General features: G+C 71.9%; 56 protein-coding genes and 5 tRNA genes (1 of these 61 only partly in view). 49 read left to right on the top strand and 12 right to left on the bottom strand.

The window, feature by feature from the left end:
- The 3 genes from AC07BS_RS10100 to AC07BS_RS10090 form a co-directional block, all read right to left on the bottom strand.
- Nucleotides 1–13 (bottom strand) — tRNA-Val (locus tag AC07BS_RS10100) (it extends 62 nt beyond the left edge of the window).
- Between the two features lies 1 nt (nucleotide 14).
- Nucleotides 15–88: transfer RNA gene (locus tag AC07BS_RS10095), tRNA-Cys, on the bottom strand.
- A gap of 34 nt (nucleotides 89–122) precedes the next feature.
- Nucleotides 123–195 (bottom strand) — tRNA-Gly (locus AC07BS_RS10090).
- Between the two features lie 204 nt (nucleotides 196–399).
- Between AC07BS_RS10090 and AC07BS_RS10085 the strand changes: the two genes are divergently transcribed.
- The 3 genes from AC07BS_RS10085 to AC07BS_RS10075 all read left to right on the top strand — a co-directional run bounded on the left by AC07BS_RS10085 (nucleotide 400) and on the right by AC07BS_RS10075 (nucleotide 3159).
- Nucleotides 400–1440 carry a chorismate-binding protein gene (locus AC07BS_RS10085; protein WP_478645069.1) on the top strand — a complete coding sequence of 347 codons (1041 nt, stop codon included), beginning with the start codon at nucleotides 400–402 and terminating at the stop codon, nucleotides 1438–1440.
- Complete coding sequence (locus AC07BS_RS10080) at nucleotides 1437–2258, top strand: aminotransferase class IV (RefSeq protein WP_478644634.1); 822 nt, start codon at nucleotides 1437–1439, stop codon at nucleotides 2256–2258. Before AC07BS_RS10085 ends, AC07BS_RS10080 begins: the two co-directional genes overlap by 4 nt.
- 76 nt (nucleotides 2259–2334) lie before the next feature.
- Nucleotides 2335–3159 (top strand): GNAT family N-acetyltransferase, encoded by an 825-nt coding sequence (locus tag AC07BS_RS10075; protein ID WP_478931335.1) that lies wholly within the window; start codon nucleotides 2335–2337, stop codon nucleotides 3157–3159.
- Nucleotides 3160–3204: 45 nt separating this feature from the next.
- Here the strand turns inward: AC07BS_RS10075 and AC07BS_RS10070 are convergent, their stop codons facing one another.
- Complete coding sequence (locus AC07BS_RS10070) at nucleotides 3205–3711, bottom strand: DsbA family protein (protein WP_478644630.1); 507 nt, start codon at nucleotides 3709–3711, stop codon at nucleotides 3205–3207.
- A 200-nt stretch (nucleotides 3712–3911) separates the two neighbouring features.
- Here AC07BS_RS10070 and AC07BS_RS10065 point away from each other — a divergent pair, with 200 nt between their 5' ends.
- Both AC07BS_RS10065 and AC07BS_RS10060 read left to right on the top strand, forming a co-directional pair.
- Entirely contained in the window at nucleotides 3912–4358 is a 447-nt protein-coding gene (locus AC07BS_RS10065) for a hypothetical protein (RefSeq protein WP_478645066.1), read from the top strand.
- Between the two features lie 69 nt (nucleotides 4359–4427).
- A complete protein-coding gene (locus tag AC07BS_RS10060; RefSeq protein ID WP_478644627.1) occupies nucleotides 4428–4571 on the top strand; it encodes a hypothetical protein in 144 nt (47 codons plus the stop codon).
- A 20-nt stretch (nucleotides 4572–4591) separates the two neighbouring features.
- Here AC07BS_RS10060 and AC07BS_RS10055 read toward each other — a convergent pair whose 3' ends face one another.
- Nucleotides 4592–5122, bottom strand: a complete 531-nt coding sequence (locus tag AC07BS_RS10055) for a CGNR zinc finger domain-containing protein (RefSeq protein WP_478644626.1) — start codon at nucleotides 5120–5122, stop codon at nucleotides 4592–4594.
- A gap of 209 nt (nucleotides 5123–5331) precedes the next feature.
- Nucleotides 5332–5745 carry an SsgA family sporulation/cell division regulator gene (locus AC07BS_RS10050; RefSeq protein ID WP_003959770.1) on the bottom strand — a complete coding sequence of 138 codons (414 nt, stop codon included), beginning with the start codon at nucleotides 5743–5745 and terminating at the stop codon, nucleotides 5332–5334.
- Between the two features lie 191 nt (nucleotides 5746–5936).
- Here AC07BS_RS10050 and AC07BS_RS10045 point away from each other — a divergent pair, with 191 nt between their 5' ends.
- The 4 genes from AC07BS_RS10045 to AC07BS_RS10030 all read left to right on the top strand — a co-directional run bounded on the left by AC07BS_RS10045 (nucleotide 5937) and on the right by AC07BS_RS10030 (nucleotide 7198).
- Nucleotides 5937–6368, top strand: a complete 432-nt coding sequence (locus AC07BS_RS10045; RefSeq protein ID WP_478644624.1) for a TIGR02611 family protein — start codon at nucleotides 5937–5939, stop codon at nucleotides 6366–6368.
- A 74-nt stretch (nucleotides 6369–6442) separates the two neighbouring features.
- Nucleotides 6443–6514, top strand: a tRNA-Val gene (locus AC07BS_RS10040).
- Nucleotides 6515–6568: 54 nt separating this feature from the next.
- On the top strand, nucleotides 6569–7063 hold the full coding sequence (locus AC07BS_RS10035) for an SRPBCC family protein (RefSeq protein ID WP_478644623.1): 495 nt from the start codon (nucleotides 6569–6571) through the stop codon (nucleotides 7061–7063).
- Nucleotides 7064–7126: 63 nt separating this feature from the next.
- Nucleotides 7127–7198 (top strand) — tRNA-Val (locus tag AC07BS_RS10030).
- 98 nt (nucleotides 7199–7296) lie between these two features.
- Here the strand turns inward: AC07BS_RS10030 and AC07BS_RS10025 are convergent.
- Entirely contained in the window at nucleotides 7297–8022 is a 726-nt protein-coding gene (locus AC07BS_RS10025; RefSeq protein ID WP_478644620.1) for an exonuclease domain-containing protein, read from the bottom strand.
- Nucleotides 8023–8187: 165 nt separating this feature from the next.
- Here AC07BS_RS10025 and AC07BS_RS10020 point away from each other — a divergent pair, with 165 nt between their 5' ends.
- The 6 genes from AC07BS_RS10020 (at nucleotide 8188) to AC07BS_RS09995 (ending at nucleotide 14885) form a co-directional block, all read left to right on the top strand.
- Nucleotides 8188–8766, top strand: a complete 579-nt coding sequence (locus AC07BS_RS10020) for a DUF4365 domain-containing protein (RefSeq protein ID WP_478644618.1) — start codon at nucleotides 8188–8190, stop codon at nucleotides 8764–8766.
- Nucleotides 8766–9929 carry a serine/threonine-protein kinase gene (locus AC07BS_RS10015; protein ID WP_478931331.1) on the top strand — a complete coding sequence of 388 codons (1164 nt, stop codon included), beginning with the start codon at nucleotides 8766–8768 and terminating at the stop codon, nucleotides 9927–9929. Before AC07BS_RS10020 ends, AC07BS_RS10015 begins: the two co-directional genes overlap by 1 nt.
- 116 nt (nucleotides 9930–10045) lie before the next feature.
- Nucleotides 10046–12022 (top strand): threonine--tRNA ligase, encoded by a 1977-nt coding sequence (thrS, locus tag AC07BS_RS10010; RefSeq protein WP_478931329.1) that lies wholly within the window; start codon nucleotides 10046–10048, stop codon nucleotides 12020–12022.
- A gap of 82 nt (nucleotides 12023–12104) precedes the next feature.
- Nucleotides 12105–12665 (top strand): HIT family protein, encoded by a 561-nt coding sequence (locus tag AC07BS_RS10005; RefSeq protein WP_478644612.1) that lies wholly within the window; start codon nucleotides 12105–12107, stop codon nucleotides 12663–12665.
- Between the two features lie 100 nt (nucleotides 12666–12765).
- Entirely contained in the window at nucleotides 12766–13653 is an 888-nt protein-coding gene (locus AC07BS_RS10000) for a polysaccharide deacetylase family protein (RefSeq protein WP_478931327.1), read from the top strand.
- Nucleotides 13650–14885, top strand: coding sequence for a YVTN family beta-propeller repeat protein (locus tag AC07BS_RS09995; protein ID WP_478644606.1), 1236 nt, complete (start codon nucleotides 13650–13652; stop codon nucleotides 14883–14885). The genes AC07BS_RS10000 and AC07BS_RS09995 overlap by 4 nt, the downstream gene beginning before the upstream one ends.
- Nucleotides 14886–14961: 76 nt before the next feature.
- Here the strand turns inward: AC07BS_RS09995 and AC07BS_RS09990 are convergent, their stop codons facing one another.
- Together AC07BS_RS09990 and AC07BS_RS09985 are read right to left on the bottom strand one after the other, a co-directional pair.
- Complete coding sequence (locus tag AC07BS_RS09990; RefSeq protein WP_478644605.1) at nucleotides 14962–16617, bottom strand: hypothetical protein; 1656 nt, start codon at nucleotides 16615–16617, stop codon at nucleotides 14962–14964.
- Nucleotides 16618–16781: 164 nt separating this feature from the next.
- A complete protein-coding gene (locus AC07BS_RS09985) occupies nucleotides 16782–18986 on the bottom strand; it encodes an elongation factor G-like protein EF-G2 (protein ID WP_478644603.1) in 2205 nt (734 codons plus the stop codon).
- A gap of 256 nt (nucleotides 18987–19242) precedes the next feature.
- Here AC07BS_RS09985 and pgsA point away from each other — a divergent pair, with 256 nt between their 5' ends.
- From pgsA to AC07BS_RS09910, 15 genes are all read left to right on the top strand, one after another.
- The gene (gene pgsA, locus AC07BS_RS09980) at nucleotides 19243–19905 is read left to right on the top strand and encodes a phosphatidylinositol phosphate synthase (RefSeq protein WP_478931325.1); all 663 of its coding nucleotides are present in this window, start codon (nucleotides 19243–19245) and stop codon (nucleotides 19903–19905) included.
- Nucleotides 19902–20834 carry a phosphatidylinositol mannoside acyltransferase gene (locus tag AC07BS_RS09975; protein WP_478644599.1) on the top strand — a complete coding sequence of 311 codons (933 nt, stop codon included), beginning with the start codon at nucleotides 19902–19904 and terminating at the stop codon, nucleotides 20832–20834. Before pgsA ends, AC07BS_RS09975 begins: the two co-directional genes overlap by 4 nt.
- Nucleotides 20831–21991 (top strand): glycosyltransferase family 4 protein, encoded by a 1161-nt coding sequence (locus AC07BS_RS09970; protein ID WP_478644597.1) that lies wholly within the window; start codon nucleotides 20831–20833, stop codon nucleotides 21989–21991. The genes AC07BS_RS09975 and AC07BS_RS09970 overlap by 4 nt, the downstream gene beginning before the upstream one ends.
- A gap of 76 nt (nucleotides 21992–22067) precedes the next feature.
- On the top strand, nucleotides 22068–22610 hold the full coding sequence (locus AC07BS_RS09965) for a LemA family protein (protein WP_478644594.1): 543 nt from the start codon (nucleotides 22068–22070) through the stop codon (nucleotides 22608–22610).
- 81 nt (nucleotides 22611–22691) lie between these two features.
- The gene (gene pdxS / locus AC07BS_RS09960) at nucleotides 22692–23603 is read left to right on the top strand and encodes a pyridoxal 5'-phosphate synthase lyase subunit PdxS (RefSeq protein ID WP_478645063.1); all 912 of its coding nucleotides are present in this window, start codon (nucleotides 22692–22694) and stop codon (nucleotides 23601–23603) included.
- A 79-nt stretch (nucleotides 23604–23682) separates the two neighbouring features.
- Nucleotides 23683–24273: a pyridoxal 5'-phosphate synthase glutaminase subunit PdxT gene (pdxT, locus tag AC07BS_RS09955; protein ID WP_478644591.1), complete on the top strand. Its 591-nt coding sequence runs from the start codon at nucleotides 23683–23685 to the stop codon at nucleotides 24271–24273.
- Nucleotides 24274–24335: 62 nt separating this feature from the next.
- A complete protein-coding gene (locus AC07BS_RS09950; protein ID WP_478644589.1) occupies nucleotides 24336–25088 on the top strand; it encodes a YebC/PmpR family DNA-binding transcriptional regulator in 753 nt (250 codons plus the stop codon).
- Between the two features lie 124 nt (nucleotides 25089–25212).
- Nucleotides 25213–25782, top strand: a complete 570-nt coding sequence (gene ruvC, locus AC07BS_RS09945; protein ID WP_478645061.1) for a crossover junction endodeoxyribonuclease RuvC — start codon at nucleotides 25213–25215, stop codon at nucleotides 25780–25782.
- Nucleotides 25779–26390, top strand: a complete 612-nt coding sequence (gene ruvA / locus AC07BS_RS09940; RefSeq protein ID WP_478644587.1) for a Holliday junction branch migration protein RuvA — start codon at nucleotides 25779–25781, stop codon at nucleotides 26388–26390. The genes ruvC and ruvA overlap by 4 nt, the downstream gene beginning before the upstream one ends.
- A 40-nt stretch (nucleotides 26391–26430) precedes the next feature.
- Nucleotides 26431–27489 carry a Holliday junction branch migration DNA helicase RuvB gene (gene ruvB / locus AC07BS_RS09935; RefSeq protein ID WP_478931321.1) on the top strand — a complete coding sequence of 353 codons (1059 nt, stop codon included), beginning with the start codon at nucleotides 26431–26433 and terminating at the stop codon, nucleotides 27487–27489.
- A gap of 164 nt (nucleotides 27490–27653) precedes the next feature.
- Nucleotides 27654–28148 carry a preprotein translocase subunit YajC gene (gene yajC, locus AC07BS_RS09930; protein WP_478644583.1) on the top strand — a complete coding sequence of 165 codons (495 nt, stop codon included), beginning with the start codon at nucleotides 27654–27656 and terminating at the stop codon, nucleotides 28146–28148.
- Nucleotides 28149–28296: 148 nt separating this feature from the next.
- Nucleotides 28297–30081 carry a protein translocase subunit SecD gene (gene secD, locus AC07BS_RS09925; protein ID WP_478931318.1) on the top strand — a complete coding sequence of 595 codons (1785 nt, stop codon included), beginning with the start codon at nucleotides 28297–28299 and terminating at the stop codon, nucleotides 30079–30081.
- 1 nt (nucleotide 30082) lies between these two features.
- Entirely contained in the window at nucleotides 30083–31204 is a 1122-nt protein-coding gene (gene secF, locus AC07BS_RS09920; protein ID WP_478644577.1) for a protein translocase subunit SecF, read from the top strand.
- Nucleotides 31201–31767, top strand: a complete 567-nt coding sequence (locus tag AC07BS_RS09915) for an adenine phosphoribosyltransferase (protein ID WP_478931316.1) — start codon at nucleotides 31201–31203, stop codon at nucleotides 31765–31767. Before secF ends, AC07BS_RS09915 begins: the two co-directional genes overlap by 4 nt.
- 166 nt (nucleotides 31768–31933) lie before the next feature.
- Entirely contained in the window at nucleotides 31934–34492 is a 2559-nt protein-coding gene (locus tag AC07BS_RS09910) for a RelA/SpoT family protein (protein ID WP_478644573.1), read from the top strand.
- 81 nt (nucleotides 34493–34573) lie between these two features.
- Here AC07BS_RS09910 and AC07BS_RS09905 read toward each other — a convergent pair whose 3' ends face one another.
- Both AC07BS_RS09905 and AC07BS_RS09900 read right to left on the bottom strand, forming a co-directional pair.
- On the bottom strand, nucleotides 34574–35803 hold the full coding sequence (locus tag AC07BS_RS09905; RefSeq protein WP_478644570.1) for a DUF349 domain-containing protein: 1230 nt from the start codon (nucleotides 35801–35803) through the stop codon (nucleotides 34574–34576).
- Between the two features lie 222 nt (nucleotides 35804–36025).
- Nucleotides 36026–36829: a peptidylprolyl isomerase gene (locus AC07BS_RS09900; protein WP_478644568.1), complete on the bottom strand. Its 804-nt coding sequence runs from the start codon at nucleotides 36827–36829 to the stop codon at nucleotides 36026–36028.
- A 198-nt stretch (nucleotides 36830–37027) separates the two neighbouring features.
- Here AC07BS_RS09900 and AC07BS_RS09895 point away from each other — a divergent pair, with 198 nt between their 5' ends.
- The 4 genes from AC07BS_RS09895 to AC07BS_RS09880 all read left to right on the top strand — a co-directional run bounded on the left by AC07BS_RS09895 (nucleotide 37028) and on the right by AC07BS_RS09880 (nucleotide 41204).
- Entirely contained in the window at nucleotides 37028–37738 is a 711-nt protein-coding gene (locus AC07BS_RS09895) for an MBL fold metallo-hydrolase (protein ID WP_478644566.1), read from the top strand.
- A gap of 10 nt (nucleotides 37739–37748) precedes the next feature.
- Nucleotides 37749–39017 (top strand): histidine--tRNA ligase, encoded by a 1269-nt coding sequence (gene hisS / locus AC07BS_RS09890; protein ID WP_478931313.1) that lies wholly within the window; start codon nucleotides 37749–37751, stop codon nucleotides 39015–39017.
- A gap of 59 nt (nucleotides 39018–39076) precedes the next feature.
- Complete coding sequence (locus tag AC07BS_RS09885) at nucleotides 39077–39739, top strand: vitamin K epoxide reductase family protein (protein ID WP_478644562.1); 663 nt, start codon at nucleotides 39077–39079, stop codon at nucleotides 39737–39739.
- An 82-nt stretch (nucleotides 39740–39821) separates the two neighbouring features.
- Nucleotides 39822–41204 carry a replication-associated recombination protein A gene (locus AC07BS_RS09880; RefSeq protein WP_478931310.1) on the top strand — a complete coding sequence of 461 codons (1383 nt, stop codon included), beginning with the start codon at nucleotides 39822–39824 and terminating at the stop codon, nucleotides 41202–41204.
- 19 nt (nucleotides 41205–41223) lie between these two features.
- Here AC07BS_RS09880 and AC07BS_RS09875 read toward each other — a convergent pair whose 3' ends face one another.
- Complete coding sequence (locus tag AC07BS_RS09875; RefSeq protein ID WP_478931308.1) at nucleotides 41224–41934, bottom strand: DUF2470 domain-containing protein; 711 nt, start codon at nucleotides 41932–41934, stop codon at nucleotides 41224–41226.
- Nucleotides 41935–42123: 189 nt separating this feature from the next.
- Here AC07BS_RS09875 and rpsD point away from each other — a divergent pair, with 189 nt between their 5' ends.
- The 15 genes from rpsD to nusB all read left to right on the top strand — a co-directional run bounded on the left by rpsD (nucleotide 42124) and on the right by nusB (nucleotide 56125).
- A complete protein-coding gene (gene rpsD, locus AC07BS_RS09870) occupies nucleotides 42124–42738 on the top strand; it encodes a 30S ribosomal protein S4 (protein ID WP_086566727.1) in 615 nt (204 codons plus the stop codon).
- Between the two features lie 213 nt (nucleotides 42739–42951).
- Entirely contained in the window at nucleotides 42952–43395 is a 444-nt protein-coding gene (locus AC07BS_RS09865; RefSeq protein WP_478644555.1) for a DUF948 domain-containing protein, read from the top strand.
- Nucleotides 43396–43403: 8 nt separating this feature from the next.
- Nucleotides 43404–43733 (top strand): DUF6167 family protein, encoded by a 330-nt coding sequence (locus tag AC07BS_RS09860; protein WP_478644553.1) that lies wholly within the window; start codon nucleotides 43404–43406, stop codon nucleotides 43731–43733.
- Nucleotides 43733–46402, top strand: a complete 2670-nt coding sequence (alaS, locus tag AC07BS_RS09855; protein ID WP_478644551.1) for an alanine--tRNA ligase — start codon at nucleotides 43733–43735, stop codon at nucleotides 46400–46402. The genes AC07BS_RS09860 and alaS overlap by 1 nt, the downstream gene beginning before the upstream one ends.
- 1 nt (nucleotide 46403) lies before the next feature.
- The gene (ruvX, locus tag AC07BS_RS09850) at nucleotides 46404–46868 is read left to right on the top strand and encodes a Holliday junction resolvase RuvX (RefSeq protein ID WP_478644550.1); all 465 of its coding nucleotides are present in this window, start codon (nucleotides 46404–46406) and stop codon (nucleotides 46866–46868) included.
- Between the two features lie 125 nt (nucleotides 46869–46993).
- Nucleotides 46994–48841: an endolytic transglycosylase MltG gene (gene mltG / locus AC07BS_RS09845; protein ID WP_478931304.1), complete on the top strand. Its 1848-nt coding sequence runs from the start codon at nucleotides 46994–46996 to the stop codon at nucleotides 48839–48841.
- Complete coding sequence (locus tag AC07BS_RS09840; RefSeq protein WP_478644545.1) at nucleotides 48838–49680, top strand: shikimate dehydrogenase; 843 nt, start codon at nucleotides 48838–48840, stop codon at nucleotides 49678–49680. Before mltG ends, AC07BS_RS09840 begins: the two co-directional genes overlap by 4 nt.
- Nucleotides 49681–49802: 122 nt before the next feature.
- Nucleotides 49803–50987: a chorismate synthase gene (gene aroC / locus AC07BS_RS09835; protein ID WP_478931302.1), complete on the top strand. Its 1185-nt coding sequence runs from the start codon at nucleotides 49803–49805 to the stop codon at nucleotides 50985–50987.
- Complete coding sequence (locus tag AC07BS_RS09830; RefSeq protein ID WP_478644541.1) at nucleotides 50984–51529, top strand: shikimate kinase; 546 nt, start codon at nucleotides 50984–50986, stop codon at nucleotides 51527–51529. The genes aroC and AC07BS_RS09830 overlap by 4 nt, the downstream gene beginning before the upstream one ends.
- A 7-nt stretch (nucleotides 51530–51536) precedes the next feature.
- A complete protein-coding gene (aroB, locus tag AC07BS_RS09825; protein ID WP_478644540.1) occupies nucleotides 51537–52628 on the top strand; it encodes a 3-dehydroquinate synthase in 1092 nt (363 codons plus the stop codon).
- Between the two features lie 14 nt (nucleotides 52629–52642).
- Entirely contained in the window at nucleotides 52643–53086 is a 444-nt protein-coding gene (gene aroQ, locus AC07BS_RS09820; RefSeq protein ID WP_478931299.1) for a type II 3-dehydroquinate dehydratase, read from the top strand.
- A gap of 130 nt (nucleotides 53087–53216) precedes the next feature.
- Nucleotides 53217–53900, top strand: coding sequence for an AAA family ATPase (locus AC07BS_RS09815; protein ID WP_478931297.1), 684 nt, complete (start codon nucleotides 53217–53219; stop codon nucleotides 53898–53900).
- A 68-nt stretch (nucleotides 53901–53968) separates the two neighbouring features.
- Nucleotides 53969–55078, top strand: coding sequence for an aminopeptidase P family protein (locus tag AC07BS_RS09810; RefSeq protein ID WP_478644533.1), 1110 nt, complete (start codon nucleotides 53969–53971; stop codon nucleotides 55076–55078).
- A gap of 49 nt (nucleotides 55079–55127) precedes the next feature.
- Nucleotides 55128–55694 (top strand): elongation factor P, encoded by a 567-nt coding sequence (efp, locus tag AC07BS_RS09805; RefSeq protein ID WP_478644530.1) that lies wholly within the window; start codon nucleotides 55128–55130, stop codon nucleotides 55692–55694.
- Between the two features lie 2 nt (nucleotides 55695–55696).
- Nucleotides 55697–56125: a transcription antitermination factor NusB gene (nusB, locus tag AC07BS_RS09800; RefSeq protein WP_478644528.1), complete on the top strand. Its 429-nt coding sequence runs from the start codon at nucleotides 55697–55699 to the stop codon at nucleotides 56123–56125.
- Nucleotides 56126–56262 lie beyond the last annotated feature (137 nt).

Here is a 56262-nt window from a genome sequence, read left to right as displayed (position 1 = left end):
GAGCTAATCGTCCTTGGAGGTGGAGACGGGATTTGAACCCGTGTAGACGGCTTTGCAGGCCGTTGCCTCGCCTCTCGGCCACTCCACCAGGAGTGCGGGGGTCGGGAAGATCCCCCAACTCGAGCGGACAACGAGACTCGAACTCGCGACATCCACCTTGGCAAGGTGGTGCTCTACCAACTGAGCTATGTCCGCAGCAGCCTCCCCCGGGCTTCACCCCGGGAGTTGCTCCGCCGTTTCGCTTCCGCGTCCCGGCGACGTGTTGAACTTTAGCGGATTCCGGCGCCAGCTCAAATTCCGTTTGCCCAGCGTGCTGCCGTGATCCCTCGGCAGGGCCCGTCGAGGACCCCGCGCCATAGACTCGATGACGTGCAGAGCCTCCCCCCGATGTCCTCCCCGATGGCCCGCTTCGGCGGGCTGATCGCCACTGACCTGCGCGATGTCACCAGCGACCCGGCAGCCCTGGAATCCACCGGGTGGTGGGCCGTCGTGGCCTCCTTCGAGGGCGGCCTGACCTGCGCGCGCTTCGGTGACGTCCGGGCAGCCCCCGCCCCCGTCCCGGTCCCCGGCCGGTGGCGCGGCCCCGCCCCGGACGACTGGACCAGTTCCCTGGACCGCGACGCCTACGTCGCGGGCGTCCGCCGTATCCGCGAGCACATAGCCGCCGGCGAGGTCTACCAGGCCAACCTCTGCCGCGTCCTGAGCGCGCCCCTGCCCGACCCGGACGCCGCCGACGTCGACGCGCTGACCGCCCTGCTCGCCCGGGGCAACCCCGCCCCCTACGCGGGCACGGTCCGCCTGCCCGCGCACGGCGTCGAGGTGGCCACCGCCTCCCCCGAGCTCTACCTCCGCCGCACCGGCCGCACCGTGGAGTCCGGCCCGATCAAGGGCACCGGCCGCACCGCCGAGGACCTGCTGGAGAAGGACCACGCCGAGAACGTGATGATCGTGGACCTGGTCCGCAACGACCTCGGACGCGTCTGCGCCACCGGCTCCGTGACCGTCCCCGCGCTCTGCGCGGTCGAGAGCCATCCCGGCCTGGTCCACCTCGTCTCCACCGTCCGCGGCCGGATCGCCGACGGCGCCGGCTGGTCCGACCTCCTCGACGCGACCTTCCCGCCCGGCTCGGTCACCGGCGCCCCCAAGGAGAGCGCCCTCGGCATCATCGACGCCCTGGAGACCGCCCCCCGCGGCCCCTACTGCGGCGGCATCGGCTGGGTCGACGCCGACAGGGGCACCGGCGAGCTGGCCGTCGGCATCCGCACCTTCTGGATCGACCGCGCCGCCGTCGGCGGCCCGCTCCTGCGCTTCGGCACCGGAGCCGGCATCACCTGGGGCTCCGACCCCGAGCGGGAGTGGGCCGAGACGGAACTCAAGGCCTCCCGGCTCCTCGCGATAGCGTCGGAGGCACCCCGGCCCGTGGGAAGGACACAGCGGTGAGAATCTGGCTCGACGGCGCGCTGCGCGACGCGGACGACGCCCACGTCTCGGTCTTCGACCACGGCCTGACCGTCGGCGACGGCGTCTTCGAGACGCTCCGGACCACCGACGGCCGGCCCTTCGCCCTCACCCGCCACCTGGCCCGGCTCAGCCGCAGCGCCGCGGGCCTGGGCCTGCCCGAGCCCGACCTCGACGAGGTCCGCCACGCCTGCGCCGCCGTCACCGGGGCCAACCCCCTGCCGCTCGGCCGGCTGCGGATCACCTACACCGGAGGGCTCTCCCCGCTCGGCTCCGACCGCGGCACCGCCGCCCCCACCCTCGTCGTGGCCCTGACCGCCACGACCCGGCGCCCCGACGCCACCGCCGCCGTCACCGTCCCCTGGACCCGCAACGAACGCGGCGCCCTCGCCGGCCTCAAGTCCACCTCCTACGGCGAGAACGTCGTCGCCCTCGCCGCCGCCCGCCGGCAGGACGCCTCCGAGGCCCTCATGGCCAACACCACCGGCGCGCTCTGTGAGGGCACCGGCTCCAACGTCTTCGTGGTCCTCGACGGCGAGCTGCACACCCCGCCCGTCTCCTCCGGCTGCCTGCCGGGCATCACCCGCGCCCTCGTCGTCGAATGGACCGGCGCCCAGGAGACCGACCTGCCCTTCGAGGTCCTCGATCGCGCCGATGAGGTCTTCCTGACCTCCAGCCTCCGCGACGTCCAGGCCGTCCACACCCTCGACGGCCGGCAACTCCCCGGCGCCCTCGGCCCGGTGACCGCCAAGGCCATGCGCCAGTTCGACGAACGTTCCGCCGCCGACCTCGATCCCTGAGGGGCGTACGACGGTCCGGCGCCACCGGCCGGGGAAACCGGATGACGGACGGCCGCCGGGCCGGTACAACGCAAGGATGACCACCACCCTGCGGCCCACCGCACCCGAGCAGCGCACCGCCGACGGCGGCCGGTCCCGCGCCTACGAGGTCTGCGTCAACAGCCGGCGCGTCGGCACGGTCGACATCTCCACCGACCCCCGCCTCGGCCCGGGCTTCGGCCGGATCGCCCACCTCGTCATCAACGAACCCGACCGGCACCGCGGCCGCGCCACCGTCGCCGCGCTCGCCGCCGAGGAGGTGCTGCGCGCCTGGGGCTGCGGCCAGATCTCCATCAGCGTCCCCGCCGGCGCGGAGAGGGCCCTCGGCCTCGCCGGGGCCCTCGGCTACACCGAGCGCAGCCGCACCCTCTCCAAGCCCGTGCCCACCGCCTCCCCCGCGCTGCCCGAGGGCAGCACTTCCCGGCCCCTGGCCGAGGAGGAGTACGCGGCTTGGCTGGCCCGCTCCCGGCGCCACTACGTCCGCGACTGGGCGGACCGGGGCGTGCCCCTGCCGCAGGCCGAGGCCAAGGCGGAGCGCGACCACGCCCAGGCCCTGCCCCAGGGCCTCGCCACCCCCGGCACCACCGTGCGGGTGCTGGTCCACGACGGCCGGGACGTCGGCATCCTGTGGCTGGGCCGGCGCGACGACGGCGCCTACGTCTACGACGTCGAGGTCCACGAGGACCACCGGGGCCGCGGCCACGGCCGCTCCCTGATGCTCCTCGCCGAGCACCAGGCCCGCGCGGCGGGCGCGGCCACCCTCGGCCTCAACGTCTTCGCCGGCAACACCCCGGCCCTGCGGCTCTACGCCTCGCTCGGCTACCGGCCGACCGCCTTCCACCTCTACAAACCGCTGCTCTAGCCGGGGCGGGGAAGCAGCGCGGCGGGGCGGCGGGGCTCCCCGGGGTCAGCCCGCGAGCAGCCGGTCGGCGATCTCCTCGATCCGCTCCCGCAGCCCCTCCTGGCTCTTGCCGCCGTCCAGCCGCTCACCGCCGATCACATAGGTGGGCGTCCCCGTCACGCCGATCGCCTTGCCCTCGGCCTGGTCGGCGTCCACGACCAGCATGTGCCGCCCGTCGATCAGCGCGGTGTCCACCTCCTCGGCGTCCAGCCCCAGCGCGCCCGCCGTCTCCACGAGCACCCGCTCGCCCCGGGCGCCGAGGTCCGCGGTGCGCCCCAGCAGCGCCTCGGCGTACGGCCACCCCGTGCCCTGCTCCGCCGCCTCCTCGGCGGCCTGCGCCGCCGCGTAGGCGTGCTTGTTCTTCTCCAGGGGGAAGTGGCGCAGCCGGATGTCCAGCCGGTCCCCGTAGCGCTCCCGCAGGGCGCGCACGTCGTCCAGGGCCTTGTGGCAGTCGGGGCACTGCAGGTCGCACCAGACGTCGAGGGTGGCCGGGGTGATGTCGTTCTCGCTCATGGGGCCAGTCTCCCAGCCCGCGGCCGGACGGCGTGATCCCCTCCGGGCGGACCGGTCCGGCGCCCGGGTCCGGTACCCGAGGAGGAGGCGCGTCCCTGAAAGGACCCGGACTTCTCCCGTACCACCGGGCCGGTCGTGGCACCGCCCGCGCGGACCGGTGCACGATGGACGCAGGAGAACGCCGTCAGCGGGAGGACCGGATGCTGATCTCGACCGTATGCGCCGCGGTGTCCGCGGCCGGCCTGGGCATCGCCCTGGTGACGGCCTACCGCCGGCGCTTCCTCGCCGCGACCAGGATCGCCGCCTGGTCCCTGGTGCCCGTCGGCCTGGTGATGACCGGCGTCGTGGACTGGCTGACCGATCTGGTCCTCAAGCCGAGTGTGTGGGCCGGCTTCGGCGTGCTCGCCCTCTCGGCGCTGCTCTTCCTGATCAGCCGCACCGTCGAACGCCGCCGCGGCGGCACCCGGCGGGAGCGGCGCGCCGCCACGGCCGCCGCACGGGCCGGCGCCGTCGCCCCCACCGCGTCCGCGCCCACGCTCGGACCCGGCCGCGCCGAAACGTCCCGCCGCGGCGGGACGAAGCCCCCGGCCGGCGACGCGGAGGACTTCTCGGACATCGAGGCCATCCTCAAGAAGCACGGGATCTGAATAACTCCCGTAGAAAGTTCACGCGTTGGGCCGCGGGCGGCCCGGCCGCTGCGCCATGATCTGTCGGAGATGAACGACGAGACACCGGCCCAGATCACCGACGAACCGCGCGGCTGCCTGTTCGCCCTCTCCCAACCGCCCCTGATGTTCTTCCTCGCCTTCGTCGGCACACTGGTCCTGCTGACCGCCGTGCACGACCTCTACCGCTGGTGACGCCCCCGGCCCGGCGGACCTCAGCCCGCGGTCCCCCGGCGGCGCGCCCGGTACGCGGCCACGTGCAGCCGGTTCCCGCACGTCCGCCCGTCGCAGTAGCGGCGCGAACGGTTGCGCGAGAGATCGACGAAGGCCCGGCCGCAGTCCGGCGCCACACAGCGCCGCAACCGCTCCAGCTCGCCCTCCACCAGCAGGAACGCCAGCGCCATGCCGCCGTCGGCGGCCAGGTGCTCGGCGAGGGAGGCACCGGGCGCGAAGTAGTGCACATGCCAGTCGTAGCCGTCGTGGTCGGTCAGTCGCGGAGTGGTCCCCGCCTCCGCGACCAGCGCGTTCAGCAGCGTCGCGGCGGCCGCCGCGTCCCGGGTGTCGAACACCTCGGCGAAGCGGTCGCGGAGATCCCGCACCGCCCGCAGGTCCTGCTCCCGCAGCACCCCCGTGCCGCTGATGGCGTGGCGCTCGACGAACTCCCGCAGCCACGCCGCGTCGAGCTCCCCGTTCAGCAGGTCGACGACGGCGTCGAGGGTACGGCGGGTGTCGTGGTTGATCAGCACGGAACGTTCGCTCCCTGGCCGGACGGACGGAGGGCGGCAATTGTTCGACCGCGGCCGCAGACTCTAGCGGCTCCCCGGCGCGACGGCGCCGTCGCCCGCGGTGGATCCGCGGTGACGGCGCCGAGTCGTCCAGACCGTATGCGGTTGTCGTGCGCGGCGCGCGGCCTCCCCGAGTGGGCCGGCGCGCCCTGATCAGCTACGGCCCGGCATCAGCTCTCGGCCAGGATGTGCGAGAGCTCGGTGTCCAGGTCGAAGTGACGGTGTTCGGTGCCCGGTGGGACGGCGGCGTCGGTCCGCTTCAGGAACGACTCCAGCGCCCGGGCCGGCGCCTCCAGCAGGGCCTCGCCCTCGGGCGAACTCAGCGCGATGCAGACGACGCCCTGGCCGTGACTGCGGGACGGCCAGACACGGACGTCGCCCGTGCCCGTGGGCCGGTGGAGGCCCTCCGCCAGGAGGTCGCGGGCGAAGACCCATTCGACCGTCTCTTCGGCTCCGGTGTGGAAGGTGGCGTGCACGGCATACGGATCGGCCGTGTCGTACCGCAGGCCCGCGGGTACAGGCAGTGAGGATTCGCTCGACACAACGAGGCGCAGGTGCAGCTCGCAGCTGACCGTGGTGTTCATAAGCGCCAAGGCCTTTCGCTCAGTGTGCGCTCGGGGATTCGCACGTCGGCGAAATCGACATGCCACCTACGGTGCCGTTGTAAACCCCTCTGACCGTTTTGAGCCTCTTCGGATACCTCGGACGGCCCAGCGCCGGCGCCGCGCATACCGCCGAACCGGTGATGCCCGGCCCTTCGGGTACGTTGTGCCCCATGAACGCGGAGAGTGACGAGCGGAGACCCGCTCCTGCGCACAGTGACGACGAGTCCGGCAAGGGCCTCGGCTCCCGGGCCCCCCACTTCATCAAGCGGTCCCGGGCCCTCCACATCAGCTGGCAGGTCGGCGTCTTCGTCGTCGGCCTCGCCGTCGTCGTGGTCGGCATCATCATGCTGCCCCTGCCCGGCCCCGGCTGGCTGGTGATCTTCGCCGGCATGGCCATCTGGGCCACCGAGTTCGTCTGGGCCCAGCTCGTCCTGCGCTGGACCAAGCGCAAGGTCACCGAGGCCGCCCAGCGCGCCCTCGACCCCAAGGTCCGCCGCCGCAACATCACCCTCACCGTCGCCGGCCTCGTGATCGTCGCCACCCTGGTCGGGATCTACGTCGCGAAGTACGGCCTGCGGATGCCCTGGAACGTCGGCGGCTGACCGCCCCGGCCCCCTGACCAGGCACGCGTGGTGCGAAGCACCGTCTGACATGCGGTAATGTTTGCGGTGCGCCCGGGCGATTAGCTCAGCGGGAGAGCGCTTCGTTCACACCGAAGAGGTCACTGGTTCGATCCCAGTATCGCCCACATCACACCGAAGGTCCGTAGGGTTCACCCCCTTGCGGACCTTCGGTTTTTCGTATGCCCTGGTACGTCATGGGACGCCGCCGCACGCCCTCGCCGCACCACTACCGCTTCCGCGACACCTGGGACCTCCCGGCCCCGCCCGACACCGTCTACGCCGTCCTCGAAGCCGTCGCCGACTACCCCGCCTGGTGGCCCCAGGTCCGCGACGTCCGGCAGGCCGACGCCGTCAGCGGCACCGCCCACCTCCGCAGCCTCCTGCCGTACGGCATCACCGTCACCGCCCGCGAGAGCCGCCGCGACCCCCGCGCCCACATCCTGGAGATCGTCGTCCACGGCGACCTCGAAGGCTGGGCCCGCTGGACCCTCAGGCCCCACGGACCCCACGGCACCACCGCCCTCTTCGAGCAGGACGTCGACGTCCGCAAACCCCTCATGCGCCGGCTCGCCGTCCCCTGCCGCCCCCTCTTCCGCGCCAACCACGCCTGGATGATGCGCGGCGGCCGCCGCGGCCTGCGCGCCCTGCTGGAACGCCCGCCGCACGGGATTTGATGGAGACCGGCGGCGACCTGTATTGTTCAGTGCGTCGCCGGGGGAAACCCCGGAAACACGCCCGGGCGATTAGCTCAGCGGGAGAGCGCTTCGTTCACACCGAAGAGGTCACTGGTTCGATCCCAGTATCGCCCACCGCCCGGGAAGGCCGGTCCGTCATCCGACGGACCGGCCTTTCGCGTTGCCGCCCACGCCGCCCCCGGAGCTCCGGGACCCCGACGCCGCGCGCCGCCTCACGCCGCCGCGTGCAACTCCGGCCGCAACGGCCACGCCGGATCGCACTGCTCCTCCGAACCGTTCCGCGCGAACCACGCCTGCAACCCCCGCGCCTGCGCCGCGTGCCACACCGCCTGCCGCGTGTGCAGCTCCGCCGGACTCAACCGCTCCAACCGCGAGGCGAACCGCCGCCCCACCGCCCGTACGACCTCCATCGCCGCCGTCGCGTCGGCCGCCGCGTCATGCGCCCCCGTCAGCTCCACCCCGTACTGCCCGCACAGATCCGTCAGCGTCCGCCGGCCCTTCCGGTACCGGTCCAGATGCTTGTCCAGCACCCACGGATCCAGCACGCACAACGGCGCGCCACCCAGATAGCCCGCCAGCGACGACGCCCGGTGCCGCCGCAACTCCCGGTCCAGCAACGTCAGATCGAACGGCGCGTTCATCACCACCAGCGGAACGCCCCGCGCCGCATGACCCGCCAGCGCCCGCGCCACCTCCTCCATCACCGGGGCCGGCCACCGGCCGTACCGCTGCAAGTGGTCCTCGCTCAACCCGTGTATCGCGGTCGCCTCGGCGGGAACGGGAACCCCCGGATTCACCAGCCACCGGGTGACCACCGGCGCGGCCCCCGCCTGCGACTGCGTCACGAAGGCCGCCGACACGATCCGGTCCCGCTCCACATCCACCCCGGTCGTCTCGGTGTCGAAGGCGGCCAACGGCCCTTCGAGCCAGCACTGCATGACACAACTCCTCGCGCTCGTGCGACAGATGGCGTGTTTCCCCTCCCCGCCAGGTGATACCCGGCCACCCGAGCACCCGAACCGCCGCAGTTTGCCGGGGAGTTCGCGTGGAGACAACACAGATGTACGACCAAAGAACCGGCGAGCCCGGAAGGTTTTTCGGACATGGCGCTCGCTCAGCCCGACCCGGCCCCCACCCACGGCCGCCGGCCCCCCGGGCACCGCCCGCCGCCCCGCGGCGGCCTCGCCGTCACCGCGTGCATGGAGACCCTCCAGGTCGGCTACCTCCACGCCGTCGCGGCCGCCGCCGGCTGCTCACTCGCCCAGCCCTTCCCCGACAACGGCATCGACTGGCACGTCAGCCACAGCGCCCCCGACCACACCACCGACGACGAAGTCACCATCAAGGTGCAGCTCAAGAGCACCTACCAGCTCGGCCCCCACCCACCGGGCCGCACCTTCGCCTTCACCCTCGACAACGACCACCTGGTCAAACTGGCCCGCACCCCCGTTTCCGTCCACAAGATCCTCGTCGTCATGATCGTCCCCCGCGACCGCGACGACTGGCTCCGCGCCGCCCCGGACCGCCTCGAACTCCGCCACTGCTGCTACTGGACCAACCTCGCCGGCCACCCCGTCACCGGCCGCCGCAGGACCACCGTGCGCATCCCGACCACACGCGTCTTCGACGACCACGCCCTCCGCGAGATCATGACGCGGGTCGGAGCGGGAGGGAGACCCTGATGCACCACCCCGACCCCGCCGTCCTCGGCGCCCTCCTCGCCCGCCACGGCTGGCACCGCCGCGGCGGCGCCCCCGGCCGCTACGACCGCTGGACACCCCCCGCCGGACCCGGCGCCGGCACCAGCCTCCTCCTGCCCGCCGGCCGCGCCTTCCCCGACAGCGCCGACCTGCTCGCCGAAGCCCTCGCCGCCCTCGAACACAGCGCGGCACCCTCCGCCCACGACATCCTCATGGCCCTCCGCACCCCCGGCGACGAGATCCACTGGCACCGCGAGCTCCCCGAGCACCACGCCCCCGCCACCGCCTGGGCCGCCCAGGAACGCCTTCGCGCCGGAGCCCGCGCCATGCTCCTCGCCGGCGCCCTCGCCGACCGCGCCCGCACCGGCCACCACGGCGCCCGCGACCGCCGCCACGCCGAAGCCGCCCTCGCCGGTCTGCTCACCGGCCCCGCCCCCGGCGCCCGCGACCTCACCGTCCTCGCCCCCCTCGACCAGGGCGCCGGCACCGGTACCGCCGCGGACCGCCGCATCGCCGCCACCCTGCTGCGCGCCCTCCAGACCACCCGCGAGGCCACCGACTACCAGCGCGCCACCGGCCGCACCGACGCCTTCGACACCGCGATCACCGCCGGCGTCTGCCGCGAGCTCACCGACTCCCTCATCGCCCTCATCGGCGGCTCCGAAGGCATCCGTGTCGCCATCGCCTGGGCCCCCGCCGCCGGCCCGCCCGAGGGCTTCGCCGACCGGCCCGAACCCGTCGAGTTCTCGCCCGGCGACCTCCCCGCCCTCCGCGAGGCCGGCGCCCGCTACGTCCGCGACGAACCCTCCGTCCCCGTACGGATCACCGCCGCCGTCGTCCGGCTCCGCCGCGAGACCCCGGGCGGAGCGGGCACGGCACGCCTCAAGGTGCTCGACGGCGCCGACATCGGCCAGGTCAGGGCCACCCTCGACGCCGACGACTACCGCATCGCCGGCCACGCCCACCTGGCCGGGCTGCCGATCAGGGTCAGCGGCCGCCTGGAGAGCCGCGGCGGCTTCCGCCGTCTGGCCGACGCCCACACCGTCACCCCGGTGGGCGTGGACGAGGCGGAGCGCGACGGCCTGCTGAAGTCCCTCCACGAGAACCTCGACCCCTTCGGGGAACCGTGCGACGGAGAAGCGTGACGGGAAGCGTGACCCACAGGGGGAGCGAAAGAACCGCTTAGCGGCCAGGTGCCCGGGCTCGGTACGATTCAGGCGCACAGCGACCGCTGTCGTGCCCCATAAGTCAGGAGAGACCGGTGTCAGACGTCCGTGTGATCATCCAACGCGATTCCGAGCGGGAAGAGCGCGTGGTGACGACGGGCACTACGGCTGCCGACCTCTTCGCCGGCGAGCGCACCATCGTCGCCGCCCGCGTCGCGGGCGAGCTGAAGGACCTGGCGTACGTCGTCGCCGACGGCGAGGAGATCGAGCCCGTCGAGATCTCCTCCGAGGACGGCCTGAACATCCTGCGCCACTCGACGGCCCACGTCATGGCCCAGGCCGTGCAGGAGCTCTTCCCCGAGGCCAAGCTGGGCATCGGCCCGCCGGTCAAGGACGGCTTCTACTACGACTTCGACGTCGAGAAGCCGTTCACCCCCGAGGATCTCAAGCTCATCGAGAAGAAGATGCAGGAGATCCAGAAGAGGGGGCAGAAGTTCTCCCGCCGCGCGGTGACCGACGAGGCCGCCCGTGAGGAGCTGGCCGACGAGCCGTACAAGCTGGAGCTGATCGGCCTCAAGGGTTCCGCCTCCCACGACGACGGCGCGGACGTCGAGGTCGGCGCCGGCGAGCTGACGATCTACGACAACCTGGACGCGAAGACCGGCGAGCTGTGCTGGCGCGACCTGTGCCGTGGTCCGCACCTGCCGAGCACCCGCATGATCCCGGCGTTCAAGCTGATGCGCTCCGCAGCCGCGTACTGGCGCGGTAGTGAGAAGAACAAGCAGCTTCAGCGTCTCTACGGCACCGCGTGGCCGACCAAGGACGAGCTGAAGGCATACCTGGAGTTCCTCGCCGAGGCCGAGAAGCGCGACCACCGCAAGCTCGGCTCCGAGCTGGACCTCTTCTCCGTTCCCGACGAGATCGGCTCCGGCCTGGCCGTCTTCCACCCGCGGGGTGGCATCATCCGCCGCGCGATGGAGGACTACTCCAGGAGGAGGCACGAGGAAGAGGGGTACGAGTTCGTCTACACCCCTCACGCCACCAAGGGTGCCCTCTTCGAGAAGTCGGGCCACCTGGACTGGTACGCCGACGGCATGTACCCGCCCATGCAGCTCGATGCGGGCGTGGACTACTACCTGAAGCCCATGAACTGCCCGATGCACAACCTGATCTTCGACGCGCGGGGGCGGTCGTACCGCGAGCTGCCGCTGCGCATGTTCGAATTCGGGACCGTGTACCGGTACGAGAAGTCGGGCGTCGTGCACGGCCTGACCCGTGCCCGGGGCTTCACGCAGGACGACGCGCACATCTACTGCACCCGTGAGCAGATGGGCGAGGAGCTCGACCGCACGCTCACCTTCGTCCTGGACCTGCTGCGCGACTACGGCCTGAACGACTTCTACCTGGAGCTGTCCACCAAGGACCCGGAGAAGTTCGTCGGCTCGGACGAGGCGTGGGAGGAGGCCACCGAGACCCTGCGCAAGGTCGCCGAGAAGCAGGGCCTGGAGCTCGTCGCCGACCCGGGTGGCGCGGCCTTCTACGGCCCGAAGATCTCGGTGCAGGCGAAGGACGCCATCGGCCGCACCTGGCAGATGTCGACCATCCAGCTCGACTTCAACCTGCCGGAGCGCTTCGACCTGGAGTACACCGCAGCGGACGGCTCGCGCCAGCGGCCTGTCATGATCCACCGGGCGCTGTTCGGTTCGATCGAGCGGTTCTTCGCCGTCCTGCTGGAGCACTACGCGGGCGCGTTCCCGGCGTGGCTGGCCCCGGTGCAGGCGGTGGGCATCCCGATCGGTGACGCGCACGTCGAGTACCTGCAGGAGTTCGCCTCCGAGGCGAAGAAGAAGGGCCTGCGCGTCGAGGTGGACGCCTCCTCGGACCGGATGCAGAAGAAGATCAGGAACCACCAGAAGCTGAAGGTTCCGTTCATGATCATCGTCGGTGACGACGACATGAACGCCGGCACGGTGTCCTTCCGCTACCGGGACGGCTCGCAGGAGAACGGCATCCCGCGCGACGAGGCGATCGCGAAGATTCTCGACGTGGTCGAGCGTCGCGTCCAGGTGTGACGTGATCCCCGCGTGAGCGGGGTCATCGAGGGGCGGTCCTGGTGGGCCGCCCCTCGTCGTTCGCCCGTCCTGCGTGAGGAATATGCTTCACCCCATGACGAGTGAGCCGGAGCAGCAGTTCGGAGTGGGGACGCCGGATGCGTTCCAGCGCCTTTGGACGCCCCATCGGATGGCGTACATCCAGGGCGAGAACAAGCCCACCGGCCCCGGGGCCGACGACGGATGCCCGTTCTGCTCCATCCCGTCCAAGAGTGACGAGGACGGGCTGATCCTCGCTCGGGGTGAGCGCGTCTACGCCGTGCTCAATCTGTATCCGTACAACGGTGGCCACTGCATGGTCGTGCCGTTCCGGCATGTCGCGGACTACACCGAGCTCGACGAGGACGAGACGATCGAGCTGGCCGACTTCACCAAGCGGGCCATGCGCGCTCTCCGGGCGGCCTCCGGCGCGCACGGGTTCAACATCGGCATGAACCAGGGTTCGGTCGCCGGTGCCGGTATCGCCGCCCATCTTCATCAGCACATCGTTCCGCGCTGGGGCGGGGACACCAATTTCCTGCCGGTCGTCGGGCACACCAAGGTCCTGCCGCAGCTTCTCGCCGATACGCGGAAGATGCTGGCGGACGTCTGGCCGACGGTGTAGGTCCCGGTCGGTTCCGGTCGGGGAACGACCGGACGGGACACACCCCGACCGGAATCGGGCAAATCTCAGCATTTCTTCTTAAAGAAGCTCTAATGGGACGGTGACCTTTCTTCACCGTCGCACCGTGCTGCGCGCGGCCGCCGGTGGCGCCCTGGCGGGGGCCGCCGGTGCCGCGGGCTGCGAGGCCGACCGGTCGGCCGCCGAGGAGGCCCGGAAGCGTACGGCCGCGCCGACGGGCGCGTCCGGTGGGTCGCACGCGGCGGCGCGCGCGACCGCCTCCGCGCCCGGTTCCGCGCCCGTGCGCGCGTCGGGCCGTGTGTCGGCCTCCGCGGCCGCCCCCGCTCCGGCGGGACCGCCGTTGCTGCTGGCGCGGCTGCCGGCCGGGTTGCCGGCGCAGATCGAGCACGGGTCGCGGACCTCGCGTGCGGTGGCGCTGACGTTCCACGGCCAGGGTGACGCGAAGTCGGCCACCACGTTGCTGACGGAGGCGGAGCGGGCCGGGGCGCGGGTGACGGTGCTGGCCGTGGGGTCCTGGCTGGACGCCGAGCCGCGGATGGCGCGGCGGGTGCTGGACGGCGGGCACGAGCTGGGCAATCACACGATGCGGCACTTGAGCATCTGCTCGATGCCGGAGAAGGCCGCCTTCGCCGAGATCACGGAGTGCGCGGACCGGTTGCGCAGGCTCACGGGCGGCGCGGGCCGGTGGTTCAGGCCGTCGCGTGCGCGGCGGGCGACCGATCTGGTGGTGCGGTTGGCGAAGAAGGCCGGTTACCCGCACGTTCTGTCGTACGACGTGGACTCCCTCGACTTCACCGACCCGGGCGCGGAGGCGGTGCGGCGTACCGTGTTGAGCGCGGTCCGGCCGGGGTCGGTCGTCAGTCTGCACTTCGGGCACGCCGGCACGGTGGCCGCGCTGCCCGCGATCCTCGACGGCCTGCACCGCCGCGGCCTGCGTGCGGTGACGACTACGGAGCTGCTGACCCGATGATCCAGTTCTCGCGTTCTCTTGCCGGTGGTCTCTCTTCCCGTTCGCGTGGGCGGCGTGGGGCCGCGTTGTTCGCGGTCGCCTGTGTGCTGCTGGTGGCGGGGTGCGGGGGAGGTGACGGTGGCCGCGGTGGTGGTGGCAGGGGTGCGGACCGGCAGCCGCGTCAGGGGACGCAGAGTCAGGGTGCGGCGCGGGGGGTGCCGCAGGGGCTGCCGGGGATGCCGCCGTTGCTGGATCCGAACGATCTGTACGCGGCGGACCGGCCGAACGCGTTGTCGCCGGTGGTGAAGGACTTCCCGTCGCGGGTGTACGTGCCCAACACGGAGTCCGACACGGTGAGTGTGATCGATCCGAAGACGTACAAGGTCATCGAGACGATTCCGGTGGGGGAGCAGCCGCAGCACGTGGTGCCGTCGTGGGACATGAAGACGTTGTGGGTGAACAACGACCGGGGGCACACGCTGACGCCGATCGATCCGGCGACGGGGAAGAAGGGGAAGATGGTCGATGTCCACGATCCGTACAACCTCTACTTCACGCCGGACGGCAAGTACGCGGTGGTGATGGCGTCGATGGACCGTGAGCTGGTGTTCCGGGACGCGCACACGATGAAGCGGATGAAGACGGAGCATGTGAACTGTCTGGGGGTGAATCACGCGGATTTCTCGCCGGACGGGCGGTACTTCATCGTCAGCTGTGAGTTCTCGGGTGAGCTGCTGAAGGTCGACACGGCGCGGATGAAGGTGATCGGTCAGCAGAAGCTGCCGTTCGACGGGGCGATGCCGCAGGACGTGAAGATCTCGTCGGACGGCAGGACCTGGTACGTGGCGGACATGATGGCCGACGGGGTGTGGGTGCTGGACGGGGACCGGTTCACGGAGCCGTGGCTGATGCCGACGGGCAAGGGGGCGCACGGGTTGTATGTGAGCCGGGATTCGAAGTCGATGTACATCTCGAACCGGGGTGAGGGGTCGATCTCGGTGCTGGATCTGCCGAGTCGGAAGCTGGTGAAGAAGTGGGAGCTGCCGGACGGGGGGAGTCCGGACATGGGTGGGGTGTCGGCGGACGGCAAGGTGTTGTGGCTGTCGGGGCGTTACAACAGCGAGGTGTACGCGATCGATACGACGGACGGGCATCAGATCGCGCGGATCAAGGTGGGGGACGGGCCGCACGGGTTGGCGGTGTATCCGCAGCCGGGGCGGTATTCGCTGGGCCACACCGGCATCTTCCGGTGAGTGGCGGCACGGTCCGGGGCGGGTCCCGAGGCTCAGTCGGGACCCGCCCCGGGGCGGGTGCGCGGTCCGCTGGTGGTCAGGCGTCGTAGACGTCGACCCTGCCGGGCTTGGCGTCCTGGACGGCGCCGCTGAGGCTGCCGGCGCGGGAGTCGAACTTGCTGGTGTCGACGCCGTTCTCCTTGAGGACGCGGAGCGCTGCCTCGTGGACGACGCGGAGGACGGGGGTGGCGGCGCGGAGGGCGTCGTCGGCCATGAAGCGGTGGCGCCAGGGCTTGTCGGCCCAGGCGTGGCGGAGGCCGAAGGGTTCGGGGAGGACGAGCTTGCCGCCCCAGTACTCCAGGAGCGGGGGGTACCAGGTGAGGGGGGCGCGGGCGGCGAGGCGGACGACTTCCTTGGGTTCGACGACGGGGAGGGTGCGGGTCCAGGTCTCCCAGAACTTGATGCCCTTCTTGAAGGACACGGTGCGGTTCTTGGGGCGGCCGTTGAAGACGCCGTGGGTGGGGCCGAGGGCGTAGCCGGTGACCTCGATGCGCAGGGTCTTGTGGAGGACCGTGACGTTGACGAGGAGGTTGATGACGAGCTGGCCGTCCCAGAGGACGAACTGGACGCCGAGGTAGTGGCGGTCGCCGCTGCCGAAGTGCTGTTTGTCGCAGATGTCCTGGAGTTTGGCGCCGCGGATCTGGTAGGAGGCGGCGTCGGTGCCGCCGGGGCGGGAGACGGCGGAGGCGCCTTCGCCGATGGGGACGACGACCCAGTGCTCGACGCGGGGCGGGGTGAGGCCGCCGGTGTTGATGGGGGTGCGTTCGAGGTTCTTGAGCTGGTCGTGGATGGCGCGGGCGATGTCCCAGCTGCGGAAGGGGTTGATGTCGCGGCCGGCCTGGGCGGGGACGAGGTCCTCGGCGAGCTGCCAGCTGCCCCAGCGGGTGCCCATGCCGAGTATGCCCTTGGGGCCGGCGTAGAAGACGACGTTGCTGTCCTGTTCGGCGGACAGCTTCTGGAGGCTCTGGCGGAGCTGTTCGGCGGCGGTCTCGCCGGGGGCGCGGGGGACGCTTTCGGGGATCTTGGCGGCGACGGCGCTGCCGTCGAGGAGTCCGGTCCAGCGGTCGCGCAGGTCCTTGGCGGTGCGTTCGCAGGCGGTCTTGGCCCAGAAGCCGCCGATGAGCGGGGCGATGATCATGGCGCGTAGGTAGATGCCCCAGAAGCCGTGGAGGGGGGCCTTGACCATGGCGACGGCGACCACGACGGCGATGGCGGCGAGGAGGGTGGTGCCGAGGGCGCCGGCGCGCTTGTTCTGGGCGCCGGCGAGGCTGCGGCGCAGCTGGAAGGCGCCGAACCAGAGGAGGACGCCGGGGAGGAAGAGCAGGCCGAAGACGGCCATGATGAGGGTGAGCTGGGCGTCGCGGATGCGGCGGATGCGGCTGGCGGCGAGGCAGTGCTCGACGATGACCTGGGGTTCGAGGCCGAAGGACTGGATGAGGGGTTTGCGGCCGCCGCCGAGCATGCGGTTCTGGACGGCGCGGGCGAAGGCTTCGCCGAGGTTGGGCTCGAAGAGCGAGATCCGGGGTTTGGTGACCTCGGAGGTGGCCCAGTCGGAGTTGGCCTTGAGAATCTCGTCGACCGGGCCGTCGCGGTAGGCCGCGGAGGCCAGGGCCTGTGTGACGGCGGTGCCGCCGGCGCCGCCGGATACCGGGATCTGCGCACCCGGGCTGAAGTCGTACCCGTCTCCTGCCACTGCTGCCCCCAATGCCGCGCCCGTCCGGGCACCGGCCTGCTCCCGACTGCCGCTCGCGGCCCGTGTCATGGCCGTGTGCTCAGCGTAGTGGGGTGGGGTGGCGCCTGTCGTGGGAGATCGGAAAGCCGCCCGTCCCACGTGAGTTGGGACGGGCGGCTTGTGAACTATGCGCCGTTCTCGGCCTGTTCGCGGATACGGTCGGCGAGCTGCGGGGGCATGGGCTCGTGCCGGGCGTAGGAGCGGCTGAACCGTCCGGTGCCGTGGGAGAGGGAGCGGAGGTCGACCGCGTACCGGCCGATCTCGATCTCCGGTACCTCGGCGCGGACGAGGGTCCGGCCGGAGCCGGACTGTTCGGTGCCCAGGACGCGACCGCGGCGTCCGGAGAGGTCGCTCATGACGGGTCCGACGTAGTCATCGGAGACCAGCACCTGGATCTCGGCGACCGGTTCGAGGAGGTGGACGCGGGTCTCGGCGGCGGCTTCGCGGAGGGCGAGGGCGCCGGCGGTCTGGAAGGCGGCGTCGGAGGAGTCCACCGAGTGGGCCTTGCCGTCGAGGAGGGTCACCCGTACGTCGACCAGGGGGTAGCCCGCGGCGACGCCCCGGGCGGCCTGGGCGCGTACGCCCTTCTCGACGGAGGGGATGAACTGGCGGGGGACGGCGCCGCCCACCACCTTGTCGACGAACTCGATGCCGCTGCCGCCGGGGAGCGGTTCGACCTCGATCTCGCAGATGGCGTACTGGCCGTGGCCGCCGGACTGCTTGACGTGCCGGCCGCGGCCGGTGGCGCGGCCACCGAAGGTCTCGCGGAGGGAGACCTTGTGGGGCACGACGTCGACCTGGACGCCGTAGCGGGTGCGCAGCCGTTCCAGGGCGACGTCGCGGTGGGCCTCGCCCAGGGTCCACAGCACGACCTGGTGGGTGTGCGGGTTGTGCTCCAGGCGCATGGTGGGGTCCTCGGCGACCAGCCGGGCGAGGCTGTGGGAGAGCTTGTCCTCGTCGGCCTTGCTGTGGGCCTCGATGGCCACGGGCAGCAGGGGGTCGGGCATCAGCCAGGGTTCCATGAGCAGGGGGTCGGACCTGCTGGAGAGGGTGTCGCCGGTCTCGGCGCTGACGAGCTTGGCGACGCAGGCGATGTCGCCGGCGACGGCCTGGGCGAGCTGGCGCTGCTGTTTGCCGAAGGGTGAGGAGAGGGCGCCGACGCGTTCGTCGACGTCGTGGTCCTCGTGGCCGCGGTCCTCGAGGCCGTGCCCGGAGACGTGGACGGTCTCGTCGGGGCGCAGGGTGCCGGAGAAGACGCGGACGAGGGAGACGCGGCCGACGTAGGGGTCGGAGGCGGTCTTGACGACCTCGGCGGCGAGCGGGCCCGCGGGGTCGCAGGTGAGCGGGGGGCGTGCGGCGCCGTCGGGGGTGGTGACCTCGGGCGGGGTGCGTTCGGGCGGGGTGGGGAAGCCGCCGGTGATCAGCTCCAGCAGCTCGACGGTGCCCAGGCCCTGGCGGGCGCCGTCCTGGGCGGGCGCGGCGGCCAGCACGGGGTGGAAGCTGCCGCGGGCCACGGCCCGTTCCAGGTCCTCGACGAGGGTTTTGACGTCGATCTCCTCGCCGCCGAGGTAGCGGTCCATGAGGGTCTCGTCCTCGCTCTCGGCGATGATGCCCTCGATGAGGCGGTTGCGGGCCTCCTCGATGCCGGGGAGTGCGTCGTCGCCCGGCGCGGTGTCGGTGCGGACGCCGGAGGAGTAGTCGAAGACGCGCCGGGTGAGCAGGCCGGTGAGGCCGGCCACGGGCCGGTGGCCGTCGGGGCCCTCCTTGCCGTACAGGGGGAGGTAGAGGGGGAGGACGCCGTCGGCGTCGCCCGCGAAGGCGGCGCGGCAGGTCTCCGTCATCTCCTCGAAGTCCGCCCGGGCCGCCTCCAGGTGGGTGACCACGATGGCGCGCGGCATGCCCACGGCCGCGCACTCCTCCCACAGCACGCGCGTCGCGCCGGCGATCCCCTCGACGCCCTCCGCCGCCGAGACGACGAAGAGGGCCGCGTCCGCGGCGCGCAGACCGGCCCTCAGCTCACCGACGAAGTCGGCGTAGCCGGGGGTGTCCAGGAGGTTGATCTTGATGCCCTCCCATTCGACGGGCACCAGGGACAGCTGTACGGAGCGTTGCTGGCGGTGCTCGATCTCGTCGTAGTCCGACACCGCCGAGCCGTCCTCGACCCGGCCCGCGCGGTTCACCGCGCCGGTGGCCAGGGCCAGGGCCTCCACCAGCGTCGTCTTTCCGGAGCCACTGTGGCCGACCAGCACCACGTTCCGGATGTTGCCGGGCCGGTCGGCCGCCACTGCTCTGCCGGCGGCCCCTGGGTGTGCGGTTGTCTTCTCGCCCATGTGTCTCGCCTTCCGGTCGACACCTGCGGTCCTTCGAGCTTTCCACCGTGGTCACGCTGCGTCCATACGTCGCACACGGGGACGCAACCGTCCGCCCCCCGCGGGAGCCGTCGGCGAGCCGTGACCGGGGCGGCCGTGACCTGCGCCATGGCCCGGGGGAGCGATGTGTGCGCGGCGGCCCGGGACGGGCTGGCTACGATGGGCCAGCCGGTGGCCTTCCGACCATCCGGCCCGCTCACTACCTTCCGGGAAGGCCATGCTGAACAAGTACGCGCGTGCGTTCTTCACGCGTGTTCTCACACCGTTCGCCGCCCTGCTCATCCGCCTGGGGGTCAGCCCCGACGCGGTGACCCTCATCGGCACGGGTGGAGTGGTGGCGGGCGCGCTGGTCTTCTACCCCCAGGGGGAGTTCTTCTGGGGGACGATCGTCATCACGCTGTTCGTCTTCTCCGACCTCGTCGACGGCAACATGGCGCGGCAGCTGGGCCGCTCCAGCCGCTGGGGCGCCTTCCTGGACTCGACGCTCGACCGGGTCGCCGACTCGGCGATCTTCGGCGGCCTGGCGCTGTGGTACGCCGGGCGGGGCGACGACCTGGTGCTGTGCGCGGTGGCGATCTTCTGTCTGGCCAGCGGCCAGGTGGTGTCGTACACCAAGGCGCGCGGCGAGAGCATCGGTCTGCCGGTGAACGTCAACGGCCTGGTCGAGCGCGCCGAGCGACTGGTCGTCTCGCTCGTGGCGTGCGGCCTCGCGGGCCTCCACGCCTTCGGGGTGCCGCACATCGAGATCCTCCTTCCCGTCGCGCTGTGGATCGTGGCCGTGGGCAGCCTGATCACCCTGATCCAGCGGGTGATCACCGTCCGCCGTGAGTCGGCCGAGGCGGACGCCGCCGTCGCGGCGGGCGGGGGCGAGGCCGGGTGAGGGAGCGCCTGACGGACGCGCTGTACGGGCTGGGGTGGGGTGCGGTCAAGCGGCTGCCCGAGCCCGTGGCCGACGCTCTGGGGCGGCGCATCGCCGACACCGCCTGGAAGCGGCGCGGCCGGGGCGTCGTACGTCTTGAGGCGAACCTCGCCCGGGTCGTCCCGGACGCGGGACCCGAGCGGCTCGCACAGCTGTCCAGGGCCGGCATGCGTTCGTACATGCGCTACTGGATGGAGTCCTTCCGGCTGCCCGTCTGGAGCGCGGACCGTATCCGCTCCGGCTTCGAGCCCGAGGGCCGCCACCACCTGGACGAGGCGCTGGCCTCCGGGCGCGGTGTCGTCGTCGCCCTGCCCCACATGGGCAACTACGACCTGGCGGGCGCGTGGGTGACCACCCGGCTGGGGATCCCCTTCACCACCGTCGCCGAGCGGCTCAAGCCGGAGACGCTCTACGACCGGTTCGTGGCCTACCGCGAGGGGCTCGGTATGGAGGTGCTGCCGCACGCCGGCGGGAGCGCCTTCGGCACGCTGGCCCGGCGGCTGCGCTCCGGGGGACTGGTGTGCCTGGTGGCCGACCGGGACCTGTCCGCGTCCGGCATCGAGGTGACGTTCTTCGGCGAGGCGACGAAGATGCCCGCCGGGCCCGCCGCGCTCGCCCTGCGGACGGGTGCCGTGCTGCTGCCGGTGATGCTCTGGTACGACGGCTCGCCGGTGATGCGGGGCCGGATAGACCCCCCGGTCGAGGTGCCCTCGGCCGGTACCCGCGCGGAGAAGGCCGCGGCCATGACCCAGGCGGTGGCCGACGCCTTCGCCGCCGGTATCGCCGAGCACCCCGAGGACTGGCACATGCTCCAGCCGCTGTGGCTCGCCGATCTCGACCGGCGGCCCCGGCCCCGCCGCGACGAGAGCTCCGGAACGGAGAAGCCGTGAGGATCGGGATCGTCTGCCCCTACGCGTGGGACGTCCCCGGGGGCGTGCAGTTCCACATCCGTGACCTGGCCGAGCACCTGATCCGGCTGGGGCACGAGGTGTCGGTCCTGGCGCCCGCGGACGACGAGACGCCGCTGCCGCCGTTCGTCGTGTCGGCCGGGCGGGCCGTGCCCGTCCCCTACAACGGCTCGGTGGCCCGGCTGAACTTCGGCTTCCTGTCCGCCGCGCGGGTGCGCCGTTGGCTCCACGAGGGCGACTTCGACGTCATCCACATCCACGAGCCCACCTCCCCCTCCCTGGGGCTGCTGACCTGCTGGGCCGCGCAGGGCCCCATCGTCGCGACCTTCCACACCTCCAACCCGCGCTCGCGGGCCATGATCGCGGCCTATCCGATCCTCCAGCCCGCCCTGGAGAAGATCAGCGCCCGCATCGCGGTGAGCGAGTACGCCCGGCGCACCCTGGTCGAGCACCTGGGCGGCGACGCGGTCGTCATCCCCAACGGCGTGGACGTGGACTTCTTCGCCCGGGCCGAGCCCCGGCCCGAGTGGCAGGGCGGCACGATCGGCTTCATCGGCCGTATCGACGAGCCCCGCAAGGGCCTGCCCGTGGTGATGCGCGCCCTGCCCGCGATCCTCGCCGAGCGCCCCGGCACCCGGCTGCTGGTGGCGGGCCTGGGCGACGAGGAGGAGGCGGTGGCCGGGCTGCCGCCGGAGGTCCGGGGGCAGGTGGAGTTCCTCGGGATGGTCAGCGACGAGGACAAGGCCCGGCTGCTGCGCAGCGTCGACGTCTATGTGGCGCCGAACACCGGCGGCGAGTCCTTCGGCATCATCCTCGTGGAGGCGATGTCGGCCGGGGCCCCGGTCCTCGCCAGCGACCTGGACGCCTTCGCGCAGGTCCTGGACCAGGGGTCGGCGGGTGAGCTGTTCGCCAACGAGGACGCCGAGGCGCTGGCGGCCGCGGCCGTGCGGCTGCTGGGCGACGCCGGGCGGCGGGCCGAGCTGAGCGAGCACGGCAGCCGGCACGTGCGGCGCTTCGACTGGAGCACGGTCGGCGCGGACATCCTCGCCGTCTACGAGACGGTCACGGCCGGGGCGGCGTCGGTCGCCGCGGACGAGCGCGCCGGCTTCCTCTCGCGCTTCGGTCTCGCCCGCGACTGACCTGCCGGGCGGCCGCCGGCCGGGCCCCGCTCGTACCGGCCCGCCGCGCCGCGGCGGCCCGGTACTGTGACCTCGCGTGACCACTTTGATCTGGATCGTCGTCGCCCTGGTCGTCATCGGCGTCTACCTGAGCTGGACGGCGGGCCGCCTGGACCGGCTGCACAGCCGTATCGACGCGGCCCGCGCGGCACTGGACGCCCAGCTGCTGCGCCGTGCCTCGGTCGCCCAGGAGCTCGGCACCGCGGGCGTCCTCGACCCCGCCGCCTCGATGGTCCTCTACCAGGCCGCGCACGCCGCCCGCCAGGCGGAGGAGGAGCACCGCGAGGTCGCCGAGAGCGAGCTCAGCCAGGCGCTGCGCGCCGTCTTCGCCGAGGTGCCGCAGGCCGATGCGGTGCGGGAGGCGCCCGGCGGGGAGGAGTCGCTCCGGGAGCTGACCCAGGCCGTGCGGCGGGTGCCGATGGCCCGGCGGTTCCACAACGACGCGGTCCGGGCGGCCCGGGCGCTGCGCCGGCACCGCACGGTGCGGTGGTTCCGGCTGGCCGGTCACGCGCCGTTCCCCATGGCCTTCGAGATGGACGACGAGCCGCCGGCCGTGCTGGCCGACCGCACAGGCCACTGACCTCGGATTGGCCCTTTTCCCGGCCCTCGCGCCCTGGGTTTGATGACGCTGCAGCTTCACCGCCCTTGATAGCGAGGTCACATCGTGTCCACCCCCACCCCCGCCCAGTCCCCCGAGACCGGCACCGCGCGCGTCAAGCGCGGCATGGCCGAGCAGCTCAAGGGCGGCGTGATCATGGACGTCGTCAACGCCGAGCAGGCGAAGATCGCCGAGGACGCGGGCGCCGTGGCCGTCATGGCCCTGGAGCGGGTCCCGGCCGACATCCGCAAGGACGGCGGAGTGGCCCGGATGTCCGACCCGAACATGATCGAAGAGATCATCGGCGCGGTCTCCATCCCCGTCATGGCCAAGTCCCGCATCGGCCACTTCGTCGAGGCCCAGGTCCTCCAGTCCCTCGGCGTCGACTACATCGACGAGTCCGAGGTCCTGACCCCGGCCGACGAGATCAACCACTCCGACAAGTGGGCCTTCACCACCCCCTTCGTCTGCGGTGCCACCAACCTGGGCGAGGCCCTGCGCCGCATCGCCGAGGGCGCGGCCATGATCCGCTCCAAGGGCGAGGCCGGCACCGGCAACGTCGTCGAGGCCGTCCGCCACCTGCGCCAGATCAAGAACGAGATCGCCAAGCTGCGCGGCTTCGACAACAACGAGCTGTTCGCCGCCGCCAAGGAGCTGCGCGCCCCCTACGAGCTGGTCAAGGAGGTGGCCGAGCTCGGCAAGCTGCCGGTCGTCCTCTTCTCCGCCGGTGGCGTCGCCACCCCGGCCGACGCCGCGCTGATGCGTCAGCTCGGTGCCGAGGGCGTCTTCGTCGGCTCCGGCATCTTCAAGTCGGGCGACCCGGCCAAGCGCGCCGCCGCCATCGTGAAGGCCACCACCTTCTACGACGACCCGAAGGTCATCGCGGACGCCTCCCGCAACCTGGGCGAGGCCATGGTCGGCATCAACTGCGACACCCTGCCCGAGGCCGAGCGCTACGCCAACCGCGGCTGGTAACACCCCGTTCTCCCCGGTGGGCGGTCCGCGGCGGTACGGCGGGCCGCCCTCCCGGCTTCACATCTCCGAGAGGCAGCACGTGTTCACCCCCACCATCGGCGTCCTCGCCCTCCAGGGCGACGTCCGCGAACACCTCGTGGCCCTGGCCGCGGCCGACGCCCTCGCCCGGCCGGTGCGCCGTCCCGAGGAGCTCGCCGAGGTCGACGGCCTGGTCATACCCGGCGGCGAGTCCACCACCATGTCCAAGCTCGCGGTCGTCTTCGGGATGCTGGAGCCGCTGCGCGAGCGCGTACGGGCCGGCATGCCCGTCTACGGCACCTGCGCGGGCATGATCATGCTCGCCGACAAGCTCCTGGACGGCCGAGAGGACCAGGAGACCCTGGGCGGCATCGACATGATCGTGCGCCGCAACGCCTTCGGCCGGCAGAACGAGTCCTTCGAGGCGGCGGTCGAGGTGGCGGGCGTCGAGGGCGGCCCCGTCGAGGGCGTCTTCATCCGCGCGCCGTGGGTGGAGTCGGTGGGCGCCTCGGCGGAGGTCCTGGCGACCTACGACGGCCACACCGTCGCCGTGCGCCAGGGGAACGTCCTGGCCACGTCCTTCCACCCGGAGCTCACCGGCGACCACCGGGTCCACGGCCTGTTCGTGGACATGGTGCGCGCCGCGCAGTAGCCGGGTCCCGGTAGGATCTCTGTCGTTCGTTACGAATTGGGTTACGCGAAGGAGACAGGCGGATGTCCGGCCACTCTAAATGGGCTACGACGAAGCACAAGAAGGCCGTGATCGACGCCAAGCGCGGCAAGCTCTTCGCGAAGCTCATCAAGAACATCGAGGTCGCGGCCCGCATGGGTGGCGTCGACATCGAGGGCAACCCGACGCTCTACGACGCCATCCAGAAGGCGAAGAAGCAGTCGGTCCCGAACAAGAACATCGACTCCGCGGTCAAGCGCGGCGGTGGCCTCGAGGCCGGCGGCGCCGACTACGAGACGATCATGTACGAGGGCTACGGCCCGAACGGTGTCGCGGTGCTCATCGAGTGCCTCACCGACAACCGCAACCGCGCCGCCTCCGACGTGCGCGTCGCCATGACCCGTAACGGCGGCTCCATGGCCGACCCGGGCTCGGTCTCGTACCTCTTCAACCGCAAGGGCGTCATCATCGTCCCCAAGGGCGAGCTCTCCGAGGACGACGTGCTCGGCGCGGTCCTGGACGCCGGTGCCGAGGAGGTCAACGACCTCGGCGAGTCCTTCGAGGTCCTCAGCGAGGCCACCGACCTGGTCGCGGTCCGCACCGCGCTCCAGGAGGCCGGCATCGACTACGACTCGGCCGAGGCCAACTTCGTGCCCACCATGCAGGTGGAGCTCGAGGAGGAGGGCGCGCGCAAGATCTTCAAGCTGATCGACGCGCTCGAGGACAGCGACGACGTCCAGAACGTCTTCGCCAACTTCGACGTCTCCGACGACGTGATGGCCAAGGTCGACGCGTAACGCGTCCGGCGATGGTCGGCCGACGGGCCGGCGGGGAACACACCCCGCCGGCCCGTCGGCATGACCGGCCGTTGTCAGTGGCAGCCGATAGCCTGCCGGGCAAGTGATCGAGGGGAGGGGCACGATGCGGGTGCTGGGCGTGGACCCGGGGCTGACGCGCTGCGGCGTCGGGGTGGTCGAGGGCACGGCGGGCCGTCCGCTGCGCATGGTGGGCGTCGGCGTCGTACGCACCCCCGCCGAGGCCGAGGTGGCCGACCGCCTCGTCCTGATCGAGCGCGGCATCGAGCAGTGGCTCGACGAGCACCGCCCGGAGTACGTCGCCGTCGAGCGCGTCTTCAGCCAGCACAACGTCCGCACGGTCATGGGCACCGCCCAGGCCAGCGCGGTCGCCATGCTCTGCGCGGCACGCCGCGGGCTGCCCGTCGCGCTGCACACCCCCAGCGAGGTGAAGGCCGCCGTCACCGGCTCGGGCCGGGCCGACAAGGCCCAGGTCGGCTCCATGGTCACCCGGCTGCTGCGGCTCGACGCCCCGCCGAAGCCCGCCGACGCCGCCGACGCCCTGGCCCTGGCGATCTGCCACATCTGGCGGGCCCCCGCGGCCGGCCGCCTGCAACAGCTCGCCGCCGCGCAGCAGCTCGCCGCCGCCCAGCGGCGTGTCACCGCACCCGTACGACTCCCGAAGGGCATTCGATGATCGCCTTCGTCTCCGGGCCGGTCGCGGCCCTCGCGCCGGACACCGCCGTTATCGAGGTCGGCGGCATCGGTATGGCCGTCCAGTGCACGCCGGGCACCATCGCCGCCCTGCGCGTCGGCGAGCAGGCCCGGCTCGCCACGTCCCTCGTCGTGCGCGAGGACTCCCTGACGCTCTACGGCTTCGCCGACGACGACGAGCGGCAGACCTTCGAGCTGCTGCAGACCGCGAGCGGCGTCGGCCCCCGCCTCGCGCAGGCCATGCTGGCCGTGCACAGCCCCGACGGGCTGCGGCGCGCCTTCGCCGCCGGCGACGAGAAGGCGCTCACCGCCGTGCCGGGCATCGGCAAGAAGGGTGCCCAGAAGCTGCTGCTGGAGCTCAAGGACCGGCTGGGCGCGCCCGTGGGCGCGCCGGCCGCCGCGGCCCCGGCCGTCGCCGCCGCCGGCTGGCGGGACCAGCTGCACGCCGCCCTCGTCGGGCTGGGCTACGCCCCCCGCGAGGCGGACGAGGCGGTCGCCGCCGTCGCCCCGCAGGCCGAGGCCGCCGGGGGCACGCCCCAGGTGGGGCAGCTGCTCCGGGCCGCCCTGCAGACCCTGAACCGGGCCCGCTGACCCGGCGCCGGCACTCTTCCACGAGCGTGAGGAACACCCTGTGAACTGGGACGACGCGACGACCGACCGCCTCGTCGACACGGTCGCCGACGGCGAGGACCGGGCCGTCGAGGCCGCGCTGCGGCCGAAGGACCTGGGCGAGTTCGTCGGTCAGGAGCGGGTCCGTGAGCAGCTGGACCTGGTGCTGAAGGCCGCCCGCGCCCGCGGCGCGACCGCCGACCACGTCCTGCTGTCCGGCGCCCCGGGGCTCGGCAAGACCACCCTGTCGATGATCATCGCCGCGGAGATGGGCGCCCCCATCCGCATCACCTCGGGCCCCGCCATCCAGCACGCCGGCGACCTGGCGGCGATCCTGTCCTCCCTCACCGAGGGCGAGGTGCTCTTCCTCGACGAGATCCACCGCATGTCCCGGCCCGCCGAGGAGATGCTCTACATGGCGATGGAGGACTTCCGGGTCGACGTCATCGTGGGCAAGGGCCCGGGCGCCACCGCCATCCCGCTGGAGCTCCCGCCGTTCACGCTGGTCGGCGCCACCACCCGGGCCGGCCTGCTGCCGCCCCCGCTGCGCGACCGCTTCGGCTTCACCGGCCACATGGAGTTCTACGCACCCGTCGAGCTCCAGCGCGTCATCCACCGCTCGGCCCGGTTGCTCGAAGTCGGGATAGAGGACGGCGGCGCCGCCGAGATCGCCGGCCGCTCCCGGGGGACGCCCCGCATCGCCAACCGCCTGCTGCGCCGGGTCCGCGACTACGCCCAGGTCAAGGCGGACGGCGTGGTGACGCAGGAGATCGCGGCGCAGGCGTTGCAGGTGTACGAGGTCGACGCGCGGGGCCTGGACCGGCTGGACCGGGCCGTGCTCGGCGCCCTGCTGAAGCTCTTCGGCGGCGGTCCCGTCGGGCTGTCCACCCTGGCCGTGGCGGTCGGCGAGGAGCGCGAGACCGTCGAGGAGGTGGCCGAGCCCTTCCTGGTCCGGGAGGGTCTGCTGGCCCGTACACCCCGGGGTCGCGTCGCCACCCCGGCGGCCTGGACCCACCTCGGGCTGACCCCTCCGCAGCACGGCGGGGGCGGCTCCGGCCAGCGGGGACTCTTCGAGGGGTGACGGCGCGGGGGCTGGTCCGGCCAGGAACCCCGGTGTCATGCTGGGCGTTGTTCCATAGGTGCGGGCTCGCTTAGACTCCGCCGATGCCGTCCTTACCGGTGCGGCATACCACCCCCGTAGACCAGGCCGCGTCCCCAGCGGTCGTGTGAAGGAAACCCCGTCCCGTGAATATCGTGACTCTCCTGCCGTTCATCGTGCTTATCGGGGCCATGTTCCTGATGACCCGGTCGGCCAAGAACAAGCAGCGCCAAGCGGTCCAGATGCGCGACCAGATGCAGCCGGGTACCGGTGTCCGGACGATCGGCGGCATGTACGCCACCGTCAAGGAGATCAACGACGACACCGTCCTCCTGGAGGTCGCGCCGGGCGTTCACGCCATCTACGCGAAGAACGCGATCGGCGCCGTGCTGGAGGACGCGGAGTACAACCGCATCGTCCACGGCCTGGAGCCGGAGGAGACCCCCGTCGTCCCGGACGACGCCTCCGCGCTGACCGAGGCCGTCGAGACCGGTGAGCCCCCGGCCGAGCAGAAGATCGACCTCCACAAGGACGGGGAGCCGAAGAAGGCCGCGGACGACGCCCAGGACGCCACGCCGGGCGAGCCGGCCGAGGCGGAGGCGAAGGACGCCAAGCGGGACGGCGGCACGGACGCCAAGTAGCCCCTTTCCGGAACCGCGGAGCACCCACCGAGCGGTGCGCCGCGGTTCCGTTACGGTCTAGGCTCCGGCGGGGGCAGGTCCCCACAACACATCGTGGCCGTCCGGCGAACACCCGACGCCCGGCGGTTGGACAGGGAGAAACGACAAGGTGGCAGCACCGAAGAAGGGCCGTAGGTCCCCGGGCGGCCAGGGGAGGCCGGGCCGTGTCCTGGCGCTGATCCTGATCGCCATGGTGGCGCTCACCGGGGGGATGTTCGCCTCCGGGCGCACCACGCCGCGGCTGGGCATCGACCTCGCGGGAGGCACGAGCTTCACGCTGGAGGCGAAGAACCAGCCGGGCAAGCCCAACGCGATCAACACGACCAATATGAACACGGCCGTCGGCATCATCGAGCGGCGTGTCAACGGTCTCGGTGTCACCGAGGCCGAGGTGCAGACGCAGGGCGCCAACCACATCATCGTGAACATCCCCAAGGGGACGAACGCGAAGCAGGCCCGCCAGCAGGTGGGCACCACCGCCCAGCTCGCCTTCCGGCCCGTGCTGACCGCCACCGCCGGCGCCAAGGCCCCCGAGCCCACGCCCGGCGCCACGGGTGACAAGTCCGCCGACAAGGGCGCGCAGGACGGCAAGAAGGACGACAAGAGCAAGCCGTCCGGCTCGCCGTCGCCCACCGCCAGCGCCAGCCCCCAGGGCCGTGCCGTCACCGACGCGCTGAAGGCCGACAAGGCCGACGCCACCCCCGGCGCCTCCGCGGGCAAGCAGGACGCGAAGAAGGACGACAAGAAGTCGCCGACTCCCGCCCCGACGCCGGGCGCCGGTGACATGGCCGCCCTGCAGAAGAAGCTCGACGCGCTGGACTGCTCCACCAAGGAGGGTCGCGCCAAGGCGAACGAGGCGGCCTCCGCCGCCAAGCCCACCGACATGATCGTGGCCTGCCGCAAGGACGGCCAGGTCAAGGAGGTCCTGGGCCCGGTCGCCGTCGAGGGCACCAACATCAGCGGCGCCAGTGCCGTCATCGACACCCAGCAGGGCAAGGGCTGGCTCGTCCAGCTGAAGTTCGACTCCTCCGGCGCCAAGAAGTTCGCCAACGTCACCGGTCAGCTGGCGACCAAGCCGTCGCCGCAGAACCAGTTCGCGATCGTCCTGGACGGCGAGGTCGTCTCCGACCCGTCCGTGAGCAGCTCGATCGGCGGCGGCCAGGCGGAGATCTCCGGCGGGTTCACCCAGCAGAGCGCCACCGACCTGGCCAACGTGCTGTCCTACGGTGCCCTGCCGCTGTCGTTCGACGTCGTCAACGAGACCACCGTCACCGCCGCGCTCGGCGGCGAGCAGCTGCGCGCCGGTCTGATCGCCGGTGCCATCGGCCTCGCCCTCGTCGTGATCTACCTGGTGGCGTACTACCGCGGTCTCGCGCTCGTCGCCCTCGCCAGCCTCGCGGCCTCGGCCGTCCTCACCTACACGATCATGGTGCTGCTCGGCACGGCCATCGGCTTCGCGCTGAACCTGCCGGCCGTCTGCGGTGCCATCGTGGCCATCGGCATCACCGCCGACTCCTTCATCGTGTACTTCGAGCGCATCCGGGACGAGATCCGCGAGGGCCGCACCCTGCGCCCGGCCGTGGAGCGCGGCTGGCCGCGCGCCCGCCGCACCATCCTGGTGTCCGACTTCGTGTCCTTCCTCGCCGCCGCGGTGCTGTTCGTCGTCACCGTCGGCAAGGTGCAGGGCTTCGCGTTCACCCTCGGTCTGACCACGCTGCTCGACGTCGTCGTGGTCTTCTTCTTCACCAAGCCGCTGATGACGATCCTCGCCCGCCGCAAGTTCTTCGCCAGCGGCCACCCCTGGTCCGGCCTGGACCCCAAGCGTCTCGGCGTGAAGCCGCCGCTGCGGGCCTCCCGCCGCTCCGCCGCCCCCGTCGACCCGAAGGAGGCATGAGATGTCGCGACTCGGCACCCTCGGCGCCCGGCTCTACCGCGGTGAGGTCGGCTACGACTTCGTCGGCAAGCGGAAGATCTGGTACGGCATCTCGATCCTCATCACCATCACGGCCATCGTCGGCCTGGCGGTGCGCGGCCTGAACATGGGCATCGAGTTCTCCGGCGGCGCGGTCTTCAACACCCCGAAGACCTCGGTCTCGGCCTCCCAGGCCCAGCACGTGGCCGAGGACACCTCCGGCCACACCGCCGTCGTCCAGAAGCTGGGCAACGGCACCCTGCGCGTCCAGGTCAGCGAGCTGACCACCGAGCAGTCGCGCAAGACCCAGGAGGCGCTGGCCAAGAAGCTCGACGTCCCGCTGGACAAGGTCAACACCGACATCGTCGGCCCGAGCTGGGGCGACCAGATCGCGAACAAGGCCTGGACGGGCCTCGTGATCTTCATGGTCCTGGTGGTGATCTACCTCGCCATCGCCTTCGAATGGCGCATGGCGGTGGCGGCCCTCGTCGCGCTGATCCACGACCTCACCATCACCGTCGGCGTCTACGCGCTGGTGGGCTTCGAGGTCACCCCGGGCACCGTGATCGGTCTGCTGACCATCCTCGGCTACTCCCTCTACGACACCGTCGTCGTCTTCGACGGTCTCAAGGAGAGCGCGAAGGACATCACCAAGCAGACCCGCTTCACCTACAGCGAGATCGCCAACCGCAGCCTCAACGGCACGCTGGTCCGCTCGATCAACACCACCGTCGTGGCGCTGCTGCCGGTGGCCGGCCTGCTGTTCATCGGCGGCGGCTTCCTCGGCGCGGGCATGCTCAACGACATCTCGCTCGCCCTGTTCGTCGGCCTCGCGGCCGGCGCCTACTCCTCGATCTTCATCGCCACCCCGCTGGTCGCCGACCTCAAGGAGCGCGACCCGCAGATGAAGGCCCTGGCCAAGCGGGTGCGCTCGCGCCGCGCCGCCGACGCCGCCAAGGCCGAGGCGGGCGACCTCGCCCCGACCGAGGACGCCGCGGACGAGGACGACGTCCAGGACGCCCCGGCGGGCCTCGTGGGCCAGCGCGGACAGAGCACCGGACGCGGCCGGGGCCGCGGCGGCCGCCCCTCGGGGAAGCGCCGATGAGCGCCACCCGCGCCTCGGGCGCCGACCAGGAGCTGCGCGAGCTGCTGCTCAGCCGCATCCACGACGTCCCGGACTACCCCAAGCCGGGCGTGGTCTTCAAGGACATCACCCCCCTGCTCGCCGACGCCGACGCGTTCACCGCGCTCACCGACGCCTTCGCCGGCCTGTGCCGGCGGTACGGCGCCACCAAGGTGGTCGGCCTGGAGGCGCGCGGCTTCATCCTCGCCGCCCCCGTGGCCGTGCGGGCCGGCCTCGGCTTCGTGCCGGTGCGCAAGGCCGGCAAGCTGCCCGGCGCCACCCTCGCCCAGGCCTACGACCTGGAGTACGGCACCGCCGAGATCGAGCTGCACGCCGACGCCCTCGACGCGGGCGACCGCGTGCTCGTCATCGACGACGTGCTGGCCACCGGCGGCACCGCCGAGGCCTCGCTCAAGCTGATCCGCAGGGCGGGCGCCGAGGTCGCCGGGGTCGCGGTCCTGATGGAGCTGGGCTTCCTGCCCGGCCGCGCCCGTCTGGAGCCCGCCCTCGGGGGCGCGCCCCTGGAGGCGCTGATCACGGTCTGAGCCGCCCGGGGACGGGCGTGAGCACGCGGCGGCGGGCACCGGGGAAGTCCCCGGTGCCCGCCGCTGTTGTTCCGGTTGCCGCCCCGTGCGAGGCGGCCCGGCGGCCGGGATCGATACCATGGCAGTCCGGACCTGAACGGGGGGCCGGTACGCATGAGGAGTGCTCTTGCCAGACGAGGTCCAGCCGCTCACCGCCGCATCGCAGGACGAGAAGCCGTCGCCCGAGGCCGCGGCGGTCACGGGAACGCCCTCCACCGGCCGCCCGGGCGGCGCCGAGGGGCCCGACCGGGGCGCGGCCGACGAGCGGAGCCGGCCCCAGGCCGCGAGCACCCCGCACCACAAGGCCGCCCCGCAGCCCGGGGCCGCGCGGCCCCAGCCGCCCGCCGCCCCGGCCCGCACCACCGGCGCGCAGGGCGCCGTCTCCCGCCCCGGCTCCTCCAGCCGGGTCCGGGCCCGCCTCGCCCGGCTGGGCGTACAGCGCTCCAGCCCGTACAACCCGGTGCTGGAACCGCTGCTGCGCATCGTGCGCGGCAACGACCCCAAGGCCGACACGGGCACGCTCCGCCAGATCGAGCGCGCCTACCAGGTCGCCGAGCGCTGGCACCGCGGCCAGAAGCGCAAGAGCGGCGACCCGTACATCACCCACCCCCTCGCCGTCACCACGATCCTCGCCGAGCTGGGCATGGACCCGGCCACCCTGATGGCCGGCCTGCTGCACGACACCGTCGAGGACACCGAGTACGGCCTGGAAGACCTGCGCCGTGACTTCGGCGACCAGGTCGCCCTGCTCGTCGACGGCGTCACCAAGCTCGACCGGGTGCAGTTCGGCGAGGCCGCGCAGGCCGAGACCGTGCGCAAGATGGTCGTCGCCATGGCCAAGGACCCGCGCGTCCTGGTCATCAAGCTCGCCGACCGCCTCCACAACATGCGCACCATGCGCTACCTCAAGCGGGAGAAGCAGGAGAAGAAGGCCCGCGAGACGCTGGAGATCTACGCCCCGCTGGCGCACCGGCTGGGCATGAACACCATCAAGTGGGAGCTGGAGGACCTCGCCTTCGCGATCCTCTACCCCAAGATGTACGACGAGATCGTGCGTCTCGTCGCCGAGCGGGCCCCCAAGCGCGACGAGTACCTGGCCGTCGTCACCGACGAGGTCCAGGCCGACCTGCGCGCCGCCCGCATCAAGGCGACCGTCACCGGCCGCCCGAAGCACTACTACAGCGTCTACCAGAAGATGATCGTGCGGGGCCGCGACTTCGCCGAGATCTACGACCTGGTGGGCATCCGCGTCCTCGTCGACACCGTCCGCGACTGCTACGCGGCGCTCGGCACCGTCCACGCCCGGTGGAACCCGGTCCCGGGGCGGTTCAAGGACTACATCGCGATGCCCAAGTTCAACATGTACCAGTCGCTGCACACGACGGTCATAGGGCCCAGCGGCAAGCCGGTCGAGCTGCAGATCCGCACCTTCGACATGCACCGCCGCGCCGAGTACGGCATCGCCGCGCACTGGAAGTACAAGCAGGAGGCCGTCGCCGGCGCCTCCAAGATCCGCACGGACGTACCGAAGAACGCCGGCAAGAACCAGGACACCGTCAATGACATGGCCTGGCTGCGGCAGTTGCTGGACTGGCAGAAGGAGACCGAGGACCCGGGCGAGTTCCTGGAGTCCCTGCGCTTCGACCTCTCCCGCAACGAGGTCTTCGTCTTCACGCCCAAGGGCGACGTCATAGCGCTCCCGGCGGGCGCCACCCCCGTCGACTTCGCGTACGCCGTCCACACCGAGGTCGGTCACCGCACCATAGGCGCGCGGGTCAACGGGCGGCTCGTACCGCTGGAGTCGACCCTCGACAACGGCGACCTCGTCGAGGTCTTCACCTCCAAGGCGCCCGGCGCCGCGCCCTCCCGGGACTGGCTGGGCTTCGTCAAGTCCCCCCGCGCCCGCAACAAGATCCGCGCCTGGTTCTCCAAGGAGCGCCGCGACGAGGCCATCGAGCAGGGCAAGGACGCCATCGCGCGGGCCATGCGCAAGCAGAACCTGCCGATCCAGCGCATCCTCACCGGCGACTCCCTGGTCACCCTCGCCCACGAGATGCGCTACCCCGACATCTCCTCCCTCTACGCCGCCATCGGCGAGGGCCATGTCGCGGCCCAGGGCGTGGTGCAGAAGCTCGTCCAGGCCCTCGGCGGCGAGGACGCGGCGACGGAGGACATCGAGGAGGAGGCGGCGCCGATCCGCGGCCGCTCCAAGCGCCGCTCCAGCGCCGACCCGGGCGTGGTCGTCAAGGGCGTCGACGACGTCTGGGTGAAGCTGGCCCGCTGCTGCACGCCCGTCCCGGGCGACCCGATCATCGGCTTCGTCACCCGCGGCAACGGCATCTCGGTGCACCGCGCCGACTGTGTGAACGTCGACTCGCTCTCGCAGCAGCCCGAGCGGATCCTCGACGTCGAGTGGGCGCCCACCCAGTCGTCGGTCTTCCTCGTCGCCATCCAGGTGGAGGCGCTGGACCGGTCCCGGCTGCTGTCGGACGTCACCCGCGTCCTGTCCGACCAGCACGTCAACATCCTGTCCGCCGCCGTGCAGACCTCCCGGGACCGGGTGGCCACCTCGCGCTTCACGTTCGAGATGGGTGATCCGAAGCACCTGGGCCATGTGCTCAAGGCGGTGCGCGGCGTGGAGGGCGTCTACGACGTCTACCGCGTGACGTCGGCCCGCAGGCCGTAACGGCGACACCTGGCAAGCGACACGAGTAAGGGGCTCCGGCAACTGCCGGAGCCCCTTACGCGTTACGTCAGAGCGGGCGGATCAGCCGCCGAACTCCTCCAGCCCCTTCAGAGCCTGGTCCAGCAGCGCCTTGCGGCCCTCCAGCTCCTTGGCGAGCTTGTCGGCCTTGGCGTCGTTGCCCGCGGCCCGCGCCTTGTCGACCTGCTCCTGGAGCTTGTCGACCGCGGACTGCAGCTGCCCGGTCAGACCGGCCGCACGAGCCCGGGCCTCCGGGTTCGTCCGCCGCCACTCGGACTCCTCGGCCTCCTGGATGGCGCGCTCGACCGCGTGCATCCGGCCCTCGATCTTCGGCCGGGCGTCGCGCGGCACATGGCCGATGGCCTCCCAGCGCTCGTTGATCGAACGGAACGCGGCCCGCGCCGACTTCAGGTCCGTCACCGGGAGCAGCTTCTCGGCCTCGACGACCAGCTCCTCCTTCATCGTGAGGTTGCCCTGCTGCTCGGCGTCGCGCTCGGCGAACACCTCGCTGCGCGCCTGGAAGAAGACGTCCTGCGCGCCGCGGAACCGCGCCCACAGCTCGTCCTCGGCCTCGCGCTGAGCGCGCCCTGCCGCCTTCCACTCCGCCATCAGCTCGCGGTAGCGCGCGGCCGTCGGGCCCCAGTCGCCCGAACCGGACAGCGCCTCGGCCTCGGCGACCAGCGCCTCCTTGGTCTTGCGGGCCTCCTCGCGCTGCGCGTCCAGCGAGGCGAAGTGCGCCTTGCGCCGCTTGGAGAACGCCGAGCGGGCGTGCGAGAAGCGGTGCCACAGCTCGTCGTCCGTCTTGCGGTCCAGGCGGGGCAGGCCCTTCCAGGTGTCCACCAGGGCACGCAGCCGCTCGCCGGCCGAGCGCCACTGCTCGCTCGCCGCGAGCTCCTCGGCCTCGGCGACCAGCGCCTCCTTGGCCGTGCGGGCCTCCTCGGACTGCTTGGCCTTGGCCGCCTTGCGCTCCTCGCGGCGCTTGTCGACGTCGGCCACGAGCGCGTCGAGCCGGGTCCGCAGCGCCTCCAGGTCGCCCACCACATGGTGCTCGTCCACCTGGACACGCAGGTGGTCGATGGCGGTCGTCGCGTCCTTGGCCGAGAGGTCGGTGGTCCTCACCCGCCGCTCGAGGAGGCCGATCTCGACGACCAAGCCCTCGTACTTGCGCTCGAAGTAAGCCAGCGCCTCCTCCGGAGACCCCGCCTGCCACGATCCGACAACCTGCTCGCCGTCGGCGGTACGCACGTACACGGTCCCCGTCTCATCGACGCGGCCCCACGGGTCGCTGCTCACAGCGCCTCCTCCACATGATGCCGCGGCCGGTGTGCGGCCCGCGTGCATCGTCCACAGTTGTGCCGGACGGGGCCGCGCCCCGACCGGTCCGACAGCTTGATCATCCGGGTGCGTACAGCCGCCGGATCAGGCACCCTACACAACGCCAACATAGGCGAATCGCGCCCCGGCTGTCCGTATCCCGCGCGACCGAAATTTCGTCGCCGGGGCGTCAGGATCGCGTCAGGACTTCGCCACCGCCGCCTTGTCGATCACGACGGTGGCGTTCGGGGCACCGTCACCGGCGCCGGACTGCTCGCCCGCGTCGGCGATCTTCTTCAGCGTCTTCATGCCCTCGGCGCCGATCGTGCCGAACGGGGTGTACTGCGGAGGCAGCGGGCTGTCCTGGTAGACGAGGAAGAACTGGCTGCCACCGGTGTGCGGCTGGCCGGTGTTGGCCATCGCGATCGTGCCCGCGGGATAGACGTTGCCCTTGAGACGGGAGTCCTTGAGGTTCTCGTCCGGCAGGGTGTAGCCCGGGCCGCCCTGACCGGTGCCCTTCGGGTCGCCGCACTGCAGCACGTAGATGCCCGCGGTGGTCAGCCGGTGGCACTTGCTGTGGTCGAGGAACCCTTCCTTCGCCAGGAACTCGAAGGAGTTGACCGTGTGCGGAGCGTTGGCGGCGTCGAGCTTGACGTCGACCGTGCCGCACGTCGTGGAGAGCTTCATGGCGTACGAGGCCGACGTGTCGACCGACATCTCCGGCTCGGACTTCCACGTCTTGGTGCTGGGGGAGCCCGGAGCCGGCTTGGCGCAGGGGTCCGGACCCTTCGACGGGGTCGGGGCGTCGGCCGCGTCCGCCGTGTCCTTCTTCCCGCCGCCGGACAGCGCGTACGCCGTCGCACCGGCGGCCACCACCACGGCGAGACCGCCGGCGATCACCGCGTTGCGGAGGCGGGCCTTGCGGCGCGCCGCCTCGCGGCGCTGCTGCTGCCGCTCGAACTTCTCGCGGGCCAGCTGTCGCCGCCGCTGCTCGTTACTGACCACCGGGTCGTCTCCTCGTGCCGTCTCGTGCATGTCCTGAGCCGCGAATCGCGAGTGTGCCCGTACCGTATACGGGTTCGCGGCGGCAGGAGTGCCGCCGGTAGGCTCTGTCGCGGTCGGGTGTCTCCGCCGGAGGCTCCGGCCGGGGTCGCGGCCCTGCCCGACGACCGACCGAAGACCGACCGACCATTAAGGACGAACGTGCTGATTGCCGGGTTCCCCGCCGGGGCCTGGGGGACCAACTGTTATCTGGTCGCCCCGGCCGCAGGCGAGGAGTGCGTGATCATCGACCCGGGCCACCAGGCGGCCCAGGGCGTCGAGGAGACGCTGAAGAAGCATCGGCTCAAGCCCGTCGCCGTCGTCCTCACCCACGGCCACATCGACCATGTCGCCTCGGTCGTCCCGGTGTGCGGCGCCCATGACGTCCCGGCCTGGATCCACCCCGCCGACCGCTACATGATGAGCGACCCGGAGAAGGCCCTCGGCCGCTCCATCGGGACGCAGCTCATGGGCGAGCTCACGGTGGGCGAGCCGGACGACGTCAAGGAGCTCGCCGACGGCAGCACGCTTCAGCTCGCCGGGCTCGAGTTCTCCGTCGCCCACGCGCCCGGGCATACCAAGGGGTCGGTGACCTTCCGGATGCCCGAGACCGCCGAGATCCCGTCGGTGTTCTTCTCGGGCGACCTGCTGTTCGCCGGCTCCATCGGACGCACCGACCTGCCCGGCGGTGACCACGCCGAGATGCTCCAGTCGCTGGCCCGTGTGGCCCTGCCGCTGGACGACTCGACCGTGGTGCTGTCCGGCCACGGCCCCCAGACGACCATCGGCCGCGAGCGCGCCACCAACCCGTACCTCCGGGACGTGGCCGCCGGCCAAGGAGCCGCGCACCCGGCTCCGCGACGAGGAATGTGACGAGACTTCCGTGAGCACCTTCAAGGCCCCCCGGGGCACCTACGACCTGATCCCGCCGGACTCGGCGGTCTACCTCGCCGTCCGCGAGGCCATCTCCGCGCCCCTCAAGCGGGCCGGCTACGGCTATGTCGAGACCCCCGGCTTCGAGCAGGTGGAGCTGTTCTCCCGCGGCGTCGGCGAGTCGACCGACATCGTGACCAAGGAGATGTACACCCTCACCCAGCGCAGCGAGGGCAGCGAGCGCCTCGCCCTGCGCCCCGAGGGCACCGCCTCCGTGCTGCGCGCCGCGCTGGAGGCCAACCTCCACAAGGCGGGCAACCTCCCCGTCAAGCTCTGGTACTCGGGCTCGTACTACCGCTACGAGCGCCCGCAGAAGGGCCGCTACCGCCACTTCTCGCAGGTCGGTGCCGAGGCCATCGGTGCCGAGGACCCGGCGCTGGACGCCGAGCTGATCATCCTGGCCGTCGACGCCTACAAGTCGCTGGGCCTGAAGAACTTCCGCCTGCTGCTGAACTCGCTCGGCGACAAGGAGTGCCGTCCCGCCTACCGGGCCGCCCTGCAGGACTTCCTGCGCGGTCTCGAGCTGGACGACGACACCCGCCGCCGTATCGAGATCAACCCACTGCGCGTCCTGGACGACAAGCGCGAGGACGTCCAGAAGCAGCTGGTCGGCGCCCCCATGCTCCGCGACCACCTGTGCGAGGCGTGCAAGGAGTACCACGAGCGGGTGCGCGAGCTGCTGACCGCGGCCGGCGTCGCCTTCGAGGACGACCTCAAGCTGGTCCGCGGCCTGGACTACTACACCCGCACCACCTTCGAGTTCGTCCACGACGGCCTGGGCTCGCAGTCCGCCGTCGGCGGCGGCGGCCGCTACGACGGCCTGTCCGAGATGATCGGCGGCCCCGCGCTGCCGTCCGTCGGCTGGGCGCTCGGCGTGGACCGTACGGTGCTGGCGCTCCAGGCCGAGGGCATCGAGCTCGAACTGCCCGCCCCCACCCAGGTCTTCGCGGTGCCGCTGGGCGAGGAGGCGCACCGGGTGCTGTTCGGCGTGGTGACCGAGCTGCGCCGGGCGGGCGTGGCGACGGACTTCGCCTTCGGCGGAAAGGGTCTGAAGAACGCCATGAAGTCGGCCAACCGTTCCGGCGCGCGTTTCGCCCTCGTGGCGGGCGAGCGGGACCTGGCCGAGGGCATGGTGCAGCTGAAGGACCTGGGGAGCGGTGAGCAGCGGGCCGTTCCGCTCGACACCGTGGTGAGTGAAGTCCGTTCGGCCCAGGGCTGATTCACAGGCTGCTGGTGCAGAATGGGCGGCAACGACCTACTGATGGGATCGACAGCGCTATGACCACTTCGGCACTCGACCGCTCCGACACCGACGGCGTGGAGCGGGACGGCCCCGCCACGGGTGCGGTGGGCGGCAGCCGTGCGTTCGCGTGGCTGCTGGTCATCACCGGTGCCGCCGGTCTGCTGGCGTCCTGGGTCATCACGATCGACAAGCTCAAGATCCTCGAGGCCAAGGTCGAGGGGAAGACGTTCACCCCCGGGTGCAGCCTCAACCCCATCGTCTCCTGCGGCAACATCATGGAGAGCGCCCAGGCCAAGGCCTTCGGGTTCCCCAACCCGATGCTCGGCCTGGTCGCCTACGGCATCATCGTCGCGATCGGCCTGGGCCTGATCGCCGGCGCCCGCTTCCGCCGCTGGTACTGGCTGGGCATGGAGGCCGGCTGCCTCTTCGGCGTCGGCTTCGTGACCTGGCTGCAGTACCAGTCGCTGTACGTGATCGGGTCGCTCTGCCTGTGGTGCTGCCTGGCCTGGGTCGCCACCATCGTCATGTTCTGGTACGTGACCCTGCAGAACCTCCGGCACGGCTTCATCCCCGCGCCGGAGGGCCTCAAGCGGGGCCTGCTGGAGTTCCACTGGGTGGTCCCGGTGCTGTGGATCGGCGTGATCGGGATGCTGATCCTCACCAAGTGGTGGTGGTTCTGGACGGGCGGCACGGCCTGACCGTCCCCGCCCCCAGCTCGACCGACGCCGTCGGACCTCCGGGTCCGGCGGCGTTGTCAGTCCGGTGGCATAGGGTTTCGGCGTGGAGCCCGACCTGTTCACCGCGGCCGCAGAGGACCGCCAGGAGAAGGACCCGGCGGGAAGCCCGCTGGCCGTCCGTATGCGTCCCCGCACCCTCGACGAGGTGGTGGGGCAGCAACACCTGCTCAAGCCCGGCAGCCCGCTGCGCCGGCTGGTGGGGGAGGGCAGCGGGGGGCCGGTCGGCCCCTCCTCGGTGATCCTGTGGGGTCCGCCCGGCATCGGCAAGACGACCCTCGCGTACGTGGTCAGCCAGGCCACCAACAAGCGCTTCGTGGAGCTGTCCGCGATCACCGCCGGGGTCAAGGAGGTGCGGGCCGTCATCGACGGCGCCCGCCGCGCCTCCGGCGGGTACGGCAAGGAGACCGTCCTCTTCCTGGACGAGATCCACCGCTTCAGCAAGGCGCAGCAGGATTCCCTGCTGCCGGCCGTGGAGAACCGCTGGGTCACCCTCATCGCGGCCACCACGGAGAACCCCTACTTCTCGGTGATCTCGCCGCTGCTGTCGAGGTCCCTGCTGCTGACCCTCCAGGCCCTGACCGACGACGACCTGCGCGGTCTGGTCCGCCGCGCCCTGACCGACGAGCGGGGCCTCGGCGGCGCGGTGACGCTGGCCGAGGACGCCGAGGCGCATCTGCTGCGCGTCGCGGGCGGGGACGCCCGGCGCGCGCTGACGGCGCTGGAGGCGGGCGCGGGGGCGGCGATCGCCAAGGGCGAGGGCGAGATCAGCCTGGAGACCCTGGAGGAGGTCGTCGACCGGGCCGCGGTGAAGTACGACCGTGACGGCGACCAGCACTACGACGTGGCCAGCGCGCTCATCAAGTCCATCCGCGGCTCTGACGTGGACGCGGCCCTCCACTACCTGGCCCGGATGATCGAGGCGGGGGAGGACCCCCGGTTCATCGCCCGCCGCCTGATGATCTCGGCGAGCGAGGACATCGGCCTGGCCGACCCGACGGCGCTGCCCACGGCGGTGGCCGCGGCGCAGGCGGTCGCGCTGATCGGCTTCCCGGAGGCGGCGCTCACGCTCAGCCACGCCACGATCGCCCTGGCGCTGGCCCCCAAGTCCAACGCGGCCACGACGGCGATCGGCGCGGCGCTGGCGGACGTACGCGCCGGGCTGGCCGGCTCCGTCCCGGCCCACCTGCGCGACAGCCACTACAAGGGCGCGCGGAAGCTGGGCCACGGCCAGGACTACGTCTATCCCCACGACGTGCCGGGCGGCATCGCCGCGCAGCAGTACGCGCCGGACTCCGTCCACGGCCGTCGGTACTACGAGCCGACGCGCTACGGCGCCGAGGCCCGCTACGCGGACGTGGTGGAGCGGGTGCGCGAGCGGCTGCGCGGCGAGCAGGAGGAGGGCCCGGGCCCCCGTCGGACCTCCTGAGCGCGCTCGGGTGCGTCTCTCAGCCCGCCGCCTCGAAGAGCCGGTGCATCTCGGCGCGCAGCCCCACGATGTCCCGTACAGGCCGGGGGAACTCGAAGCGCGCGTCGAAGGAGCGGTCGGCGGCCGTCCCGCCGCCCTCGTGGCGGGTGAAGCGCACGCGCAGGCCGAAGCGGTCCAGGGCCACCGGTACGACCTGGGCGTAGGCCTCGGAGCCGACCTCGTGCTCGCCGAGCAGCGAGGCGAGCCGGCGCACCTGGTCGCCGTGGCCGGAATGGAGGTGCTGGAGCAGCTCCGCCTCGTGGCCGGCGAGGGGGTCGGCGGACGCCGCGGCGAAGTCCTCCGGTTCCACGGTCTCGGCGCCCCACAGGTCGTCGACGTCCACCTCGCCCAGTTCGAGGCGCAGCAGCATGCGGCCCGGCTCGGCGATGCCGGGCACACAGGTGAGCCAGCCGGACAGCCGGGCGCGGCCGCGGACGCGGTTGGGGACGGAGACGGGCGCCACATCGGTGATCTCGAGCAGCGCCGCCAGCTCGTCGTCCTGGGCGTGGGTGGCGGCCCGTACGGCCGGGGAATCGGCGGGCAGGACGAGGAAGACCTCGCCGTCCGGGCCGACGGTGCGCACCCGGGGGGCCAGGTGGTCGGGGAAGCCGCAGTCCAGGCCGGGGATCAGCAGCACCGCGGAGCATGTACTCTGTACGAGAGTTCGTGTGCGCTCGGCTGCTGACGGCATCCGTGCGATTTCAAGTCCGCTGGGACGCGGCTGACCACGATCTGATCGGACCTCCGTCACGTCGACGCCATCGGGCGCTTCGGCCTGTTTCGTGCTGTCCGTGATGTGACTGGTGTTCCCCGGGCGAGACATGCGATCTCCTTGAGTAAGGTAAGCCTAACCTAACTTATCAACGGAGGTCTGGAGAACGTGCCTAACCAGTCGCGTCCCAAGGTCAAGAAGTCTCGTGCGCTCGGTATCGCGCTGACGCCGAAGGCCGTCAAGTACTTCGAGGCCCGCCCCTACCCGCCGGGCGAGCACGGCCGTGGCCGCAAGCAGAACTCGGACTACAAGGTCCGTCTGCTCGAGAAGCAGCGTCTGCGCGCCCAGTACGACATCAGCGAGCGCCAGATGGCGCGTGCCTACGACCGCGCCAAGAAGGCCGAGGGCAAGACGGGCGAGGCGCTGGTCGTCGAGCTCGAGCGTCGCCTCGACGCCCTGGTCCTGCGTTCGGGCATCGCCCGCACCATCTACCAGGCCCGCCAGATGGTCGTCCACGGCCACATCGAGGTCAACGGTGGCAAGGTCGACAAGCCGTCCTTCCGCGTCCGTCCGAACGACGTCGTGATGGTCCGCGAGCGCAGCCGCGCCAAGGCCCTCTTCGAGACGGCCCGCGCCGGTGGCTTCGCCGCCGAGGGCGAGACCCCGCGCTACCTCCAGGTCAACCTGGGCGCGCTGGCCTTCCGCCTGGACCGCGAGCCGAACCGCAAGGAGATCCCGGTCATCTGCGACGAGCAGCTCGTCGTCGAGTACTACGCCCGCTGATTCCGGGGGTACCTCCCAGCGGTAGCTGGGGGAGGCCGTAGGTCACTCCTGCGCACAGCCCGTCGTCCCGCCTGCCCCTGTGGCCGGCGGGCCGGCGGGCTCGCGCGTTTCCGGGCCCGTACGGACCGGTAATGCGGTACGGGCGAAGAGGCCCGGCGCGATAAGGTCGATACCCGACGTTCAAGCGAAACTACAGCTAGGGAGCGGTGCAGCGTGTCCGGTGGAGAGGTGGCCGGGATCCTCGTGGCCGTCTTCTGGGCGATCCTGGTGTCGTTCGTCGCCCTGGTGCTGGTCCGGCTCGCGCAGACCCTGCGGGCGGCCACCCGACTGGTCGCCGAGGTCACCGAGCAGGCCGTGCCGCTGCTGGCCGACGCCTCCGCGACCGTCCGTTCCGCGAACACCCAGCTCGCCCGCGTCGACTCGATCACCGCCGACGTCCAGGAGGTCACGGCGAACGCCTCCGCGCTCTCCTCGACCGTCTCCTCCGCATTCGGCGGGCCGCTGGTCAAGGTCGCCGCGTTCGGCTACGGCGTGCGCCGCGCGATGGGCCGCAAGGCCGAGCCGGTCCGCGAGGCCACCGTCTTCACCGGCCGGACCGTCGGCCAGAACCTGCCGTCCGCCCGGTTCGGCGGCCGCCGCACCCGTGGGAAGGGCTGACCCCAGAAATGTTCCGCCGCACGTTCTGGTTCACCACTGGTGTAGCAGCCGGTGTCTGGGCCACCACCAAGGTCAACCGGAAGCTCGCCAAGCTCACCCCGGAGAGCCTGGCCCTGCAGGCGGCCGACCGCGCGGTCGTCGCCGGGCGCAAGGTCAAGCTCTTCGCGCTGGACGTCCGCGAGGGCATGGCGCACCGGGAAGCGGCGCTCAAGGACGCGCTCGGCCTCGCCGCCGCGCCGCCCGCACCGGAGCACCACGCCCTGCCCGAGCAGCGCCGTCTCGTCGCTCTCGAACAGCACCACACCCACCACCCGTTCACCCGGAAAGAGGACCACTGATGGAGTCGGCTGAAATCCGCAGGCGCTGGCTGCGCTTCTTCGAGGAGCGCGGGCACACCGTCGTGCCGTCGGCGTCGCTCATCGCGGACGACCCGACCCTGCTGCTGGTCAACGCGGGCATGGTGCCCTTCAAGCCCTACTTCCTCGGCGAGGTCAAGCCGTCCTTCACACGCGCCACGAGCGTGCAGAAGTGCGTTCGCACCCCGGACATCGAAGAGGTCGGCAAGACCACCCGCCACGGCACGTTCTTCCAGATGTGCGGCAACTTCTCCTTCGGCGACTACTTCAAGGAAGGCGCCATCACATACGCCTGGGAGCTGCTGACGACTCCCGTGGCGGACGGCGGCTACGGCCTGGAGCCGGAGAAGCTCTGGATCACCGTCTACCTCGACGACGACGAGGCCGAGCGCATCTGGCGCGACGTGATCGGCGTGCCTGCCCAGCGCATCCAGCGCCTGGGCAAGAAGGAGAACTTCTGGTCCATGGGCGTGCCCGGCCCGTGCGGCCCGTGCTCGGAGATCAACTACGACCGCGGTCCCGAGTTCGGTGTCGAGGGCGGCCCGGCCGTCAACGACGAGCGCTACGTGGAGATCTGGAACCTGGTCTTCATGCAGTACGAGCGCGGCGCGGGCGACGGCAAGGAGGACTTCCCGATCCTCGGCGACCTGCCCGCCCAGAACATCGACACCGGCCTCGGACTCGAGCGCCTGGCGATGATCCTCCAGGGCGTGCAGAACATGTACGAGACCGACACCCTGCGCGTCGTGATCGACAAGGCCACCGAGCTGACGGGCGTCCGCTACGGCCAGGCCAAGGACTCCGACGTCTCGCTGCGCGTGATCGCCGACCACCTGCGCACCTCCACCATGCTCATCGGCGACGGCGTCACCCCCGGCAACGAGGGCCGCGGCTACGTCCTGCGCCGCATCATGCGCCGCGCCATCCGCAACATGCGGATGCTCGGTGCCACCGGCCCGGTCGTCGCCGACCTCCTCGACGTCGTGATCCGCACGATGGGCCAGCAGTACCCGGAGCTCCTCGCCGACCGCAACCGCATCGAGACCGTCGCCCTCGCCGAGGAGGCCGCCTTCCTCAAGGCCCTCAAGGGCGGCACCAACATCCTCGACACCGCCGTCACCGAGACCAAGGCCTCCGGCGGCACCGTCCTCTCCGGCGACAAGGCGTTCCTGCTCCACGACACCTGGGGCTTCCCGATCGACCTCACCCTCGAGATGGCCGCCGAGCAGGGCCTGTCCGTGGACGAGGACGGCTTCCGCCGCCTGATGAAGGAGCAGCGGGAGCGCGCCAAGGCCGACGCCAAGGCCAAGAAGACCGGCCACGCCGACCTGTCCGCCTACCGCGAGGTCGCCGACACCTCCGGCCAGACCGACTTCACCGGCTACACCACCACCGAGGGCGAGTCGACCGTCGTCGGCCTGCTCGTCGACGGTGTGCCGTCGCCGGCCGCCTCCGAGGGCGACGAGGTCGAGATCGTCCTCGACCGCACCCCCTTCTACGCCGAGGGCGGCGGCCAGCTCGCCGACCAGGGCCGGATCAAGCTCGACAACGGCGCCGTCGTCGAGATCCGCGACGTGCAGAAGCCGGTCCCCGGCGTCCACGTCCACAAGGGTGTCGTCCAGGTCGGCGAGGTGACCGTGGGCTCCTCCGCCTACGCCGTCATCGACGTGGCCCGCCGCCGGGCCATCGCCCGCGCCCACAGCGCCACCCACCTCACCCACCAGGCGCTGCGCGACGCCCTGGGTCCGACGGCCGCCCAGGCCGGTTCCGAGAACTCCCCGGGCCGCTTCCGCTTCGACTTCGGCTCGCCCGCCGCCGTGCCCGGCAGCGTGCTGACCGACGTCGAGCAGCGGATCAACGAGGTCCTCTCCCACGAGCTGGACGTCCATGCCGAGATCATGAGCCTGGACGAGGCCAAGAAGTCCGGCGCCATCGCCGAGTTCGGCGAGAAGTACGGCGAGCGCGTCCGCGTGGTGACCATCGGCGACTTCTCCAAGGAGCTCTGCGGCGGTACCCACGTCGCCAACACCGCCCAGCTGGGTCTGGTGAAGCTGCTCGGCGAGTCCTCGATCGGCTCCGGCGTGCGCCGCGTCGAGGCCCTCGTCGGCGCCGACGCCTACAACTTCCTGGCCAAGGAGCACACGGTCGTCGCCCAGCTCACCGAGCTGGTCAAGGGCCGTCCGGAGGAGCTCCCGGAGAAGATCTCCGGCATGCTCGCCAAGCTCAAGGACGCCGAGAAGGAGATCGAGCGCTACCGCGCCGAGAAGGTGCTCCAGGCCGCGGCCGGCCTGGCCGCGGGCGCCAAGGACGTCCACGGCGTCGCCCTGGCCGTCGGCCGGGTGCCGGACGACACCGGCGCCGACGACCTGCGCAAGCTGGTCCTCGACGTGCGGGGCCGCATCACCGGCGGCCGCCCGGCCGTGGTCGCCCTGTTCACGGTGGCCAACGGCCGCCCGCTGACCGTGATCGCCACCAACGAGGCCGCCCGTGAGCGCGGTCTGAAGGCCGGCGACCTGGTCCGTACGGCCGCGAAGACCCTCGGCGGCGGTGGCGGCGGCAAGCCGGACGTCGCCCAGGGCGGCGGCCAGAACCCCGAGGCCCTCGACGAGGCCATGGCCGCCGTCGAGCGCCTCGTGGCCGAGGCGGCCTGACGTGCGACGGGGCAGGCGCATCGCCGTGGATGTCGGGGACGCCCGTATCGGGGTCGCGTCGTGCGACCCCGACGGGATCCTCGCCACCCCGGTCGAGACCGTCCCCGGGCGTGACATACCGCAGGCCCACAAGCGGCTCGTGGCGATCGTCGCGGAGTACGAACCGGTCGAGGTCGTGGTCGGTCTGCCCCGCTCCCTCAAGGGGGGAGAGGGGCCGGCCGCGGCCAAGGTGCGGACCTTCGCCAAGGAGATGGCGCGGAGGATCGCCCCGGTGCCGGTGCGGCTCGTCGACGAGCGGATGACGACCGTCACGGCGACGCAGGGGCTGCGGGCCTCGGGCGTCAATTCCCGCAAGGGCCGTTCCGTGGTCGATCAGGCGGCAGCGGTGATCATCCTGCAGAACGCCCTGGAGATCGAGAAGATCTCCGGGCGTCCTCCGGGTGAGGCCGTCGAAGTGGTCATCTGATCGCAATACGGTAACGTTCCGCGCTACATGGCAGCTGTTCGAATGTCTGCCGGGCAGGACCAGACGTCGGACTGTCGCGCCCGGCTCGGGCGCACTGGCTGCCGCTGTGCGGCTCTAGGGGATAGATGACTGAGTACGGCCGGGGTTCCGGCTCCCAACCGTGGCATCCCGAGGACCCTCTCTACGGGGACCGGGGATACGGCGGCCAGCAGTACGTGCCGCAGCAGCCGACGCAGTCGCAGCCCCCCTACGGTCAGCAGCACCCCTCCGATCAGCAGCAGTACGGCTGGGACCCCTCGCAGAACGCGGGGGGCCCCGGTCAGTACCCGGCCGGACCGGGCGACCCGTACGCGGGTCAGTCCGGGCAGACCGGCCAGTACGCGGCCGTGGGCCAGCAGGGCTACTACGAGTACGACACCGGCGGGACTGCCTACCCGCCCCAGCAGCAGGGCCCCTACCCCGCGGACCAGCACACGGGCCAGCACCCGGTGCAGCAGCACACCGGACAGCATCCGATCCAGCAGCACACCGGTCAGCACCCCGTCCAGCAGCACACGGGGCAGTACCCGGTCCAGCAGGACACCGGGCAGCACCCCGTTCAGCAGCACACGGGCCAGCACGTGATGCCGCAGGACACCGGGCAGTACCCGGTCCAGCAGGACACCGGGCAGCACCCGGTGCAGCAGCACACCGGCCAGTACCCCGTCCAGCAGGACACGGGCCAGCACCCGATCCAGCAGGCGCAGGTGCCCCCGCCCGCGGACGGCGTCGATGAGAAGATCTCCCTCTTCGACGACGCTCTGATGCCCGAACCCGCCGCCCCCGCCGCCGACGAGGACGACGGGACCGCCCCGCGCGAGGAGCGCGGCCGCGGCCGCGACCGGCGCGGCAAGGGCAAGGAGAAGGACAAGCGGCCCAAGCGCCGCAGCGGCACCGCCTGCCTGGTCATCGCCGTGGTCCTGGTCGGCGTCGTGGGCGGCGGCGGATACCTCGCCTACGACTACTGGCAGACCCACTACGGCGCCGCCCCCGACTACGAGGGCGAGGGCTCCGGCCAGGTGACGGTCGAGATCCCCAAGGGCTCCTCCCTGACCCAGATGGGCCAGATCCTGGAGAAGGCCGGCGTGGTCAAGAGCGTCGGCGCGTTCACCTCGGCCGCCGCCAAGAAGTCCATCCAGCCGGGCACGTACACCCTCCGCAAGGAGATGTCCGGAGCCGCGGCCGTGGGGATGATGACGGACTCCGGCAACTTCCTCACCCTCCATGAGGGCATCCGGGCCGCCAACGTCTACACCGCCATCGACAAGAAGCTGGGCCTCGCCCCCGGCACCACCAAGGGCGTCGCCGAGAGCCAGGCGAAGAACCTGGGCCTGCCCGACTGGGCGAACACCGACCCGAAGATCAAGGACCCGCTGGAGGGCTTCCTCTACCCCTCGCAGTACAGCGCGGGCAAGGGCACCAAGCCGGAGACCATCCTCAAGCAGATGGTCGCCCGGGCCAAGGAGAACTACGCCAAGCAGGACCTGGAGGGCAAGGCCAAGGAGCTCGGCCTGAAGTCCCCGCTCCAGCTGATCACCGTGGCGAGCCTGGTCAATGCCGAGGGCATGACGCACGACGACTTCCGCAAGATGTCGCGGGTCATCTACAACCGCCTCAAGCCCACCAACGTCGAGACGAACGGCAAGCTGGAGTTCGACTCCACGTACAACTACATCAAGAACCAGAGCAAGCTGGACCTCAGCCCCAAGCAGCTCCGCGCCTTCGACAACCCGTACAACACGTACTTCTACAAGGGCCTGACGCCCGGTCCCATCGGCAACCCGGGCGCCGAGGCGCTCAGGGCCGCGATGGATCCCGAGCCGGGTGACTGGTACTACTTCGTCGCCATCAACGAGAAGACGACGTTCACCAAGAACCTCCAGGAGCACCAGAAGCTCGTGGACGAGTTCAACAAGAGCCGGAAGACGTCATGACCGACCCCCAGGGGCGCCACCGGGCCGCCGTGCTCGGCTCGCCCATCGCCCACTCCCTGTCGCCCGTGCTGCACCGGGCCGCCTACGCGGACCTGGGCCTGGGGGAGTGGACGTACGACCGGTACGAGGTCGGCGAGGCGGACCTGGCGTCCTTCCTCGGCGGCCTGGACGCCACCTGGGCCGGGCTGTCCCTGACCATGCCGCTCAAGCGCGCGGTGATCCCGCTGCTCGACGAGGTCAGCGCCACGGCCCGGTCCGTCGAGGCCGTCAACACCGTCGTGTTCACCGCCGACGGCCGCCGTACCGGCGACAACACCGACATCCCCGGCATCACCGCCGCGCTGCGTGAGCGCGGCGTGGAGAAGACGGAGGCCGCCGCCGTCCTCGGCGCCGGCGCCACCGCCTCCTCCGCGCTGGCCGCCCTCGCCCGGGTCTGCACCGGCGAGGTCACCGCCTATGTGCGCAGCGCCGAACGGGCCGCCGAGATGCGCCGGTGGGGTGAGCGGCTCGGCGTGTCCGTCCGCACCGCCGACTGGTCGCGGGCCGCCGAGGCGTTCGAGGCGCCCCTGGTCGTCGCCACCACCCCGGCCGGGGCCACCGACGCCCTCGCCGACGCGGTCCCGGACCGCCCCGGCACCCTCTTCGACGTGCTCTACGAGCCGTGGCCGACCCCGCTGGCCGCCACCTGGGCCGCCCGCGGCGGCACGGTCCTGGGCGGCCTGGACCTGCTGGTCCACCAGGCGGTCCTCCAGGTCGAGCAGATGACGGGCCGTGCCCCCGGCCCGCTGGCCGCGATGCGCGCGGCCGGCGAGGCGGCACTGGCGGCGCGCGCGCACTGAGCGGAGCTGCCCAGCAGCCGATACGGCCGTTCCATCAGCTGGACGGACGGCCGGGAGAGCCTCCGCGGCGTGGGAGGATCGGAGCGAGCATTTCGCAAGGCCATGGCTACTGAGGAGCACCATTGAGCAGGTTGCGCTGGCTGACCGCGGGAGAGTCGCACGGCCCCGCACTCGTCGCGACGCTGGAGGGTCTTCCCGCCGGCGTGCCGATCACCACGGAGATGGTGGCGGACCACCTGGCCCGGCGCCGCCTCGGTTATGGACGCGGCGCGCGGATGAAGTTCGAGCGCGACGAGGTCACCTTCCTCGGCGGTGTCCGCCACGGCCTCTCCCTCGGTTCCCCGGTCGCCGTCATGGTGGGCAACACCGAGTGGCCCAAGTGGCAGCAGGTCATGGCCGCCGACCCGGTCGACCCCGCCGAGCTGGCCGAGCTGGCCCGCAACGCCCCGCTGACCCGGCCCCGCCCCGGTCACGCCGACCTCGCCGGCATGCAGAAGTACGGTTTCGCCGAGGCCCGCCCGATCCTGGAGCGCGCCTCCGCCCGCGAGACCGCCGCCCGTGTCGCCCTCGGCGCCGTGGCCCGCTCCTTCCTCAAGGAGACCGCCGGCATCGAGATCGTCTCGCACGTCGTGGAGCTGGCCGCCGCCAAGGCGCCGTACGGCGTGTACCCGAAGCCGTCCGACGTCGAGCGGCTCGACGCCGACCCGGTCCGCTGCCTCGACGAGGAGGCGAGCAAGGCGATGGTCGCCGAGATCGACCAGGCCCACAAGGACGGCGACACCCTCGGCGGCGTCGTCGAGGTCCTGGCCTACGGCGTGCCGGTGGGTCTGGGCTCGCACGTGCACTGGGACCGCCGTCTGGACGCCCGTCTGGCCGCCGCCCTGATGGGCATTCAGGCCATCAAGGGCGTCGAGGTCGGCGACGGCTTCGACCTGGCCCGGGTGCCGGGCTCCAAGGCGCACGACGAGATCGTGGCCACCGAGGACGGCATCCGCCGCGTCACCGGCCGCTCCGGCGGCACCGAGGGCGGTCTGACCACGGGCGAGCTGCTGCGCGTCCGGGCCGCGATGAAGCCGATCGCGACCGTGCCGCGCGCGCTGGCGACGGTCGACGTCGCCACCGGCGAGGCCGCGCAGGCCCACCACCAGCGCTCCGACGTGTGCGCCGTGCCCGCCGCCGGCATCGTGGCCGAGGCCATGGTGGCGCTGGTGCTCGCCGACGCCGTGGTGGAGAAGTTCGGTGGCGACAGCGTCGCCGAGACCCGCCGCAACGTCCAGGGCTACCTCGAGAACCTGGCCATCCGGTGACGACGCCCACCGCGCCCGCGGTCGTCCTGGTGGGGCCGCCCGGCGCGGGCAAGTCCACCATCGGTGCCCTGCTCGCCGAGCGGCTGGGCACCGGCTACCGGGACACCGACGCCGACATCGAGCGCGTGGCCGGCAAGCCCATCCCGGACATCTTCGTGGACGAGGGCGAGCCGCACTTCCGCGAGCTGGAGCGGCGGGCCGTGGCCGCCGCCGTGGCCGAGCACCCCGGTGTGCTCGCCCTCGGCGGCGGCGCCGTCATGGACCCCGGCACCCGGGCCCTGCTCATGGGCCTGCCGGTGGTCTTCCTTGACGTCGAGCTGGCCGACGCCGTGCGCCGCGTGGGCCTGGACGCCCCGCGTCCGCTGCTGGCCGTCAACCCCCGCAAGCGCTGGCGCGAGCTGATGGAGCAGCGCCGACCGCTCTACACCGAGGTCGCCCGTGCCGTCGTCGGCACCGGCGGCCGCACCCCGGACGAGGTGGCCGACGCCGTGCTCGAGGCGCTGCGGCTGCCCCCGGCCCACACCCCGGACACCACGCAGTGAGGAACGCATGACCGACGCCCCCACCCGCATCCCGGTCGCCGGCAGCGCGGGTACCGCGCCCTACGACGTCCTGGTCGGGCGCCAGCTGCTGGGCGAGCTGCCCGGCCTCATCGGCACCCAGGCCAAGCGCGTGGCCGTGCTCCACCCGGAGGCTCTCGCCGACACCGGCGAGGCGATCCGCCAGGACCTGGCGGAGCAGGGCTACGAGGCCATCGCGATCCAGCTGCCGAACGCCGAGGAGTCCAAGACCGTCGAGGTCGCGGCCTACTGCTGGAAGGCCCTGGGGCAGACCAACTTCACCCGCACCGACGTCATCGTCGGCGTGGGCGGCGGGGCCACCACCGACGTGGCCGGCTTCGTGGCCGCCACCTGGCTGCGCGGTGTCCGCTGGATCGCCGTGCCCACCACCGTGCTGGGCATGGTCGACGCGGCCGTCGGCGGCAAGACCGGCATCAACACCGCCGAGGGCAAGAACCTCGTCGGCGCCTTCCACCCCCCGGCCGGGGTGCTGTGCGACCTGGCCGCGCTGGAGTCGCTGCCCGTCCACGACTACGTCAGCGGGCTCGCCGAGATCATCAAGGCGGGCTTCATCGCCGACCCGGCCATCCTGGACCTGATCGAGGCCGACCCCGAGGCGGCGCGCTCGCCCCGCGGCCCGCACACCGCCGAGCTGATCGAGCGCTCGATCCGGGTCAAGGCGGACGTCGTCTCCTCGGACCTCAAGGAGTCGGGTCTGCGCGAGATCCTCAACTACGGGCACACCCTCGCCCACGCGATCGAGAAGAACGAGCGCTACAACTGGCGGCACGGCGCGGCCGTGTCCGTCGGCATGGTCTTCGCGGCCGAGCTCGGCCGGATCGCCGGCCGCCTGGACGACGCCACCGCCGACCGCCACCGGTCGGTCCTGACGTCGGTGGGCCTGCCCGTCACCTACCGGGGCGACCAGTGGCCCCGGCTGCTGGAGACGATGAAGGTCGACAAGAAGACGCGTGGCGACCGGCTGCGCTTCATCGTCCTGGACGGCCTCGCCAAGCCGACGGTCCTGGAGGGCCCCGACCCGGCGATGCTGCTGGCGGCCCACGCCGAGATCGCGGCGTGAGCGGCGTGAGCGACATGAGCGTCCGACGCGTCCTGGTGCTGAACGGCCCCAACCTCGGCCGCCTCGGCTCCCGCGAGCCCGACGTCTACGGCTCGACGTCCTACAAGGGCCTGGTCGAGGCCTGCACCGCGCTGGGCGCCGAGCTCGGTCTCGACGTCGAGGTGCGGGAGACCAACGACGAGGGCGAGCTGGTCCGCTGGCTGCACGAGGCGGCCGACGGCCGGCTGCCCGTCGTCATCAACCCCGGCGCGTTCACGCACTACTCGTACGCGATGCGCGACGCGGCGGCCCAGCGCACGGCGCCGCTGATCGAGGTGCACATCTCCAACCCGTACGCGCGGGAGGAGTTCCGGCACACCTCCGTCATCGCGGCGGTCGCCAGCGGCACGGTGGCGGGCTTCGGCATCGGCTCCTACCGGCTCGCGCTGCGCGCGCTGGCCGGGGAACTGGCGGGCTGACGGCCCGTCGGGCACTTCCCGGCACCCCCGGCCGTTGGTGGTGCGACGGCCGGGGAGCCCTCTCTCCGGTACTCTCCCGTCTGGCCCAGCGCCCTTCACCACGTGATCGCACGAGACGGAGTACCACCGGATGCAGTACCCCGTGGGACCGCCGCTGCCACCGGCCCACCCCCCGATGCCGGCCCCGCCACCGCTGCCGGGGGCCGAGGTCACCGGGCACTTCCCCGCGGCGCCCCCCGTGGCGCCGGTGGTCGCCGACGCCTCGACCGCCGCCGTGGCGGTGCTCCTCATCGGACCGGCCGGCGCCGGCAAGACCACCGTGGCCCGGTACTGGGCGGACACCCGACGGGTGCCCACGGCCCACATCAGCCTGGACGACGTGCGCGAGTGGGTGCGCTCCGGTTTCGCCGACCCGCAGTCGGGCTGGAACGACCACTCCGAGGCGCAGTACCGGCTGGCCCGCCGGACCTGCGGTTTCGCCGCCCGCAACTTCCTCGCCAACGGCATCTCCTGCATCCTCGACGACGCCGTCTTCCCCGACCGGCCCGTGGTGGGCCTCGGCGGCTGGAAGCGCCATGTGGGCCCTGGTCTGCTGCCCGTGGTCCTGCTGCCGGGACTGGACGTGGTCCTCGAACGCAACGCCGAACGCACCGGCAACCGGCGATTGAGCGACGAGGAGGTGGCCCGCATCCACGGCCGGATGGCCGGCTGGTACGGCTCGGGGCTGCCGATCATCGACAACACCCACCAGGACGTGGCCACCACGGCCCGGCTGCTGGACGAGGCCGTCGCCCGCGCCCTGACCGCCTGGTAGCCGTCCGCGGGCCCCGGTCGGAGTCCCCCGGAAGGCCGGAAACCGCCGCCGAACGTACGCTCGGAAGCATGTCCGAGGTGTACGCGGCACGGCGCTCGCGGCTGCGCGAGCGGTGCGAGGCGGCCGGCAGCGAGGCCGCCCTGGTGACCGGCGACGCCAACGTCCGCTACCTGGCCGGCGGCGCCCCGCCCGGGGCCGTGCTCCTCCTGGGCCCGGACACCGATGTTCTGGTGTGCGCCGTCGATCCGTTCGCGGACCTCACCGGCGGTGCCCGGCCCGCCGAGGAACTGGGCGTCCTGGTGCTGCCCAACCCGGAGGGCGACCCGGCCGTCGCGGCCGCCGAGCGGGCCGCCGAGGCGGGGGTGCGCTCCTTGGCGGTGGAGGAGCACCATCTGACCGTGGCCCGGCACCGGGCGGTGCGCTCGGTGGCGCCCCGGACCCGGCTGGAGGATCTGGGCACGGCCGTGGAACAGCAGCGGATCGTCAAGGACGACGAGGAGATCTCGCACCTGCGCATCGCCGCGGAGATCGCCGACCAGGCGCTGGGGGAGCTGCTGGAGTCGATACTCGTCGGGCGCACCGAGCGGCACCTCGCGCTGGAGCTGGAGCGCCGGCTGATCGATCACGGCGCGGACGCGGCGGCGTTCCCCACCTCGGTGGGGGCCGGGCCGAACTCGGGCCGGGCCGGTCATGTGCCGACCGACCGCCGGGTGGAGGAGGGCGACTTCCTGAGCGTCTGCCTGGGAGCGGACTATCGTGGATACCGGAGCGAGATCGCTCGTACCTTTGTGATCGGATCCTCCCCGGCGGACTGGCAGATCGAGCTGTACGAGCAGGTGTTCGCAGCCCAGCGGGCGGGCCGGGAGGCCCTGGCCCCCGGGACGGCCTACCGCGACGTCGACCGCGCCGCGCGGGTCGTGCTGGAGGCGGCGGGCCACGGCGAGCGGGTCGGACCCCGCATCGGCCACGGCGTGGGACTCGAAAACGACGAGGACCCTCGGCTGGCACCGTCGGCAATGGGTAAACTGGACGCTTGCGTGCCGGTCACCGTAGATCCGGGAGTCCACCTCCCGGGGCGGGGCGGCGTCCGGATCGATGACACGCTCGTCGTCCGCCCCGAGGCGGACGGCGGACCCGAGCTACTCACCATCACGACCAAAGAGCTGCTCGCGCTCTAGCCGGCGCACCGCACTTTCTGGTTCCACCAGTCCAGGAGATACCGCAACCGTGGCATCCACGAACGACCTCAAGAACGGCATGGTGCTCAAGCTCGACGGGGGCCAGCTCTGGTCCGTCGTCGAGTTCCAGCACGTCAAGCCCGGCAAGGGCCCCGCCTTCGTCCGTACGAAGCTGAAGAACGTGCTCTCCGGCAAGGTCGTCGACAAGACCTTCAACGCTGGCGTGAAGGTCGACACGGCCACCGTCGACCGTCGTGACATGCAGTTCTCGTACATGGACGGCGAGTACTTCGTCTTCATGGACATGAAGGACTACGACCAGCTGATGATCGAGCGGAAGGCCGTCGGCGACGCCGCGAACTTCCTCATCGAGGGCTTCGAGGCCACCGTCGCCACGCACGAGGGCGAGGTGCTCTACGTCGAGCTGCCGGCCGCCGTCGAGCTGGTCATCGAGCACACCGACCCGGGCGTCCAGGGCGACCGCTCCACCGGCGGCACCAAGCCCGCCAAGCTGGAGACCGGCTACGAGATCCAGGTCCCGCTCTTCGTCACCACCGGCGAGAAGATCAAGGTCGACACGCGCACCGGCGATTACCTCGGCCGGGTGAACAGCTAACCGTGTCCGCCCGCAGCAAGGCACGTAAGCGCGCCTTCCAGATCCTCTTCGAGGCCGACCAGCGCGGTGCGACCGTGCAGAACGTCCTCGCGGACTGGATCCGGCACGCCCGGTCCGACGACCGGCAGCCGCCGGTCAACCCGTACACGATGCAGCTCGTCGAGGGCTACGCGCAGCACGTCGCGCGCATCGACGAACTGATCTCCACCTACGCGGTCGACTGGGACCTGGACCGGATGCCCGTCGCGGACCGGAACATCGTCCGGCTCGGCGCGTACGAGCTGATCTGGGAGGACGAGACTCCGGACGCGGTGGCGATCGACGAGGCGGTGCAGCTCGCCAAGGAGTTCTCCACCGACGACTCGCCCGCCTTCGTGAACGGCCTGCTGGGCCGTTTCAAGGAGCTCAAGCCGAGCATTCGGCGTTCCTAGGCGAACACACCGCCTGCAACGAACAACCGCCGTGGGGGGGGGGGGGGGGGGGGGGGGGGGGGGGGGGGGGGGGGGGGGGGGGGGGGGGGGGGGGGGGGGGGGGGGGGGGGGGGGGGGGGGTTGGTGGGGGGGGGGGG

This window comes from Streptomyces sp. NPDC044063 (assembly GCF_056434285.1).
Note: the sequence above shows the minus strand (reverse complement) of the source record. Positions and strands in the feature narration are given on the sequence as shown.

Bases quoted from the DNA above. Each gene is read 5' to 3' on its own strand.
- AC07BS_RS10085 (WP_478645069.1), top strand. From the start codon at position 400: ATGGCCCGCTTCGGCGGGCTGATCGCCACTGACCTGCGCGATGTCACC.
- AC07BS_RS10075 (WP_478931335.1), top strand. From the start codon at position 2,335: ATGACCACCACCCTGCGGCCCACCGCACCCGAGCAGCGCACCGCCGAC.
- AC07BS_RS10070 (WP_478644630.1), bottom strand. From the start codon at position 3,711: ATGAGCGAGAACGACATCACCCCGGCCACCCTCGACGTCTGGTGCGAC.
- AC07BS_RS10065 (WP_478645066.1), top strand. From the start codon at position 3,912: ATGCTGATCTCGACCGTATGCGCCGCGGTGTCCGCGGCCGGCCTGGGC.
- AC07BS_RS10060 (WP_478644627.1), top strand. From the start codon at position 4,428: ATGAACGACGAGACACCGGCCCAGATCACCGACGAACCGCGCGGCTGC.
- AC07BS_RS10050 (WP_003959770.1), bottom strand. From the start codon at position 5,745: ATGAACACCACGGTCAGCTGCGAGCTGCACCTGCGCCTCGTTGTGTCG.
- AC07BS_RS10045 (WP_478644624.1), top strand. From the start codon at position 5,937: ATGAACGCGGAGAGTGACGAGCGGAGACCCGCTCCTGCGCACAGTGAC.
- AC07BS_RS10035 (WP_478644623.1), top strand. From the start codon at position 6,569: ATGCCCTGGTACGTCATGGGACGCCGCCGCACGCCCTCGCCGCACCAC.
- AC07BS_RS10025 (WP_478644620.1), bottom strand. From the start codon at position 8,022: ATGCAGTGCTGGCTCGAAGGGCCGTTGGCCGCCTTCGACACCGAGACG.
- AC07BS_RS10020 (WP_478644618.1), top strand. From the start codon at position 8,188: ATGGCGCTCGCTCAGCCCGACCCGGCCCCCACCCACGGCCGCCGGCCC.
- AC07BS_RS10015 (WP_478931331.1), top strand. From the start codon at position 8,766: ATGCACCACCCCGACCCCGCCGTCCTCGGCGCCCTCCTCGCCCGCCAC.
- AC07BS_RS10005 (WP_478644612.1), top strand. From the start codon at position 12,105: ATGCTTCACCCCATGACGAGTGAGCCGGAGCAGCAGTTCGGAGTGGGG.
- AC07BS_RS09995 (WP_478644606.1), top strand. From the start codon at position 13,650: ATGATCCAGTTCTCGCGTTCTCTTGCCGGTGGTCTCTCTTCCCGTTCG.
- AC07BS_RS09985 (WP_478644603.1), bottom strand. From the start codon at position 18,986: ATGGGCGAGAAGACAACCGCACACCCAGGGGCCGCCGGCAGAGCAGTG.
- pgsA (WP_478931325.1), top strand. From the start codon at position 19,243: ATGCTGAACAAGTACGCGCGTGCGTTCTTCACGCGTGTTCTCACACCG.
- AC07BS_RS09950 (WP_478644589.1), top strand. From the start codon at position 24,336: ATGTCCGGCCACTCTAAATGGGCTACGACGAAGCACAAGAAGGCCGTG.
- ruvC (WP_478645061.1), top strand. From the start codon at position 25,213: ATGCGGGTGCTGGGCGTGGACCCGGGGCTGACGCGCTGCGGCGTCGGG.
- ruvA (WP_478644587.1), top strand. From the start codon at position 25,779: ATGATCGCCTTCGTCTCCGGGCCGGTCGCGGCCCTCGCGCCGGACACC.
- secF (WP_478644577.1), top strand. From the start codon at position 30,083: ATGTCGCGACTCGGCACCCTCGGCGCCCGGCTCTACCGCGGTGAGGTC.
- AC07BS_RS09915 (WP_478931316.1), top strand. From the start codon at position 31,201: ATGAGCGCCACCCGCGCCTCGGGCGCCGACCAGGAGCTGCGCGAGCTG.
- AC07BS_RS09885 (WP_478644562.1), top strand. From the start codon at position 39,077: ATGACCACTTCGGCACTCGACCGCTCCGACACCGACGGCGTGGAGCGG.
- AC07BS_RS09875 (WP_478931308.1), bottom strand. From the start codon at position 41,934: ATGCCGTCAGCAGCCGAGCGCACACGAACTCTCGTACAGAGTACATGC.
- AC07BS_RS09860 (WP_478644553.1), top strand. From the start codon at position 43,404: ATGTTCCGCCGCACGTTCTGGTTCACCACTGGTGTAGCAGCCGGTGTC.
- alaS (WP_478644551.1), top strand. From the start codon at position 43,733: ATGGAGTCGGCTGAAATCCGCAGGCGCTGGCTGCGCTTCTTCGAGGAG.
- mltG (WP_478931304.1), top strand. From the start codon at position 46,994: ATGACTGAGTACGGCCGGGGTTCCGGCTCCCAACCGTGGCATCCCGAG.
- AC07BS_RS09840 (WP_478644545.1), top strand. From the start codon at position 48,838: ATGACCGACCCCCAGGGGCGCCACCGGGCCGCCGTGCTCGGCTCGCCC.
- aroB (WP_478644540.1), top strand. From the start codon at position 51,537: ATGACCGACGCCCCCACCCGCATCCCGGTCGCCGGCAGCGCGGGTACC.
- aroQ (WP_478931299.1), top strand. From the start codon at position 52,643: ATGAGCGTCCGACGCGTCCTGGTGCTGAACGGCCCCAACCTCGGCCGC.
- AC07BS_RS09815 (WP_478931297.1), top strand. From the start codon at position 53,217: ATGCAGTACCCCGTGGGACCGCCGCTGCCACCGGCCCACCCCCCGATG.
- AC07BS_RS09810 (WP_478644533.1), top strand. From the start codon at position 53,969: ATGTCCGAGGTGTACGCGGCACGGCGCTCGCGGCTGCGCGAGCGGTGC.